The organism is Sphaerisporangium krabiense (genome assembly GCF_014200435.1).
In the GTDB taxonomy this organism is placed as follows: domain Bacteria; phylum Actinomycetota; class Actinomycetes; order Streptosporangiales; family Streptosporangiaceae; genus Sphaerisporangium; species Sphaerisporangium krabiense.
In genome coordinates, this window is record NZ_JACHBR010000001.1 from 1381913 (window position 1) to 1437787 (window position 55875).

General features: G+C 71.5%; 56 protein-coding genes and 1 pseudogene (1 of these 57 running past the window's edge). 18 read left to right on the forward strand and 39 right to left on the reverse strand.

Annotated features, from left to right (window positions below; translation table 11 throughout):
- The 9 genes from BJ981_RS05945 to BJ981_RS05985 all read right to left on the reverse strand — a co-directional run.
- Positions 1 to 1164 carry the start of an NADH-quinone oxidoreductase subunit G gene (locus BJ981_RS05945; protein ID WP_184608791.1) on the reverse strand. 1266 nt of this gene lie to the left of the window's left edge, so 1164 of the gene's 2430 nt are visible here — the first part of the coding sequence; its start codon is at positions 1162 to 1164; the stop codon falls past the left edge of the window.
- Complete coding sequence (gene nuoF / locus BJ981_RS05950; RefSeq protein WP_184608792.1) at positions 1161 to 2450, reverse strand: NADH-quinone oxidoreductase subunit NuoF; 1290 nt, start codon at positions 2448 to 2450, stop codon at positions 1161 to 1163. Before nuoF ends, BJ981_RS05945 begins: the two co-directional genes overlap by 4 nt.
- Complete coding sequence (gene nuoE / locus BJ981_RS05955) at positions 2447 to 3124, reverse strand: NADH-quinone oxidoreductase subunit NuoE (protein ID WP_204070353.1); 678 nt, start codon at positions 3122 to 3124, stop codon at positions 2447 to 2449. Before nuoE ends, nuoF begins: the two co-directional genes overlap by 4 nt.
- On the reverse strand, positions 3121 to 4461 hold the full coding sequence (locus BJ981_RS05960) for an NADH-quinone oxidoreductase subunit D (RefSeq protein ID WP_184608796.1): 1341 nt from the start codon (positions 4459 to 4461) through the stop codon (positions 3121 to 3123). Before BJ981_RS05960 ends, nuoE begins: the two co-directional genes overlap by 4 nt.
- Entirely contained in the window at positions 4458 to 5150 is a 693-nt protein-coding gene (locus BJ981_RS05965; RefSeq protein ID WP_184608798.1) for an NADH-quinone oxidoreductase subunit C, read from the reverse strand. The genes BJ981_RS05960 and BJ981_RS05965 overlap by 4 nt, the downstream gene beginning before the upstream one ends.
- The gene (locus tag BJ981_RS05970) at positions 5147 to 5698 is read right to left on the reverse strand and encodes a NuoB/complex I 20 kDa subunit family protein (RefSeq protein WP_114029748.1); all 552 of its coding nucleotides are present in this window, start codon (positions 5696 to 5698) and stop codon (positions 5147 to 5149) included. The genes BJ981_RS05965 and BJ981_RS05970 overlap by 4 nt, the downstream gene beginning before the upstream one ends.
- 39 nt (positions 5699 to 5737) lie before the next feature.
- Complete coding sequence (locus BJ981_RS05975; protein ID WP_036325316.1) at positions 5738 to 6097, reverse strand: NADH-quinone oxidoreductase subunit A; 360 nt, start codon at positions 6095 to 6097, stop codon at positions 5738 to 5740.
- Between the two features lie 92 nt (positions 6098 to 6189).
- Positions 6190 to 7464, reverse strand: coding sequence for a geranylgeranyl reductase family protein (locus BJ981_RS05980; RefSeq protein ID WP_184608800.1), 1275 nt, complete (start codon positions 7462 to 7464; stop codon positions 6190 to 6192).
- Between the two features lie 127 nt (positions 7465 to 7591).
- A complete protein-coding gene (locus tag BJ981_RS05985) occupies positions 7592 to 8323 on the reverse strand; it encodes a demethylmenaquinone methyltransferase (protein ID WP_184608801.1) in 732 nt (243 codons plus the stop codon).
- A 78-nt stretch (positions 8324 to 8401) separates the two neighbouring features.
- Here BJ981_RS05985 and BJ981_RS05990 point away from each other — a divergent pair, with 78 nt between their 5' ends.
- Complete coding sequence (locus tag BJ981_RS05990; RefSeq protein WP_221314657.1) at positions 8402 to 9733, forward strand: delta-60 repeat domain-containing protein; 1332 nt, start codon at positions 8402 to 8404, stop codon at positions 9731 to 9733.
- On the opposite strand, the gene BJ981_RS05995 is transcribed toward BJ981_RS05990, so the two are convergent.
- Entirely contained in the window at positions 9730 to 9930 is a 201-nt protein-coding gene (locus tag BJ981_RS05995) for a DUF4229 domain-containing protein (protein WP_184608803.1), read from the reverse strand. The genes BJ981_RS05990 and BJ981_RS05995 overlap by 4 nt on opposite strands.
- A gap of 292 nt (positions 9931 to 10222) precedes the next feature.
- Between BJ981_RS05995 and BJ981_RS06000 the strand changes: the two genes are divergently transcribed.
- Positions 10223 to 10462: a BldC family transcriptional regulator gene (locus tag BJ981_RS06000; RefSeq protein ID WP_184608804.1), complete on the forward strand. Its 240-nt coding sequence runs from the start codon at positions 10223 to 10225 to the stop codon at positions 10460 to 10462.
- A gap of 308 nt (positions 10463 to 10770) precedes the next feature.
- Here the strand turns inward: BJ981_RS06000 and BJ981_RS06005 are convergent, their stop codons facing one another.
- Together BJ981_RS06005 and BJ981_RS06010 are read right to left on the reverse strand one after the other, a co-directional pair.
- A complete protein-coding gene (locus BJ981_RS06005; protein ID WP_184608806.1) occupies positions 10771 to 11019 on the reverse strand; it encodes a hypothetical protein in 249 nt (82 codons plus the stop codon).
- 10 nt (positions 11020 to 11029) lie between these two features.
- Positions 11030 to 12103, reverse strand: coding sequence for a hypothetical protein (locus BJ981_RS06010; protein WP_239139337.1), 1074 nt, complete (start codon positions 12101 to 12103; stop codon positions 11030 to 11032).
- A 122-nt stretch (positions 12104 to 12225) separates the two neighbouring features.
- Between BJ981_RS06010 and BJ981_RS06015 the strand changes: the two genes are divergently transcribed.
- On the forward strand, positions 12226 to 12534 hold the full coding sequence (locus BJ981_RS06015) for a PLDc N-terminal domain-containing protein (RefSeq protein WP_239139336.1): 309 nt from the start codon (positions 12226 to 12228) through the stop codon (positions 12532 to 12534).
- A 72-nt stretch (positions 12535 to 12606) separates the two neighbouring features.
- Here the strand turns inward: BJ981_RS06015 and ccsB are convergent, their stop codons facing one another.
- The 13 genes from ccsB to BJ981_RS06080 form a co-directional block, all read right to left on the reverse strand.
- Entirely contained in the window at positions 12607 to 13581 is a 975-nt protein-coding gene (ccsB, locus tag BJ981_RS06020; RefSeq protein WP_184608809.1) for a c-type cytochrome biogenesis protein CcsB, read from the reverse strand.
- Positions 13571 to 15160 carry a cytochrome c biogenesis protein ResB gene (resB, locus tag BJ981_RS06025; protein WP_184608811.1) on the reverse strand — a complete coding sequence of 530 codons (1590 nt, stop codon included), beginning with the start codon at positions 15158 to 15160 and terminating at the stop codon, positions 13571 to 13573. The genes ccsB and resB overlap by 11 nt, the downstream gene beginning before the upstream one ends.
- Positions 15160 to 15891, reverse strand: a complete 732-nt coding sequence (locus BJ981_RS06030; protein WP_184608813.1) for a cytochrome c biogenesis CcdA family protein — start codon at positions 15889 to 15891, stop codon at positions 15160 to 15162. Before BJ981_RS06030 ends, resB begins: the two co-directional genes overlap by 1 nt.
- 33 nt (positions 15892 to 15924) lie before the next feature.
- Positions 15925 to 16506: a TlpA family protein disulfide reductase gene (locus tag BJ981_RS06035; protein ID WP_239139335.1), complete on the reverse strand. Its 582-nt coding sequence runs from the start codon at positions 16504 to 16506 to the stop codon at positions 15925 to 15927.
- 96 nt (positions 16507 to 16602) lie between these two features.
- Positions 16603 to 17244 (reverse strand): histidine phosphatase family protein, encoded by a 642-nt coding sequence (locus tag BJ981_RS06040; protein WP_184608815.1) that lies wholly within the window; start codon positions 17242 to 17244, stop codon positions 16603 to 16605.
- A gap of 13 nt (positions 17245 to 17257) precedes the next feature.
- Positions 17258 to 18187: a LysR family transcriptional regulator gene (locus tag BJ981_RS06045; RefSeq protein WP_184608817.1), complete on the reverse strand. Its 930-nt coding sequence runs from the start codon at positions 18185 to 18187 to the stop codon at positions 17258 to 17260.
- A gap of 50 nt (positions 18188 to 18237) precedes the next feature.
- Positions 18238 to 19551, reverse strand: coding sequence for a glutamate-1-semialdehyde 2,1-aminomutase (hemL, locus tag BJ981_RS06050; protein WP_184608819.1), 1314 nt, complete (start codon positions 19549 to 19551; stop codon positions 18238 to 18240).
- 198 nt (positions 19552 to 19749) lie between these two features.
- Positions 19750 to 20403, reverse strand: coding sequence for a bifunctional DNA primase/polymerase (locus tag BJ981_RS06055; protein ID WP_184608821.1), 654 nt, complete (start codon positions 20401 to 20403; stop codon positions 19750 to 19752).
- A 92-nt stretch (positions 20404 to 20495) separates the two neighbouring features.
- Positions 20496 to 21485 carry a porphobilinogen synthase gene (gene hemB / locus BJ981_RS06060; RefSeq protein ID WP_184608822.1) on the reverse strand — a complete coding sequence of 330 codons (990 nt, stop codon included), beginning with the start codon at positions 21483 to 21485 and terminating at the stop codon, positions 20496 to 20498.
- Between the two features lie 76 nt (positions 21486 to 21561).
- Positions 21562 to 23103 (reverse strand): bifunctional uroporphyrinogen-III C-methyltransferase/uroporphyrinogen-III synthase, encoded by a 1542-nt coding sequence (locus BJ981_RS06065; protein WP_443729006.1) that lies wholly within the window; start codon positions 23101 to 23103, stop codon positions 21562 to 21564.
- A 158-nt stretch (positions 23104 to 23261) separates the two neighbouring features.
- A complete protein-coding gene (gene hemC, locus BJ981_RS06070) occupies positions 23262 to 24197 on the reverse strand; it encodes a hydroxymethylbilane synthase (protein ID WP_239139334.1) in 936 nt (311 codons plus the stop codon).
- Positions 24194 to 25534, reverse strand: a complete 1341-nt coding sequence (locus BJ981_RS06075) for a glutamyl-tRNA reductase (protein WP_184608824.1) — start codon at positions 25532 to 25534, stop codon at positions 24194 to 24196. Before BJ981_RS06075 ends, hemC begins: the two co-directional genes overlap by 4 nt.
- Positions 25531 to 26226, reverse strand: a complete 696-nt coding sequence (locus tag BJ981_RS06080; RefSeq protein WP_184615701.1) for a redox-sensing transcriptional repressor Rex — start codon at positions 26224 to 26226, stop codon at positions 25531 to 25533. The genes BJ981_RS06075 and BJ981_RS06080 overlap by 4 nt, the downstream gene beginning before the upstream one ends.
- A 231-nt stretch (positions 26227 to 26457) precedes the next feature.
- Between BJ981_RS06080 and BJ981_RS06085 the strand changes: the two genes are divergently transcribed.
- Positions 26458 to 26706: a glutaredoxin family protein gene (locus BJ981_RS06085; protein ID WP_184608826.1), complete on the forward strand. Its 249-nt coding sequence runs from the start codon at positions 26458 to 26460 to the stop codon at positions 26704 to 26706.
- Between the two features lie 50 nt (positions 26707 to 26756).
- On the opposite strand, the gene BJ981_RS06090 is transcribed toward BJ981_RS06085, so the two are convergent.
- Complete coding sequence (locus BJ981_RS06090; protein ID WP_184608827.1) at positions 26757 to 28433, reverse strand: putative quinol monooxygenase; 1677 nt, start codon at positions 28431 to 28433, stop codon at positions 26757 to 26759.
- A 174-nt stretch (positions 28434 to 28607) separates the two neighbouring features.
- Between BJ981_RS06090 and BJ981_RS06095 the strand changes: the two genes are divergently transcribed.
- The 3 genes from BJ981_RS06095 to BJ981_RS06105 all read left to right on the forward strand — a co-directional run bounded on the left by BJ981_RS06095 (position 28608) and on the right by BJ981_RS06105 (position 31015).
- On the forward strand, positions 28608 to 29261 hold the full coding sequence (locus tag BJ981_RS06095; RefSeq protein ID WP_184608829.1) for a sigma-70 family RNA polymerase sigma factor: 654 nt from the start codon (positions 28608 to 28610) through the stop codon (positions 29259 to 29261).
- 163 nt (positions 29262 to 29424) lie between these two features.
- A complete protein-coding gene (locus BJ981_RS39045) occupies positions 29425 to 30066 on the forward strand; it encodes a DUF5667 domain-containing protein (protein ID WP_184608831.1) in 642 nt (213 codons plus the stop codon).
- 82 nt (positions 30067 to 30148) lie between these two features.
- Positions 30149 to 31015 carry an HAD family hydrolase gene (locus BJ981_RS06105; RefSeq protein WP_184608832.1) on the forward strand — a complete coding sequence of 289 codons (867 nt, stop codon included), beginning with the start codon at positions 30149 to 30151 and terminating at the stop codon, positions 31013 to 31015.
- Positions 31016 to 31061: 46 nt separating this feature from the next.
- Here the strand turns inward: BJ981_RS06105 and BJ981_RS06110 are convergent, their stop codons facing one another.
- The 10 genes from BJ981_RS06110 to BJ981_RS06155 form a co-directional block, all read right to left on the reverse strand.
- The gene (locus BJ981_RS06110; RefSeq protein WP_372436926.1) at positions 31062 to 32015 is read right to left on the reverse strand and encodes a lysophospholipid acyltransferase family protein; all 954 of its coding nucleotides are present in this window, start codon (positions 32013 to 32015) and stop codon (positions 31062 to 31064) included.
- The gene (locus BJ981_RS06115) at positions 32012 to 33052 is read right to left on the reverse strand and encodes an NAD-dependent epimerase/dehydratase family protein (protein WP_184608834.1); all 1041 of its coding nucleotides are present in this window, start codon (positions 33050 to 33052) and stop codon (positions 32012 to 32014) included. The genes BJ981_RS06110 and BJ981_RS06115 overlap by 4 nt, the downstream gene beginning before the upstream one ends.
- Before the next feature lie 98 nt (positions 33053 to 33150).
- Positions 33151 to 33249, reverse strand: a complete 99-nt coding sequence (locus BJ981_RS06120; RefSeq protein ID WP_018654693.1) for a 30S ribosomal protein bS22 — start codon at positions 33247 to 33249, stop codon at positions 33151 to 33153.
- Positions 33250 to 33609: 360 nt separating this feature from the next.
- Complete coding sequence (locus tag BJ981_RS06125) at positions 33610 to 33813, reverse strand: helix-turn-helix domain-containing protein (RefSeq protein WP_114029719.1); 204 nt, start codon at positions 33811 to 33813, stop codon at positions 33610 to 33612.
- A gap of 321 nt (positions 33814 to 34134) precedes the next feature.
- Positions 34135 to 34938, reverse strand: a complete 804-nt coding sequence (locus BJ981_RS06130) for a phosphatase (RefSeq protein ID WP_184608836.1) — start codon at positions 34936 to 34938, stop codon at positions 34135 to 34137.
- An 89-nt stretch (positions 34939 to 35027) separates the two neighbouring features.
- Positions 35028 to 36191 (reverse strand): acetoin utilization protein AcuC, encoded by a 1164-nt coding sequence (locus BJ981_RS06135; RefSeq protein WP_184608837.1) that lies wholly within the window; start codon positions 36189 to 36191, stop codon positions 35028 to 35030.
- A 149-nt stretch (positions 36192 to 36340) separates the two neighbouring features.
- Positions 36341 to 37525 (reverse strand): ABC transporter permease, encoded by a 1185-nt coding sequence (locus BJ981_RS06140; protein ID WP_184608839.1) that lies wholly within the window; start codon positions 37523 to 37525, stop codon positions 36341 to 36343.
- Positions 37522 to 38232 (reverse strand): ABC transporter ATP-binding protein, encoded by a 711-nt coding sequence (locus BJ981_RS06145; RefSeq protein WP_184608841.1) that lies wholly within the window; start codon positions 38230 to 38232, stop codon positions 37522 to 37524. Before BJ981_RS06145 ends, BJ981_RS06140 begins: the two co-directional genes overlap by 4 nt.
- On the reverse strand, positions 38229 to 39650 hold the full coding sequence (locus BJ981_RS06150) for an efflux RND transporter periplasmic adaptor subunit (protein ID WP_204070351.1): 1422 nt from the start codon (positions 39648 to 39650) through the stop codon (positions 38229 to 38231). The genes BJ981_RS06145 and BJ981_RS06150 overlap by 4 nt, the downstream gene beginning before the upstream one ends.
- A 67-nt stretch (positions 39651 to 39717) precedes the next feature.
- Positions 39718 to 40947, reverse strand: coding sequence for an MFS transporter (locus BJ981_RS06155; RefSeq protein WP_204070350.1), 1230 nt, complete (start codon positions 40945 to 40947; stop codon positions 39718 to 39720).
- Positions 40948 to 41170: 223 nt separating this feature from the next.
- On the opposite strand from BJ981_RS06155, the gene BJ981_RS06160 reads away from it, so the two are divergent.
- Positions 41171 to 41389: an EF-hand domain-containing protein gene (locus BJ981_RS06160; protein ID WP_184608845.1), complete on the forward strand. Its 219-nt coding sequence runs from the start codon at positions 41171 to 41173 to the stop codon at positions 41387 to 41389.
- Between the two features lie 25 nt (positions 41390 to 41414).
- Here the strand turns inward: BJ981_RS06160 and proC are convergent, their stop codons facing one another.
- The gene (proC, locus tag BJ981_RS06165; protein WP_184608847.1) at positions 41415 to 42209 is read right to left on the reverse strand and encodes a pyrroline-5-carboxylate reductase; all 795 of its coding nucleotides are present in this window, start codon (positions 42207 to 42209) and stop codon (positions 41415 to 41417) included.
- A gap of 253 nt (positions 42210 to 42462) precedes the next feature.
- On the opposite strand from proC, the gene BJ981_RS06170 reads away from it, so the two are divergent.
- The 9 genes and pseudogenes from BJ981_RS06170 (at position 42463) to BJ981_RS06210 (ending at position 53863) form a co-directional block, all read left to right on the forward strand.
- On the forward strand, positions 42463 to 44025 hold the full coding sequence (locus BJ981_RS06170) for an alpha/beta hydrolase (protein WP_204070349.1): 1563 nt from the start codon (positions 42463 to 42465) through the stop codon (positions 44023 to 44025).
- A 157-nt stretch (positions 44026 to 44182) separates the two neighbouring features.
- Positions 44183 to 44647, forward strand: a complete 465-nt coding sequence (locus BJ981_RS06175; protein ID WP_184608851.1) for a hypothetical protein — start codon at positions 44183 to 44185, stop codon at positions 44645 to 44647.
- Between the two features lie 293 nt (positions 44648 to 44940).
- Complete coding sequence (dnaK, locus tag BJ981_RS06180) at positions 44941 to 46815, forward strand: molecular chaperone DnaK (protein ID WP_184608853.1); 1875 nt, start codon at positions 44941 to 44943, stop codon at positions 46813 to 46815.
- Positions 46812 to 47465: a nucleotide exchange factor GrpE gene (gene grpE / locus BJ981_RS06185; protein WP_184608855.1), complete on the forward strand. Its 654-nt coding sequence runs from the start codon at positions 46812 to 46814 to the stop codon at positions 47463 to 47465. Before dnaK ends, grpE begins: the two co-directional genes overlap by 4 nt.
- Positions 47466 to 47500: 35 nt before the next feature.
- Entirely contained in the window at positions 47501 to 48685 is a 1185-nt protein-coding gene (dnaJ, locus tag BJ981_RS06190) for a molecular chaperone DnaJ (protein WP_184608856.1), read from the forward strand.
- Between the two features lie 19 nt (positions 48686 to 48704).
- Positions 48705 to 48957 (forward strand): annotated as a pseudogene (locus BJ981_RS06195) (heat shock protein transcriptional repressor HspR); the annotation flags it as partial.
- A gap of 281 nt (positions 48958 to 49238) precedes the next feature.
- Positions 49239 to 51836, forward strand: coding sequence for an ATP-dependent chaperone ClpB (clpB, locus tag BJ981_RS06200; RefSeq protein WP_184608859.1), 2598 nt, complete (start codon positions 49239 to 49241; stop codon positions 51834 to 51836).
- A gap of 257 nt (positions 51837 to 52093) precedes the next feature.
- Positions 52094 to 53305 carry a cytochrome P450 gene (locus BJ981_RS06205; protein ID WP_204070348.1) on the forward strand — a complete coding sequence of 404 codons (1212 nt, stop codon included), beginning with the start codon at positions 52094 to 52096 and terminating at the stop codon, positions 53303 to 53305.
- Positions 53306 to 53455: 150 nt separating this feature from the next.
- The gene (locus BJ981_RS06210) at positions 53456 to 53863 is read left to right on the forward strand and encodes a hypothetical protein (protein ID WP_184608861.1); all 408 of its coding nucleotides are present in this window, start codon (positions 53456 to 53458) and stop codon (positions 53861 to 53863) included.
- Between the two features lie 56 nt (positions 53864 to 53919).
- On the opposite strand, the gene BJ981_RS06215 is transcribed toward BJ981_RS06210, so the two are convergent.
- Positions 53920 to 54456 carry a tetratricopeptide repeat protein gene (locus BJ981_RS06215; RefSeq protein WP_204070347.1) on the reverse strand — a complete coding sequence of 179 codons (537 nt, stop codon included), beginning with the start codon at positions 54454 to 54456 and terminating at the stop codon, positions 53920 to 53922.
- A gap of 160 nt (positions 54457 to 54616) precedes the next feature.
- Here BJ981_RS06215 and BJ981_RS06220 point away from each other — a divergent pair, with 160 nt between their 5' ends.
- Positions 54617 to 54862, forward strand: coding sequence for a hypothetical protein (locus BJ981_RS06220; RefSeq protein ID WP_184608863.1), 246 nt, complete (start codon positions 54617 to 54619; stop codon positions 54860 to 54862).
- 39 nt (positions 54863 to 54901) lie between these two features.
- On the opposite strand, the gene BJ981_RS06225 is transcribed toward BJ981_RS06220, so the two are convergent.
- Positions 54902 to 55744, reverse strand: a complete 843-nt coding sequence (locus BJ981_RS06225) for an alpha/beta fold hydrolase (protein ID WP_204070346.1) — start codon at positions 55742 to 55744, stop codon at positions 54902 to 54904.
- Between the last annotated feature and the right edge of the window lie 131 nt (positions 55745 to 55875).

Here is a 55875-nt window from a genome sequence, read left to right on the forward strand (position 1 = left end):
GACCTCGATGCCCTTGCCGGCGACGGCGTGGGCCAGGAAGGCGGCCTCCTCCTCGGAGGCGGGGCGGGCGCGGAAGTCGATGTCGTTGGTGGCCAGGGCGGTGCGGGCGAACTTGGAGTAGGCGTAGGCGTCCTCCACGGTCACCCGGCCGCCGACCAGCACGCCGGCCCTGCCGCGCGCCCGCGCGAGCCCCTCGGCGGCGGCGGTGAGGGCCTCGGGCCAGGACGCCGGCCGCAGGTAGCCCTCCTCGTCGCGGACCAGCGGGGTGCGCAGACGGTCGGGCTGGGTGGCGTAGGAGAAGGCCCAGCGGCCCTTGTCGCAGTTCCACTCCTCGTTGACCTGCGGGTCGTCGCCGGCGAGGCGGCGGGTGACCTTGCCGCGCCGGTGGTCGGTGCGCAGGGCGCAGCCGCTGGCGCAGTGCTCACAGGCGCTCGGGGTGGAGACCAGGTCGAACGGCCGGGCGCGGAAGCGGTAGGCGGCGCCGGTGAGCGCGCCGACCGGGCAGATCTGGACGGTGTTGCCCGAGTAGTAGGACTGCAGCGGCTCGCCGTCGGCGACGCCGACCTGCTCGGCGGCGCCGCGCTCGAAGAAGTCGATCAGCGGGTCGCCGGCGATCTCATCGGAGAAGCGGATGCAGCGGGCGCACTGGACGCAGCGCTCGCGGTCGAGCAGCACCTCGCTGGACAGCGCGATCGGCTTCTCGAAGGTACGCTTGGCCTCCTCGAACCGGGACTCCCCCTGGCCGTTGGACATGGCCTGGTTCTGCAGAGGGCACTCGCCGCCCTTGTCGCAGACCGGACAGTCCAGCGGGTGGTTGAGCAGCAGCATCTCCATGACCCCGCGCTGGGCCTTCTCGGCGACCGGCGAGGTGAGCTGCGTCTGCACGACCATGCCGTCGGCGACCTCGATGGCGCACGACGGCTGCGGCTTCGGGAAGCCCCTGCCGTTGCCGGCGTCGGTGATCTCCACCAGGCACTGACGGCAGTTGGCGGCCGGCGCGAGCAGCGGGTGGTCGCAGAACCTCGGGATCTGGACGCCCAGCATCTCGGCCGCCCGGATGATCAGCGTTCCCTTCGGGACGCTGACCTGGAAGCCGTCAATGGTGAGGGTGACCATGTCGACCGGCTGATCGACCGATCCCGCCGAGGGTGTCTGTACTGTCATGCCTTACCCCACACAGTTGACGCGGCGTGATCGAACGGGCAGCCGCCGATCTCGAAGTGCTTGAGGTACTCGTCGCGGAAGTGCTTCACCGACGAATGGATGGGGCTGGTGGCGCCGTCGCCGAGCGCGCAGAACGACCGGCCGAGGATGTTGTCCGCGATGTCGGTGATCGTGGCGAGATCGTCCTCGGTGCCCTGTCCCTTCTCCAGCCGCCTGAGCACCTGCTTGAGCCAGTAGGTGCCCTCGCGGCAGGGGGTGCACTTGCCGCAGGACTCGTGGGCGTAGAACTCGGTCCAGCGCAGGACGGCCCGGACGACGCAGGTGGTCTCGTCGAAGATCTGCAGCGCGCGGGTGCCGAGCATGGAGCCCTTGGCGCCGACCGACTCGAAGTCGAGCGGGACGTCCAGGTGCTCGTCGGTGAAGATCGGCGTCGAGGAGCCGCCGGGCGTCCAGAACTTCAGGCGGTGCCCGGCGCGGATGCCGCCCGCCATGTCGAGCAGCTCGCGCAGGGTGATGCCGAGGGGGGCCTCGTACTGCCCGGGGCGGGTGACGTGGCCGCTCAGCGAGAAGATGCCGAAGCCCTTGGACTTCTCGGTGCCCATCGCGGCGAACCAGTCGGCGCCGTTGGCGATGATGCTGGGAACGCTGGCGATCGATTCGACGTTGTTCACGACGGTGGGACACGCGTACAGGCCCGCCACGGCGGGGAAGGGAGGCTTGAGGCGAGGTTGACCTCTGTAGCCCTCCAGCGAGTCCAGCAGCGCCGTCTCCTCGCCGCAGATGTAGGCGCCGGCGCCGCTGTGCACGACCACGTCGAGGTCGTAGCCGGAGCCGAAGATGTCGGCGCCCAGGTAGCCCTTCTCGTAGGCCTCCCGGACGGCCGCCTGCACCCGGCGGATGACGTGCAGCACCTCGCCCCGCACGTAGATGAAGGCGTGGCTGGCGCGGATCGCGTACGCCGTGATGATGACGCCTTCCACCAGCGCGTGGGGGTTGGCCATCATGAGCGGGATGTCCTTGCAGGTCCCCGGCTCGGACTCGTCGGCGTTGACGACCAGGTAGTGCGCCTTGCCGTCGCCCTGGGGGATGAAGCCCCACTTCATGCCGGTCGGGAAGCCGGCGCCGCCGCGCCCGCGCAGGCCCGAGTCCTTGACGGCCTTGATGATGGCGTCGGGGTCCATGCCGACGGCCTTCTTGGCGGACTCGTACGGGCCGTAGCCGTCGACGGTGAAGGCGTCGGCGCGGTCCCAGTTGGCCGTGAGGACCGGCGTCAGGGTGGTGCTCATTCGGTGGCCCCCTTCGAGGGCGCGGGGGCGGTCCAGCCGTTCGCCTTGGCGAGCTTGAGTCCCTCAAGGGAGGCGCCGGCGGCCGTGGGGCCGTCGCCCGCCTGGCCGTCGGGCAGGCCGGCGAGCACGCGCGAGGCCTCCTTGAAGGTGCACAGGCGGCCGGGGCCGCGCGTGGGGGCGATCTCCTTGCCGGCGCGCAGGTCGTCGACGAGCCGCTTGGCGGACTCGGGGGTCTGGTTGTCGAAGAACTCCCAGTTGACCATCATGACCGGCGCGAAGTCGCAGGCCGCGTTGCACTCCAGGCGCTCCAGCGAGATCTTGCCGTCGGCGGTGGTGTCGCCGTTGCCGGCGCCGACGTGCTCGCTGAGCTCCTCCCAGATCTGGTCGCCGCCCATGATCGCGCACAGCGCGTTGATGCACACGCCGACGTGATACTCGCCCGCGGGCCTGCGCTTGTACATCGTGTAGAACGTGGACACGCCCACGACCTCGGCCTTGCTGAGGCCGAGCATCTCGGCGCAGAACTCGTGCCCGGCGTCGGAGACGTAGCCCTCCTCCGACTGCACCAGGTGGAGCAGCGGCAGCAGCGCCGAGCGGCTCTTCGGGTAACGGCCGATGATCTCCTTGGCGTCGCGTTCGAGACGCTCGCGGACTTCCGGCGAGAATGTCGTCACCGGTCCACACCTCCCATGACCGGGTCGATCGATGCGACCGCGGCGATCACGTCGGCGACCATGCCGCCTTCGCACGTGGCGGGCACCGCCTGCAGGTTCGTGAACGACGGGTCGCGGAAGTGCACGCGGTAGGGGCGCGTGCCGCCGTCGCTCACCACGTGGGCGCCGAGCTCGCCGCGCGGCGACTCCACCGCGACGTACGCCTGCCCGGCGGGGACCCGGAAGCCCTCGGTCACCAGCTTGAAGTGGTGGATGAGCGCTTCCATGGAGGTGCTCATGATGTGGGCGATGTGGTCGGGCGAGTTGCCGAGCCCGTCTGGGCCGAGCGCGAGCTGCGACGGCCAGCCGATCTTCTTGTCCTCGATCATGACGGGCTTGCCCTTGAGCTCGGATCCGGAGAGCCGGTCCAGGCACTGCCCGATGATCTTGAGGGACTCCTCCATCTCGGCCACGCGCACGAGGTAGCGGCCGTAGACGTCGCAGGTGGTCTCGACCGGCACGTCGAAGTCGTAGGTCTCGTAGCCGCAGTAGGGCTGCGACTTGCGCAGGTCCCACGGCAGGCCGGCGGCGCGCAGCATGGGGCCGGTGACGCCGAGGGCCATGCAGCCGGTGAGGTCGAGGTAGGCGACGTCCTTGGTGCGCCGGGTGTAGGCCGGGTTCTCGTCCAGCAGCTTGCGCATCTCCTTGATGCGCCCCGGCATGACCTTGAGGAACTCGCCGATCTTGTCGACGGCCCCGGCGGGCAGGTCGACGGACACGCCGCCCGGCCGGACGTAGGCCATGTTCATGCGCAGGCCGGTGATGTACTCGAACAGGTCGAGCACCATCTCGCGCTCGCGGAAGCCGAACAGCATCGGCGTGGTGGCGCCGAGTTCGAGGCCGAAGGTCGCGATGGCCACCAGGTGCGAGGAGATGCGGTTGAGCTCCATCATCATCACCCGGATGGCCTGCGCGCGGGCGGGCACCCGGTCGGTGATGCCGAGGAGCTTCTCGACCGCGAGGCAGTACGCCGTCTCGTTGAAGATCGGCGAGAGATAGTCCATGCGGGTGACGAACGTGACCCCTTGGGTCCACGTCCGGAACTCCATGTTCTTCTCGATGCCGGTGTGCAGGTAGCCGATGCCGACGCGGGCCTCGGTGACCGACTCGCCGTCGAGGGTGAGCACGAGCCGGAGCACGCCGTGCGTGGACGGGTGCTGGGGGCCCATGTTGACGACCAGGCGCTCCTCCGCCGACTCGGCGACCGCGCCGACGACGTCGTCCCAGTCCTGGCCGTTGACGTTGTAGACCCGTCCCTCGGCCGCCTCGCCCGAGGTCTCGTCGTGGATGGCGGTCATGCGTACGACCTCCTCTGGTCCGGCGCGGGGATGGTGGCGCCGCGGTACTCCACCGGGATGCCGCCGAGCGGGTAGTCCTTGCGCTGGGGGTGGCCCTCCCAGTCGTCCGGCATCTCGATGCGGGTCAGGGCGGGGTGGCCGTCGAAGACGATCCCGAAGAAGTCGTAGGTCTCGCGTTCGTGCCAGTCGTGCGTCGGGTAGACCGAAACCGTGGATGGAATGTGCGGATCGGAGTCGGGACAGGTGACTTCGACACGTACACGCCGGTTGTGGGTGATCGAGCACAGGTGGTAGACCGCGTGCAGTTCCGCGCCCTCGTCCTCGGGGTAGTGCACGCCCGAGACGCCGAGCGAGAGCTCGAAGCGCAGGGCGGGGTCGTCCCGCAGGTGGCTCATGACCGCGAGGACGTGCTCGCGCGCCACGTGCAGGGTGAACTCGCCGCGGTCGACGACGACGCGCTCGACCATGCCGGCGAAGGACTCGCCCGCGGCGGCCTCCAGGGCGTCGGCGATGTCGTCGAAGTAGCCGCCGTACGGCCTGGCGCTGGACGGCTTCGGCGCGCGGCGTACGACCAGGCGGCCGTAACCGGAGGTGTCGCCGGAGCCGCGGACGCCGAACATGCCGTGGCGGGCGACGGGTTCCTCCGGCACCCCGGGAAGGTTGTCAGGGTTGGTGGGTCCAGTGCTCATTTCGGGGTCCCCTGATCGATGAGCGGCAGCGACCGCAGAGCCTGGAGCTCCAGCTCGTCGATCTGCTTGGCGCGGTGGGCGCCGAACTTCATGTTCTGGATCTTGTCGTGCAGCTTGACGATCGCGTCGATGAGCATCTCGGGGCGCGGCGGGCAACCGGGCAGGTAGATGTCCACGGGCACGACGTGGTCCACGCCCTGCACGATCGCGTAGTTGTTGAACATGCCACCGCTGGAGGCGCAGACGCCCATGGCGATGACCCACTTGGGCTCGGCCATCTGGTCGTAGATCTGGCGCAGCACGGGCGCCATCTTCTGCGAGAGCCTGCCGGCCACGATCATCAGGTCGGCCTGGCGGGGGGAGGCCGACGCGCGTTCCATGCCGAACCTGGCCAGGTCGTGGTTCGGACCGCCCGTGGCCATCAGCTCGATGGCGCAGCAGGCCAGGCCGAACGTCGCCGGCCACACCGAGTTCTTACGCGCCCACCCGGCCGCCTGCTCCACGGTCGACAGGATGAACCCGCTCGGCAATTTCTCTTCGAGACCCATGTCAGTGCTTCCTCTCGCGCGCCTCCGGCACGCTGCCTCTCAGTCCCAGTCCAGGCCGCGGCGGCGCCACACGTAGGCGTACGCGACCAGGACGGTGACGATGAACAGCACCATCTCGACCAGTCCGAAGACCCCGAGCTTGTCGAACGCGACCGCCCACGGATAAAGGAAGATGATCTCGATGTCGAACACGATGAAGAGCATCGCGGTGATCATGTACTTCAGCGGGAACCGGCCGCCGCCGACGGGCTGCGGAGTGGGCTCGATGCCGCACTCGTAGGCGTCGAGCTTCGCGCGGTTCCACCGCTTGGGTCCGGTGAACGGGGCGATGCCCACGGAGAAGACGGCGAATCCCGCCGCGAGGACCGCGAGCACCAAGATTGGTACGTACAGTTCCATCGCTATGCGTCCCCTCTGAGCGCTGGCGCGTCGGTCAATCGGTTGCTGAGTCTAGGCAGGGCGATCATCGATCTTCGTTCCGGGTGCTGGTGTCATGCCGGTGGCGTGACCTTGGACAGGGCGTTGATGATCCGGTCTGACGCATCGCCCCGCCGGTCCGTGAGATTAGCAAGGAGTTTCAGAGCGAACCGCATCAGAGTGGGATGTGGCAGGCCGTGCCGCGTGAGAAAGCCCATCACGCCCGGCTTGCCGATGGCCTCCACGAACAACCGCCCCAGAGTGAAGTAGCCGCCGTAGGCGTCCTTGAGCGTCCCGGGGTAGGCGCGCAGCACGCGCTCGCGGCCCGCGGGGGTCGCGGCGGAGAGGGCGGTCGTGATGACGTCGGCCGCGATCCTGCCGGTCTCCATGGCGTAGGCGATGCCCTCGCCGTTGAAGGGGTTGATCATGCCGCCGGCGTCGCCGACGAGGACGAGGCCCTGGGTGTAGTGAGGCTGCCGGTTGAAGGCCATCGGCAGCGCCGCGCCGCGCACGGGGCCGGTCATGGTCTCGTCGGAGAACTCCCACTCGGCGGGCATGTTCCTGACCCACCGGCGCAGCAGGTCGCGGTAGTCGAGGTTCTGGAACGCCTCGCTGGTGTTGAGCAGACCGAGCCCGACGTTGCTGGTGCCGTCGCCGACGCCGAACACCCAGCCGTAGCCCGGGAGCAGGCGGGCCGAGCCGTCCGGCTCGGTGTCCCACAACTCCAGCCAGGACTCCAGCCAGTCGTCGTCGTGGCGCGGGCTGGTGAAGTACGTGCGCACGGCCACGCCCATCGGGCGGTCGTCGCGCTTGTGCAGGCCCATCGACAGCGACAGGCGCGAGGAGTTGCCGTCGGCCGCCACGACCAGGCGGGAGCGGTAGGTCGACGACTCGCCGTCCCGCTTGGCGGTCACGCCGGTGATGTGGCCGCTGCGCGCGTCCAGCACGGGACCGGTGACGGTGACGCCCTGGAGGAGCCGGACGCCGCCGCGCTCGGCGTTGGAGGCCAGGATCTGGTCGAAGTCCATGCGCGTGCGGACCAGGCCGAAGTCGGGGTAGCTGGACAGCTCGGGCCAGGCCAGTTCCAGGCGCATGCCGGCGCCGACGACGCGCAGGCCCTTGTTGCGTATCCACCCCGGGCCGTCGACGTCGACGCCCATGGCGATCAGTTCCTTGACGGCGCGCGGCGTCAGGCCGTCCCCGCACACCTTCTCGCGCGGGAACCGGGTCTTCTCCAGGAGCAGGACGTCATAGCCGGCCTGCGCGAGGTAGAAGGCCGTGGTCGAACCCGCGGGTCCGGCGCCGACGACGATGACGTCGGCGTCCGCCGCAGGGGTTGACTCGCTCACGGGACCTGTCCTGTCCTAGGTGCCGAGGGCCTGGGGACCGGGGCCTTCGTTCCTTTGTGAACCACTTCACAAACTTGTCGGCGGAAGTCTAACCCTTTTTCCCTGCCCGCTGTCAGATGGAGCTTACCTACTTGCCCATGGTTGGTTTAACAGCCCGATGCAGTGCCACGATGCCGAGCGAAAGATTGCGCCAGGCGACCCGTTCCCACCCCGCCTCGCCCACCAGCCGGGCCAGGCCGGCCTGGTCAGGCCAGGCGCGGATCGACTCGGCGAGATATTCGTAGGAGTCGGGATTGGAGCTGGCCACACCGGCCACCACAGGCAACAGCCGCATCAGGTACTGCGTGTAGACCAGGTCGAACGACTTGATCGTCGGCCGGGAGAACTCGCAGATCACGAGCCGTCCGCCGGGCCGGGTGACGCGGAGCATCTCCCGCAGCGCCTCGACCGTGTCGTTGACGTTTCGCAATCCGAACGAGATGGTCGCGACGTCGAAGGTGTCGTCGGCGAACGGCAGCCGCAGGGCGTCCCCGGCGACGAAGGTGACTCCGCCGGGGCCCGCGTCCAGCCCCGAGCTCCCGCGCCGGGCGGCGCCCGTGCGCAGCATGCCGAGCGAGAAGTCGCAGGCGATCGCGCGCGCCCCGAGGCCGGTGAACGTCTCCGACGAGGTGCCGGTGCCGGCGGCCAGGTCGAGGACCAGCTCGCCCGGGCCGGCGTCGACGGCGGCGGCGGTCGCTCTGCGCCAGAAACGGTCCTGGCCGAGAGATAGGACATCGTTGACCAAGTCGTAACGCCGGGCCGTGCGATCGAACATCGCCGCGACCTCGTGCGGCTGCTTGTCCAGGGATGCACGCGTCATGCGGACAAGCTTAGTGGCCACGCGTTCATCCACCCAAAGTAGTCGCTTCATCACCGAGTGTCTGCTAGGACTTGGGGAATGCCGACCCGAAAGCCCAACCGGAAGCCGGCCGCCGCGGCCGCCTCCCTGCTCGCGGGGGCCATCGCCCTGCTCCCCTGCGCCGCCGCCCGCGCCGGGACCGTTCCGCATCCCCGCGTGGTCTCCCCCGACCCCGTCGACCACACCCCCCACGTGCTCGACGGCATCGTCAACGCCTTCGCCCTGGTGGGAAGGACGGTCGTGGTCGGCGGCGAGTTCACCAAGGTGCGCGAGGCGCGGGGCGGCGCCGCGCTGCGCAGGTCCAACCTGTTCGCCTACGACCTGCCGACCGGGCAGGTGGACCCGCGCTTCTCGCCCGAGGTGGACGGGCCGGTGCGCGCGCTGGCGGCGGGCCCGCGTGGAACGGTCTACGTCGGGGGCGGCTTCCTCTCGGCCGGGCGGCCCGGCGGCCGGGACGGCGCGGCCCGCGGCCTCGCGCGGCTGTCGGTGGCCGACGGCGCCCCGGTGCCGGGCTTCGCCGCGCCGGTGACCGGCGGCGAGGTGCTGAGCCTGGTGCTCCAGGGCAGGGGGCTGTACGTCGGCGGCGACTTCGAGGGCGTGTCCGGCGCCTCGCGGCCGGCGCTCGCCCGCCTGGACGCCGAGACCGGCGGCCTCGACCCCTCCTTCACCGTCACGCCGGGCGGGGGGCGCGGAGGCGCGCCGAAGGTCTACGCGATGGCCGCGACCCGTGACCGTCTGGCGGTGGACGGCTCGTTCACCACGCTGGACGGCCTGCGCCGTCCCCAGGTGGGGCTGATCGACATCGGGACGGCCCGCCCGTCCGTCGCCGCCTGGCACACCGAGGCGTACGCCCCCGCGTGTAAGGAGGCGTTTCCCTCTTACGTTCGTGGCCTGGATTTCTCACCCGACGGGCAGTATTTCGTCGTTGTGACGACAGGCGGCGCGAAGGGCACGGCCAAGCTGTGTGATTCCGCGGCGCGGTTCGAGACCTATTCAGCGGGTTCAGCGGGTTCCGCGGCTTCACCGGGTTCACGGGACCGGGTGATCCGGCCCACTTGGGTGAACTTCACCGGCGGCGACTCACTGTACTCGGTGGCGGTGACCGGCGCCGCGGTCTACGTCGGGGGGCATCAGCGCTGGTTGGACAACCCGCGGGGCTCGGACTCGGCCGGGCCGGGCGCGGTGCCGAGGCCGGGCATTGCCGCGATTCACCCTGTCACCGGCAAAGCCCTCACATGGAACCCGACTCGCGACCGCGGCATCGGAGTCAAAGCGTTCCTGGCTCACAAAGGCGGCCTTCTCGTCGGAAGCGACACCACGCACCTCGGACACGAGTACCATGCCCGGGTCGGCATGTTCCCGCTCCCTTAAGCCCGGCGGCCCTTGCTGATCTGCTCACTCACCGCGTCACGCTGCTTGGACAGCAGCACGTAGCTGGCGACGCCACTGATCACGAAACTGATCACCAGCAGCCAGAACGCGTTGTGGATGCCGATCAGGTAGAGCACACCGAGGGTGACGGCGAACAGGCCGAGCCGTGACGCGGTGTAGACGAGAAACGGTCGCACAACGTCGAGGTTACGCCACCGGCCCGATGGAGCGGTCTAGGGCACCCCCGCACGGCCGCCGATTAAGACCCCGCAGCTTTACCGGCTCACTTCGCATCGGGCGCGAGCACTGCTAGTGTTCCCAACACGGCGCTTAAGTAAAGAAACACCCACGAGCGCCCCAAAGAGGCTCTATCATATAACAAACGGGCAGTCAGCTGATAACAACCCGTGATCTATCGATGTAAATCACGGATATATCAGATTTTGCTCGGCAAACTGGATACCTGTCCGCCCGCTTCAGGGACGCGGGATGCGAGGGGGAGAGATTGTGGAGAGTAGCAGCGAACGTCTGCTGACCCCCGGAGAGGTTGCCGCCCTCTTCCGGGTCGATCCAAAAACGGTGACGCGCTGGGCAGCGGCAGGCCGTATCAGCAGCATCCGCACCCCCGGAGGGCACCGGCGTTTCCGCGAGTCGGAAGTGCACGCTCTCCTGCGTGGCGAGGAAGTTCTCACGGCCGAACGGCCGGGCGGCGACTCGCCGCGTGTCTGATCCACAGGTGCGAGCCAGCCGGGCCTCGACGGGCACGGTGAACTCCAACACCGCGATGCGTCACCCGGTGATCCTGCGCGCCTCCTGGAAGCCGCAGGGTCACTGTTCTTTTTAGTCATGTCATAAATGCATTTACGGATGTGATTGAACGTCGGCCAGGACGCCCACACGGCAGGGTGCCGGATCCGGCACCGCGGGGAGCCACGACCCGCGGCCCGGCCGGCCCGGGATCCCCCCGTCCACGGCCGGCGTCTCAGCGGTCCGTCGGCCGTCCCTCGGCGGCCGCTCGGCGGTGCTTGCGCGGTCCCTCAGCGGTCATGGCCGGCCTGGGACTCCTTGAACGCGAGGAACTCCCGCTCCAGCTCGTCGTTCCCCTCCCGCCAGCGCCTGCGCCGCTCGGCGTCCTGCTCCTCGGTGACGGCCTCCGGCAGCCACCGGTCGTAGTCGGGGTCGCCCGGCCCGATCTCCACGTAGGCGTTGCCGATCAGGCGTCCGTCATCACTGGTCAGGGTCTGCGGTATCCGCAAGGTCCCGTCCGCGAGCCGGATGACGTACATGACGGTTCACCTAGATTCCGTAGCGCCGGTTGAAGAACAGCATGACATTGAGCGCGGCGCGGGTGTCGCCGTTCAGCATGTCCACCAGGGCCGGGCGCTGCCGCGAGGCGATGGCGGCGAAGGCGTCGGCGAAGAACTCCTTGCGGCCGAGCCCGCCGGGCTGGCGGTGGAACGTCGAGGCGAACAGCGGCGTGCACTCCTCGTAGAGGGCCACGAATTCCGGGGAGTCCGAAACCCACTCGCCCGGCGCCGCGTCGATGTCGTCCAGCGCGTGCCCGGACTCGTGCATCATCACGTCGGGCGTCGGGGACGGCCGGTCCCCCACCACGATCTTGCGGTCGCCGTAGGCGCCGGCGCAGACGTCCCACGTCGCCTTGCCCGAGGGCAGCGGCGCGCCCCGCAGATAGCCCATGTCGTCCAGATCGGGCACGCCTCCGGCCCCGACATAGATGCCGTCGAGTCCGACCGCCAGAAGCGCTTTGAGGCGCTCCGGCAGCCGGGACAGGCTGTCCACGGCGCGGACGGCGTCCGGCGAGGGCGGGCCGTCGGCCGCGTCCCACTGGCGGTACAGGATCTGCTCCAGCGGCCCGCAGTGCTTCAGGCCGTCGCCGCGGTCGGGGGTGTCGGGCGAGTTCGGCTGGGCCAGGGGCGGCTCGTCGTCCAGCTCGAAGTCCCGCCAGATGTACTGGGGCCGGTCCACGACCGGCGCGGTGACCGCCTGGGCGGAGTCCACGCGCGGCTGCTCGCCCTCCCAGAACGAGTCGGCGCGGCGCCCGGCCCTGCGCCCGCCCTCGCGCGGCTCGGCCCGGTGGTCGCCGCGGCCCTCGCGCCCCTGGCGGCGGGGGTCCGCCCGGCCCTCCCGCGTGAGGTCGGCGAAGCCGTCGGGACGGCGGGAGTCGGCGGGTTCCTGCGCGCCCTCGCGCGAGGTCTCTTGCCGGAGGGCGTACGGCCCGCGCTGCCGCCAGCGCGACGCCCTGCGGTGCCGGCCCCTGTCGCCGGAGAACCCGGTCACGGCGACGGCCTGGGGGCCCGAGCGGGCGCGAAGATCTGCACGCAACCTCTCCCGTTCCGCGAGCGTGGTCACGGTCCACCGTACGACGTGGCCGCGCGGGAAGCCATGTGAAATGTCCTACGGAGATGGCTCTGGGGACCCCTGGGGTCCCGCCCGGAGACACGATCTACCGCAGAATGGCTTACGCTGCGGACATGCCTAGCGTGCTTCTCGGCCTGGCGCTGTTGGCCTTCTGGCTCTACTGCCTGTTCGATGTGATAACCACCCCTGAGGAGGACGTCAGGAACCTGCCGAAGATGCTGTGGGTTCTGATCGTCGTGCTCCTGGTCGCGATCGGCGGCCTGTTCTGGCTGCTCCTCGGCCGTCCGTTGAGTCAGCAGACCGTACAGCGTCGGCGCACGGGCCGCCCGAGCGTCAACCGCCCCCCGGTGGTCCGCGGCCCCGACGACGACCCCGAATTCCTCCGCGACCTCGACCGTCGCCTCCGCCGCGAGGACGACTGACCCGCGCGGCGAATCAGCACATCCGCCCCGCCGTGCCGGTCCGCGACCGGCACGGGAGGACGCCAAGGGCGGCTACGGCACCTGCGCGTAGGAGTGCAGGCCCGACAGGAAGATGTTCACACCCACCAGGTTGAAGACGAGGCAGCCGAAGGCGATGAGCTGGACGATCGTCGCGGCCCTGCCCCGCCACCCCGCGGTCGCCTTCGCGTGCAGGTAGGCCGCGTAGGCGATCCAGGTGATGAACGACCAGACCTCCTTGGGGTCCCAGCCCCAGTAACGTCCCCACGCCTTGTCGGCCCACAGGGCGCCCGCGATGACGGCGAACGTCCAGATGGGGAAGGCGATGACGATGGCCTGGTGGGCGACCCTCTCCAGGACGTCCCTCGTGGGCAGCCGCGACGGGCCGTCCTTGCGCGCCAGGAACAGGATCCCGGCGACCCCGGCGACGATGAACAGACCCGCGGCGATGATCGCCGCCGTCACATGGATGGCGATCCAGTAAGAGTTCAGTGCCGGAACGACAGGGCCGGCCTGTACGTGGAGGTAACGTACGGCGAACCCGAGCACCAGGGCGGCGGCCAGGCAGACGAACGCGCCGAGGAAGCGCACCGGCTGGCGGGCCTGCATCACCAGGAACGCGCCGACCGCGGCGATGCAGATGGCCACCACGAACTCGTACATGTTCGCCCACGGCCAGCGGCCCACCGCGAGGCCCCTGGTGATGAGGGCGGCGACGTTGGCCGCGAGGCCCAGCCAGCTCAGGGCCACCGCGATGGCGCCCGTGCGCCGTACCCAGGACGTCGTGGGGGGCGGCGCGGCGACAGGGGCGTCAGGGCCGCCATCGCCGGCGGGGCCGGTGTGCCCGGCGTCCTCGGCGCCCGCGCCCACCGTGACCAGCTTGCGGACCGGCGTGGCCGTCGCGGCCCTGATCCGGCCGAAGCCGAGGTCCAGCGCGTAGCCGATCATGGCGAGCACGTAGAGCAGGACGGTCGCCAGGATCAGCTGGTCGCTGAGCGCGGCGAGTCCGGAGTCGATCTCAGTGGGCATTGTTCGCTCCTTCACGCGAGGCGGCCTCGCCGGCCTCGGTCCCTCGAAGGGACGTGACGATCGTGGAGAACTCCTCGGCGAAGGCGGCGCCGCCCTCGGTGCGGGTCAGGCCGCCGGCCTCGACCGTCGTCTCCTCGCCTTCGGCGGCCTCGGCGACCCGGACGAACACCCGGCGGCGGCGCACGGTCAGCGAGAGCACGAGGCCGAGCACGGCCAGGGCGGCGGCCACCAGGGCGGGGCCGCGGCCGGGGTCGTAGGCGATCTGCAGGCTGATCCACTCCCGGACGCCGGTGAGCTGGACCGAGCCGGCGCCTCCGGGCAGCGGCAGCGTGTCGCCGACGGCGAGTGGCTTGGTCTTCAGCCCCATGACCAGGGGCTTGAGGTTCGTCGTGTCGAGCTGGTACACCGACTGCGGCTGGCCGCTCTTCAGCCCGAGGTCGCCGGAGAAGGCGAACACCTGGGCGGTGGGGTTGGCGGCGCCGGGGAACACCGACACCCACGAGCCGTCCGCGGCGGGCACGGTGGTCGGCAGGAACCGCACCAGGAACCCGAGCTGCGACGGCTCGGCGTCCGGCACCTTGATCACGCACTCGGAGGTGTAGGTCACCTGGTCGGCGGTGAGGCAGGGCACCGGGCCCTCGAACGCCACCTGGCCCTTGCCGTCGAGCACCTTGAACATCGGGGCGTAGCCGTGGCCGAGCAGGTAGGTCTGCGTGCCGTTCACGTCGAGCGGCTCGTTGACCTCCAGGTCGTAGGGGCGTTCGGCCGCGCCGGGGCGGTCGGTGACCTTCAGGCGCGCCGAAAAGGTGAGCGGCTGCCCGCGCCGCTCCCCCGCCGCGACGTAGGTGGCCTGGAAGTCCTCCAGGGTGAAGGAGAACGGCTCCAGCGACTGGGCCGACACCCTCTGCCCGGGGATGTACCGGTCGTAGGCGGCGACGGTGTTGGCGAAGCCGTTGCCCTCGACCAGCAGCACGTTGCCGCGGTAGCCGAACAGGGCGCCGACGCCGACCGCGACCAGCAGGCCGAGCAGGGCGACGTGGAAGAGCAGGTTGCCGGTCTCGCGCAGGTACCCCTTCTCCGCGGACACCCAGCCGGGCCCGGTGACGGTGCGGAACCGCCTTCTCCTCAGCTCCGCCGCGACCCGCTCGACCGTGGCGCCGGGAGCGGTGAAGGAGGCGTGCTGCGGCAGCCGGGACAGGTTGCGCGGGGCCGCGGGCGGCCTGCGCCGCAGCTCGCGCAGGTGTGCCGTGGTCCTCGGGACGATGCACCCGGCGAGCGAGACGAACAGCAGCAGGTAGGTGGCCGCGAACCACGGCGCGGTGAACACGTCGAACAGCCACAGCCGGTCCAGCCAGGCGGCCAGGCCGGGGCTGTCCTTGAAGTACTGGGCGACCTTGTCGGGGCTGATCGAGCGCTGCGGGTAGATCGAGCCGGGCACCGAGGCGAGCGCGAACAGGAACAGCAGGATCAGCGCGGTGCGCATCGAGGTGAGCAGGCGCCAGCCCCAGCGCAGCCATCCCATGGGCCCGAGACCCACGGGGCGCGCCGGGTCGGCCCGGACCTCTTCGGTCAGCGACATCAGATCACCGGCTCGAATCCGCCGACCCAGCCCTGCATGCTCGCGATCATCTGCGTCCAGAGGCCGGTCACCAGCAGGACGCCCACCAGGACCAGCATGGCGCCGCCGGCGCGGGTGATGAGCGGGGAGTGGCGGCGCACCGCCGAGAACGTCCTGATCGCCTTGCGGTAGGCCAGCGCGGCCAGCACGAACGGCACGCCGAGCCCGAGCGCGTAGGCGAAGGCCAGCGCGGCGCCGCGCACCGCGCTCGCCTGGTCCAGCGAGAGCGCGAGGACGGCGGACAGCGTGGGGCCGATGCAGGGGGTCCAGCCAAGGCCGAACACGATGCCGAGCAGGGGCGCGCCCGCGACGCCCGCCGCGGGCAGGCGGTGGATGCGCACGTCGCGCTGCAGGCCCGGGATCACGCCCAGGAAGGCCAGGCCGAGCACGATCGTCAGCGCGCCCAGCACCCGGGTGATCACCTCGGCGTTGCCGTGCAGCGCCGAGCCGAGGCCGCCGAACAGCGCGCCGCCGAGCACGAACACCAGCGAGAAGCCCAGCACGAACAGGGCGCTGCCCGCGATCATGCGGCCACGCCTGGGGTCGCCGCTCATGCCGGTGACGTAGGACAGGTAGCCGGGCACCAGGGGCAGGACGCACGGGGACAGGAACGACACCAGCCCGGCCGCCAGCGCGACGGGCAGGGCCACCAGCAGCGAACCGGCCGCGATGGTGGTCGTGAGGCCGCTCACCGCGCGGCCCTCCGGGCGGCGTGGGGACGGACGCTACTTCTCATCGCTGACCTTGGTCACCACGTTGAGCAGGTCGGAGTGGCGCACCTCGCCGAGGGCGCGCGCCGCGACCCTCCCCTGCCGGTCGAGCACGAGCGTGGAGGGGATGGCGGCGGGGTTGACCATGCCGTGGAAGGCCAGCGCGACCTTGCCCGGCTGGTCGAACAGGCTGGGGTACCCCGGCTGCTGAGTGCGCTGGAAGGCCAGCGCCTGCGCCTTGTCGTCCTTGAAGTCGACGCCGAGGAAGGTGACGCCGTGGTCCTTGGTCTTGGCGGCGATGTCCTTGAGCACCGGGGCCTCGCTGCGGCACGGGGCGCACCAGGACGCCCAGAAGTTGAGCACGAGGACCTTGCCCTTGTGGTCGGCGAGGGCGGCGGCCGTGCCTTCCAGGGTCTGGCCCTGGACCTCGGGGGCCGCCTGGCGCTGACCGGCCGGGACGACGAGCATGCTTCCGTCGCCGGCGACGAAGCGTGTGTCGCCCGACTGCGGCTGGGCGCCCTGCTGGGTTCCCGCGCAGCCCGCTAGGGCCGCCATGGCCAGCACGGCGGCGAGGAGGGCACGTGGCTTCGCGGACACCGAGAAGGGTCTCCTTGTACTACGACCGGTAGAGCTTCAAACCCTACCCAGCAGGACGCACGCCCCCGAATCCGGGGCGGCGCCGCGTCGGGACGACTATCGCCTGTTGCCTGGTTTGAGCAGTTTAGGCGGTTTGACGAGCGCACCTGCCGGTTCGCTGTAGCCGATGCTCGCCAGCCGGTCACCCTCGAAGGTGAAGCTCGTCAGGCTGGCCAGCGAGCACTGGCGGCGGCGCGGATCGTGCCACAGCCTGCGGCCCTCGGCGGCCAGGCGGATGATCCAGATCGGGAGCTGGTGGCTGACCAGCACGACCTCGTGGCCGCGGGACTCCGCCCTGGCCGCGTTGACGATCGACCGCATGCGCTCGACGACCTGGACGTACGGCTCGCCCCACGAGGGCCGGGCGGGGTTCCACAGATGACGGTAGTTGCCCGGCGCGCGGAACATGCCGCCGACGGGAACGCCCTCGAAGACGTTGTCGGCCTCGATCAGGCGGTCGTCGGTGCGGATCTCCAGGCGGAACGTCTGCGCGACCGGCGCGGCGGTCTCCTGGGCGCGCTCCAGCGGGGAGCTGTAGAGCGCGACGACGTCGCGGCCCGCGAGCGCCTTGGCCACCAGTTCGGCCATCGAGCGGCCGTTGTCGGACAAGTGGTACCCGGGCAGCCGGCCGTACAGAAGCCCATGCGGATTGTGCACCTCTCCGTGGCGGAGCAGGTGAACAACGGTGCTTTCAGTCATGACGGACACCAGCCTACTGTCCGGACCGCTCTGCGGCCGTCAGGCCGGGCGGCGGTGTCATCTGGCGCAGCACCTCGACGGCCGCGCGGATGGCCGGGCGGCGCGCCGCGTCGGTGCGCCAGATCGCGAAGATGCGCCGCAGGGGCCTCGGCCGCAGCGGCACGGCCCGGACCTCGCGCGGCAGGTCACCGCGCCCGAGGCGCGGGATCAGCGCCAGCCCGTGCCCGGCCGCGACCAGCGCGACCTGCGTGGGGTACTCGTCGGCGATGCAGGAGAAGTCCGGCTCCAGGGCGGCCGTCCTCAGCGTCAGCACGAGCCAGTCGTGGCAGACCATGCCCGGCGACGAGCCGATCCACCGCTCGCCGGTCAGCTCGGCCAGGTCGACCTCGTCGCGGGCGGCCAGCGGATGCCCGGCCGGGAGGACGACGTCGGCCGGGTCCTCGAAGAGGGCCGCGCGGGACAGGCCCTCGGGGAGCGCCATCGGGCGGTTCAGCCAGTCCTGGACGATGGCCAGGTCCAGCTCGCCGCGGGCCACCTCGCGGATCTGGCGCTCGGGTTCGCGCTCGTACAGCATCAGGTCCAGCTCGGGGTGGCGCCGCTTGAGCTCGCAGAGCGCGCCCGGCATGACGCCGCGGGCCGCGGTCGGGAACGCGGCGATCAGCAGGCGGCCGACGACGGTGCCGCGCAGCGCCTCGAAGTCGGCCTCCGCGGTCTCCACCAGGGCGAGGATGCGTTCGGCGTGCTCGGCGAGCAGCCCGGCGGCGTCGGTGAGCTTGACGCCGCGCCCGCTGCGCTCAAGGAGCGTGGAGCCGGTCTCGCGCTCCAGCTTGGCGAGCTGCTGCGAGATCGCCGAAGGCGTGACCATGAGCGCCTCGGCGGCGGCGCCCACCGATCCGTACACCGCGACCGCGTGCAGGGCCTTGAGGCGGTGGAGATCCAACATACAGAAATGCTAAACGATGACCGCCGCACCGTCGCGAGCCGCTGAAGGCTTTACTCGTCTCCCGGCTTCCCGGCCGCCGCCGCGGCGGCCTTGGCGGCGGCGGGGAGCGCCTCGGCCACCCGGGCCACGGCCTCCTCGTCGTGGGCGGCCGACAGGAACCACGCCTCGTAGGCCGACGGCGGCAGGTAGACCCCCTGGTCGAGCATCGAGTGGAAGAACGCCCGATAGGCCCCGGCGTCCTGGGCGCGGGCGCCGTCGAAGTCGGTCACGGGGTCGGCCGTGAAGAAGATCGAGAACAGGTTGCCCGCGCGCTGGAGGCGGTGCGGCACCCCGGCCGCGGCCAGCGCGTCGGAGGCGGCCCGCCCGATGATCAGCGCCGCGGCGTCCACGCGGTCGTAGACCTCGGCGTCGCAGGCCCGCAGCGTGGCCAGGCCCGCCGCGGTGGCCAGCGGGTTCCCCGACAGCGTGCCCGCCTGGTACACGGGACCCTCGGGGGCCAGCCTGTCCATGACCTCGGCGCGGCCGCCGAACGCCGCCGCGGGCAGCCCGCCGCCCATCACCTTGCCGAACGTCATCAGATCGGCCTCGACCGGGTCCAGGCCGTACCAGCCCGAGGCGGAGACCCGGAAGCCGGTCAGCACCTCGTCCAGGATCAGCAGCGCGCCCGAGGCCGTGCACAGCTCGCGCAGCAGGGCGTTGAAGCCGGGCGCGGGCGGCACCACCCCCATGTTGGCCGGGCACGCCTCGGTGATCACGCAGGCGATCTCGCCGCCGAAGGACGCGAACGCCTCGCGCACCAGGTCGGGCGCGTTGTACGGCAGCACGATCGTGTCGGCGGCGGACGCGCCGGTCACGCCCGGGGTGTCGGGCAGGCCGAAGGTGACCACGCCCGAGCCGGCCGAGGCGAGCAGGGCGTCCACGTGCCCGTGGTAGCACCCGGCGAACTTCACCACGCGGGAACGGCCGGTGAAGCCGCGCGCGAGCCGCACCGCCGACATGGTGGCCTCGGTGCCGGAGCTGACCAGCCGCACCTTCTCCACCGGGCCCACCCGCGCCACCAGCTCCTCGGCCAGCGCGACCTCGCCAGGAGTCGCCGTGCCGAAGGAGGTGCCGCGGGACAGCGCCTCGGCGAGGGCCTCCACCACGGCCGGGTGACGGTGCCCGAGGATCATCGGACCCCAGGAGCACACCAGGTCGACGTACCGGTTGCCGTCGGCGTCCACGATGTACGGCCCCTCACCGGACTCCATGAACCTGGGAGTGCCGCCGACGGCGCCGAAGGCGCGCACCGGGGAGTTCACCCCGCCGGGCACCACGGCCCGGGCACGATCGAACAGGGCCTCTGAGATCTTCGTAAGGCTCACCCGTCCAGGCTAGTGCAGTGCCTATGGCGCGGCCTCCGGCCGCGCGGCGTGAGGGCGCCTTTGAGCCGGTGCTCTTCCGCCGTCCCGCGCAAGGGATCGTTCCTCACCCTTGCGCGTGCCGGCTCCAGAGCACCGGCGCGCCCTCACGGGATGAGGGTGGGCACTTTTGCGTCTTCGCGCTAGGGAAGACGCTTGTCCTCACTCGCAGGCGTCGGCCAGGTGGTCCAGGACGTGGAGGGGGTCGGGGAGAGGACGGCCGTCGGGCGGGCGGAGCCAGCGGGCGTGGCTGCCGTCGGCCAGGGACGACGGCGGGGCCAGGACGTAGCTGTCACGGCAGTGCCAGCGCAGGCCGGGGGTCTCGTCGATGCTCTCGGGGCCGCAGTCCAGGTGGCAGGACCACCACTCGTCCTCGTCCTCGGGAGCGCCGCGGGTGGCCACGTAAAAAAGGACCCGGTCGCCTGTCGTGGCGACCGGGCCCGTCGCGAAGCCGGATTCCTCCATCGCGACCAGTGCGGTGTGGCCCGCCGTGGCGGGCACGTCGAACACGTCGAATACCCTGCCCGTGGGAAGGATGACGTTGGCCTCGGGGTTCTGCTCCCACCATCGAGTGAGCAGAGCGGTGTCCGTGGTCGCCATCATCTGCCAGGCCGGCGACAGCGGATGCGCCCCGGGGTCGGGACAGCCGACGCGGTCGCACGAACAGGCGCGCCGTCCCTCGCGCATCGGATGCGCGCCGAGGACGCTCGCCCAGCCCAGTTCCGCGTACTCCAGCACCGAGGTGATCGTCTGCGCCCTGCCATGGGCCCGGCCTCGCTTCTTGGCCCGGCGAGCCGCCAGCGGCACCCCCACCATCGTGTTCCTCCCCCACCTCGCCTTTCCCCGATGATGCCCGATGGCGGCCGGGTGAGGTGAGCCGACCCCCGGAAACCACGGAAAATGACCCGTCAGGGTAGTCTTCTGGCCACTTCCGTAGCCCAATAGGTGAGGATCATGTCGGCGCCCGCGCGCTTGATCGCGATGAGCGACTCCATGATCACGCGGTCGCGGTCGATCCAGCCGTTGGCCGCCGCGGCCTCCACCATGGCGTACTCGCCGCTCACCTGGTAGGCAGCCACCGGCACGTCCACGGCGTCGCGCACCTGGCGCAGGATGTCCAGGTAGGCCAGCGCGGGCTTGACCATCACCGCGTCGGCGCCCTCGTCCAGGTCCAGGCGCACCTCGCGCAGGGCCTCGCCGACCGGGCCCGCGGGGTCCTGCTGGTAGGCGCTCCTGTCACCGAACTGCGGAGCGCACTCGGCCGCGTCCCTGAACGGGCCGTAGAACGCCGAGGCGTACTTGACCGAGTACGCCAGGATCGGGAGGTGCGGGAAGCCGCCCGCGTCCAGGGCGGCGCGGATCGCGCCCACCTGGCCGTCCATCATGCCGCTCGGCGCGATCACCTGCGAGCCCGCGGTCGCCTGGGCGAGAGCGATGGAGGCGTAGCGCTCCAGCGTCGCGTCGTTGTCGACCTCGCCCTCGGGGGTGAGCACGCCGCAGTGGCCGTGGTCGGTGTACTCGTCCAGGCACGTGTCACTCATGATCACGATGGCGTCGCCCAGGTCGGCGCGCAGCTCGGCCAGCGCCTGCTGCAGGATGCCGTCCGGGTCGTCCCCCGCCGAGCCGCGGGCGTCCTTCACCGCGGGCACGCCGAACAGGATCAGCCCGCCCACGCCCGCCTCGGCCGCCTCGTTGGCGGCCTTGCGCAGCGAGTCGACGGTGTGCTGCACCACCCCCGGCATGGACGCGACCGGCTGCGGCTCGCTCACGCCCTCCTTCACGAACATCGGCAGCACCAGTTCGGCCGGGTGCAGCCGGGTGCCCGCCACCATGCGCCGGATCGGCACGGTTCTGCGCAGCCTGCGGGGCCGCGCGACCGGAAAGCCCGCGTTGCTCATCGTCTCTCCCCTCCCTGACCTCGTGCCGTACCGCCGCGCGGGCGGGAACGTCACGATGGGGATGTCGGCTTGATGTTCACTTGGCCCGGCGGCGGGCTCCCCTGCGGGTCTGCGAGGGCCGCCGGGGGACGTCACCGGCGGCCAGCGCCGCCTGACGCTGCTTGGCGCCGTACTCCGCGAGGGCGGCGGCCAGCGCCGTCGCCGAAGTGCTGTCGGCCATGATGTCCACCCGCAGGCCGAACTCCTCGGCGGTCTTGGCGGTCTGCGGACCGATCACCGCGATGACCGTCACGTTGTGCGGCTTGCCCGCGATGCCCACCAGGTTCCGCACGGTGCTGGAGGAGGTGAACAGCACGGCGTCGAAGCCGCCGCTCTTGATCGCCACGCGGATCGCCTCGGGCGGCGGCGCGGCGCGGACGGTGCGGTAGGCCGTGACGTCGTCGCACTCCCACCCGAGCTCGGTCAGCCCGGCGATGAGGGTCTCGGTGGCGATGTCCGCGCGCGGCAACAGCACCCGGTTGATCGGGTCGAGCATCGAGTCGTAGGGGGGCCACTCCGCCAGCAGGCCCTCCGAGGAGTGCTCGCCCACGGGCACCAGGTCCGGCTTGACCCCGAAGGCGATCAGCGCGCGCGCCGTGGCCTCGCCGACGGCCGCGACCTTCAGCCCGGCGAACGCCCGCGCGTCCAGGCCGTACTCCTCGAACTTCTCCCTGATCGCCTTGACCGCGTTGGCGGAGGTGAACGCGACCCACTCGTAGCGGCCGGTGACCAGGCCCTTGATGGCGCGGTCCATCTGCTGCGGGGTGCGCGGCGGCTCCACCGAGATCGTCGGGACCTCCTCGGGGACGGCGCCGTACGACCTGAGCTGCTCCGAAAGCCCGGCCGACTGCTCCTTGGTGCGGGGCACCAGCACCCGCCAGCCGAACAGCGGCTTGTTCTCGAACCAGGACAGGCGATCGCGGCCGGTGACGGCGTCGCCGACCACGATCACCGCGGGCTCGGAGATGTCGGCGTGCTTGAGGTCGGCGGCGAGCCTGCCGAGCGAGGAGACCACGGTGTACTGCTCGGTGGTGGTACCGCTCTGGGTCACGGCCACCGGCGTGGCGTCCGGCCTGCCCGCCGCGACGAGGGCCCTGCCGATCGGCACGGCCTCGGCGACGCCGTTGTAGATCACCAGCGTGCCCTCGAAGGCGGCGTGCGCCGCCCAGTCGTCCACGCGGGTGGCGTCCACGATGCGGAACTCCGGCACGGACGCGGCCGGGGCGATGCCCGCGTAGGTGAGCACGCCGGTCGCCGGCGGCACGCCGGGCACGATCTCGAAGTCGACCTCGGCCTTGGCGCAGGCCGCGACCTCGTCGGCCACGGAGGAGAAGAAACCGGGGTCGCCCGCGCACAGCCGCACGACGCGGCGCCCGGCCTTGGCGTGCTGCACCGCCTTCAGCGACACCGCGCCCGTCTCGGCGGCCACGTCGACGATCTCCGCCTCCGGGCCGCAGTGCCGCAGCATCGCGCCGAACGCCGACCGGTCCAGGACGACGACGTCGGCGCGGGCCAGCAGGTCGGCGCCGCGCAGCGTGAGCAGGTTCTCGTCGCCCGGCCCCGCTCCCACGAAGGCCACGAACCCGGAGCGCCGTACCTCCTGGGCCTCTTGAGCCTCCTGACTCTCGTGGATCTCATGCGTCTCACGGGCCGCCTCCTCGGCCACGCCGGCCTTCGCGGCGTCAGCGGCCTCTGGCCTGCCCGTGTCGACGGTCTTGCTGGTCTGGCTTCCGGAGCTCAATGGGTCCGCTCCCCCATCAACGTGCCGGCCCCCTCAGCGATCATGGCGGCCGCGAGATCGCGGCCGAGCTCCATGGCCGCCGACGGATCCCCGGCGGTGGACTTGCGCACCGACCGCGTGCCATCAAAGGCCACCACGGCGGCGGTCAGGTTGAGAATGTGCCCCTCGTCGGAGGCGTACGCACCTACGGGCGCGCTGCACCCGGCCTCGAGCGCGGCGAGCACGGCGCGTTCGGCGGTGACCGCCGCGCGCGTGCGCGCGTCGTCGAGGACGGCGAGCAGCTCGGCCAGGGCGTGGTCGTCGGCGCGGCACTCCACGGCCAGGGCGCCCTGGCCCGGCGCCGGCAGCACGTCGGCCACGTCGAACAGCTCGGAGATCTCGGCGGCGCGGCCCAGGCGGCCGAGCCCGGCGGCGGCCAGCACGACGGCGGCCAGCTCGCCGGAGGCCACCCTGCCGATGCGGGTGTCGGCGTTGCCGCGGATCGGGACGTAGTCGAGGTCCGGGCGGAGCGCGCGGAGCTGGGCGACCCTGCGCGGCGATCCGGTGCCCACCTTGTCGCCGGGGCGCAGGTCGGCGAGCTTGGCCGCGCCGACCAGGGCGTCGCGCGGGTCGTCGCGCGGAGGGGTCGCGGCCAGCAGGACGCGGGGGTCGGAGGCGGTCGGCAGGTCCTTGAGGGAATGGACCGCGAAGTCGATCTCGCCCTCGATGAGCTTGTCGCGCAGGGCGCTGACGAACACGCCGGTGCCGCCGAGCTGGGCCAGGTGCGCCTTGGTGACGTCGCCGAAGGTCGTGACGCCGACGAGCTCGACCGGACGGCCGGTGAGCGCGGTCAGCCGGTCGGCCACGCGCTGCGACTGGGTGGTGGCCATCAGGCTGCGGCGCGTGCCGAGCCGGAGCACGCGCGGGCCCGCCTTCACCATGCTCTCGGTCATGCGTCCCCCTCGCGACCGGTCGCGTCGGTCTCCACCTCGGCGACCTCGGCTCTCGTCACCGCCTCCGGCACCTTCGGGTTCAGGTCGAACAGCTCACGCAGCGCCTCGGCATAATGATCGCCCGCCGGGGACGCCGCCAACCGCTTGACACGCACGGTCGGCTCGTGGAGCAGCTTGTCCACCACCCTGCGGACGGTCTGGGAGATCTCTCCCCGCAACCGCCCGTCGATCTCGGGCACCCGGGTCACCAGGCGTCCGATCTCGGTCTCGACGACCTCGGCGGCCTTGGCGCGCAGAGCGATCACCGTCGGCGTCACCTTGGCCGCGCGTTCGGCCCGGAGATACTCGCACACCTCGGTGGCCACGATCGAGCGGACCGCGGCGACCTCCTCGGAGGCGCCGCCGTCGCGCCCCTCGCCGCCGAGCCCGGCCTCCTGCATCGACTCCAGGTCGACGAGGGTGACGCCGGGCAGAGTGCGAACGCCCGGGTCGACGTCGTGCGGCAGCGCCAGGTCGAGCAGGAAAAGCGGCTTGTCCCGCACGGCCGACGCCACCATCTCGGTGCCGATGACAACGCTACCCGCTCCCGTGCAGGAGATGACCACATCCGCCGAGGCCAGCTCCCTTTCGACGTCCTTCAGCTCGACGGCGCGGCCCCCGACGCTCTGGGCGAGGCGCGCGGCGCGTTCGAAGGTGCGGTTGGCGACGACGATGTCGGTCACGCCGGCCCTGGCGAGCGTGACGGCCGACAGCGCGCTCATCGAGCCGGCGCCGACGACCAGCGCGCGCCTGCCCTGGACGGGGCCGATGACCTTCCCGGCCAGGGTGAGGCCGAGCTCGACGAGGGAGGCGCCGGCGCGGTCGATGGCGGTCTCGGTGTGGGCGCGCTTCCCGACGCGCAGCGCGTGCTGGGCGAGCTCGTTGAGCGTCGAGCCCGCGGTGCCCTGCTCCTGGGCGAGCCGCAGCGACTGGCGGACCTGGCCGAGGATCTGCCCCTCGCCCACCGCCATCGAGTCGAGCCCGCACACGACGGTGAACAGGTGCTCGACCACGCGGTCCTCGTAGTGGACGTACAGATGGCGCGTGAGCTGTTCCTGGGGGATGCCCGAATGCACGCTGAGCATCTGGGTGACCGCGGTCACGCCGCCGTGGAAGCGGTCCACCTCGGTGTAGACCTCGACCCTGTTGCAGGTGGAGACGATCATCACCTCGGCCACGTGCGCGTCGCTTCGCACGTCGTGCAGCAGCTTGACCAGAGCGTCACCGGTGGCCGCCACGCGTTCCAGCAAGGCGACGGGCGCGGTTCTGTGGCTGAGGCCCACAGCCAGAAGACTCATGCGTCCATCGCCTCCGCCAGGTTCTCGGCCATGATCGGGCTCCCTGATTCACGATCCGCTTTGCGCTGCTCATGGAACGCAAGGATCTGCAATTCGGTCGATAGGTCTACTTTGCGGACATCGACTCCGTCAGGCACATTGAGCACAACGGGGGCGAAGTTCAAGATACTCGTGATCCCTGAGGCGATGACCCGGTCGGCGACCGCCTGGGCCGCCGCCGCGGGCGTCGCGATCACCACGATGGACACGCCGCGGGCCACGATCACCTCTTCGAGCCTGTCGATGTGCTCGACGGCCATGCCGACCAGGTGCTCGCCCACCACGGAGGCGTCGGCGTCGAACAGGGCGGCCACGCGGAAGCCCCGCGACACGAACCCGCCGTAGTTGGCGAGCGCGCGGCCGAGGTTGCCGACGCCGACGATCGCCACGGCCCAGTCCTGCGTGAGGCCGAGTTCGCGGGAGATCTGGTAGATGAGGTACTGGACGTCGTATCCGACGCCGCGGGTGCCGTAGGACCCGAGATGGGAGAGGTCTTTGCGGAGCTTGGCGGAGTTCACCCCGGCCGCGACGGCGAGATCCTCGGAGCTGACGGTCGCGGTGCCCCGCTCCGCGAGCCCGTTGAGGGCGCGCAGGTACAGCGGCAACCGCGCGACGGTCGCATCGGGGATGCCACGTTCACGCGCTTGAGACATGCGGCGGGTCACTTCGGCCGGAACTCCAGGGGACGGGCGGCCGGTGCGCCCCGGCCGCGCTCGCGGTTGCGACGGATGTCGAGAAGGGCGCAGGCCTCCAGGTTAGTCCCTTTGTGAAGACATGCACAAAGTGCGAGCGCGCTGTCTCGGGTCCTTACTGTCCCAGGTAGGGGTGCCGGTCCGGGATCCGGCCCGTCGGCCGCGACGCCGCGGCACCGTTAGGCTGGGCACATGCCGCCGCGAGATCACACGGTCACTCTGCTGGGCAAACCAGGATGCCACCTGTGCGACGACGCCAGGGCCGTCATCCAGCGCGTGGCCGCCGAGCTGGGCGTCTCCTGGGAGGAGCGCGACATCACCACCTCTCCGGAGGACCAGGCGGCGTACTGGGACATGATCCCGGTCACATTCGTCGACGGCGTCCAGCACGACTTCTGGCGGGTGGACGAGGCGCGCCTGCGCGCCGCGCTCACCGCCTGACCGCCCGTCCGGCCGCCCCCGGGCCGTCCAGACCAGGGCCCGTCCCGAGGTCAGACCCGGAAGGCCGTCGGCAGCGGGACCACCTTGGCGGCGTTGACGTTGAGCTCTATCACGTTCGCCGCCAGCACGTGCGCCACCCTCTCGCGGGCGAAGCGCTCCATGTGCGCCTGCCGCTGGTGCTCGGTGAAGGCCACCTCGTCGCGGTAGATCTCGTACACGATGCGCTGCAGCGGCGCCGACTTCACCGAGTGGCAGATGAAGATCAGCGTGTCGGGCTCGCTGCGGCGCACCGCCTCCACCGTCTCCTCCGCCAGGCGGTCGAACGCCTCCCCGGCCCCGTCCATGAGCGTGAAGACGGTGAGCAGGCCGTAGATGCCGGAGGACGGCTTGACCGGCCCCGCGGCGGGTGAGGCCGCCGCCGAGCGCCCGGCCGCGGGCGGCTCGGGACGGCCGAACGCCGCGCCGCCCTCACCGCCGGGGAACACCACACCGGTGGCGGGCATCGCGTAGTCGGGCGAACCCGGCGCCCCGTTCTGGCCGGGAAACCCGCCCTCATGGAAGGCGCCCGGCCCGCCTGCTTCACCGGGAGGGCCGAATCGCCCCTGCTGGCCCTGCTGCCCGTGCTGCCCGCGCCGGCTCTGCTGCTCCTGCCGACCGAGCTGATCGTGCGGATCGTACTGACCTTGCTGACCATGTGGGCCTTGCTGGCCGTGCTGGCCCTGCTGGCCGTGTTGGCCATGGCGGCCGACCGGCCCCTGCCCGCCCTGGTCCTGGTCGATGAACTCGCCGGTCCTCGGGCCGCCGCCGAACCCGCCGGGCTGCATGCGCGCGGCGTAGTCCACCTCGGCGGGGTCGCCCGCCCGGTACTCCGCCACGAGGTCGCCGAGGCCCGAGCGGCGGGGCGGCGGCATCGCGGGCGCCGGAGCCGGGGGCGGCAGCGGGGCCTCCCGCGTCGCCTCGGGCCGCTCGGCAGGCCGGGGAGGCTCCGGACCCCGGCGCCGCACGGGCGCCGGCTCCTCCTCCCAGTCGTCGGCGTCGTCGCGCTCCTCGTCGTAGGGCGCGAGCGGCCGGGCGACGGCGTACCAGACGGCCCCCACCATCAGCGTGATCACCAGGGCCGCGAACACTCCCGGGATCGCGAACCGCACCGCGCCGACGATGGCCAGCCCGGTGGGCGTGAGCACCACGCCGGCGTGCATGTTGTCGGCGTCGTTGTCGCCGCCCGCGCGCCACCGCAGGACCGCCACGATGAGGCAGCCGATGAGGATCAGGTAGGTCAGGCCGTGGGCCGCGGTGAGCAGCCCCGTCGGGATGATCGTCCAGTGCGCGTCCCCGAGGGGCAGGACCTTCTTGGCGAGCGCCTCGGGCGCGCTGAGGGGGTCCACGGCCAGGATGACCACCGTGACCAGCGTGAAGGCGATGCCGAACAGCCAGGCGGCGAACCGCCCCGCCACCCCGCGCGCAAGAAGCTGGACCATGCCGATGGAGAGCCAGAACGGCGCGAGGAAGGCGCCGCTGATCTGGTAGACGCGGAACGTCACGGGCCCGAACCCGATGAGGTGCCCCACCGCGACGGCGCTGAGGGCCAGGCAGAGCGCCGCGGTGGTGACGGTCCAGGCGATGAGCCAGCCTGTGCGCTCGTCACGGAGACGCCTGGCCAGGATGCCTGTGGTGATGGCGGCGAACAACGCGCCGGCGAACGCGGTGACGGCAACGAGGGCTTCCATGATGGCTCAACTCTGCCGGACATTACCTCCAAACCGGTAGCCGGTGCCTGGAGTGCGACATGACTCCAGTTACGCGTGCTACCTACTGAGGCAAAGTGGATTGTGCAATTTCCCGATGATTTCTAGAGTGTTCGAGCACGCGCCCTTCCCTTTTCCTCCCCAGGGATACACCGGATGTCGAACTCATGGTCGGTCGCCGGGCTTTCCCCAGCAGGAGCGGCCGACACGGTGAACACCACGCGCGCCGCCGACGAGCAGCGAGAGCGCCCCTCCCCGGACTCCGACGAGCTCCGGAGAGTGGTTCTCCGCGCCAAGACCGGTGACGCCGACGCCTTCGCGGCGCTCTACGACAGGTACGTCGACCTCGTGTACCGCTACGTCTACTTCCGGGTCGGCTGCCACGCGCTCGCGGAGGATCTCACCAGTGAAACGTTCCTGCGCGCGCTGGGCCGCATCGCGCACTTCACCTGGCAGGGCCGGGACGTCGGCGCGTGGCTGGTGACGATCGCCAGGAACCTCGTCATCGATCACTACAAGTCCGGCAGGTACCGCATGGAGGTGGCCACCGCCGAGGTGCTGGACACCCCCTTGGACGGCGCGCACATCCCGGAGAACGCCGTGGTGAACACGATGATCACCGAACGGGTGCTGCGCGCCGTACGCGAGCTCAATCCCGAGCAGCAGGAATGCGTGGTGCTGCGGTTCCTGCACGGCATGTCCCTGGCCGAGACCGCGCTGATCATGGGCAAGAAGAGCGGCGCGATCAAGGCCCTGCAGTTCCGCGCGATCCGCGCCCTGGCCAGGGCGCTGCCCGACGACCTCGGCTGATCGGCGCGCGGCGGCCGGCGGGCGGCCGTCACGGACCTGGGACGGGCCGTAACTTATCGGCTCCCCACGTCGTTGGGCATGTAGCACCTATGGATCATCGTAGTGCGTGCGGCAGGGAGCTTTCATGGGCAAGTGGGGGCCTACGCGGTGGCTTATCCGGCGCGTGCCCGCCGTCGCGCGGCACGATCCCCGGCCCGATCTCGTCCGCCGGCTGAACGAGATCGGCGCCGACGCCGGACACGGCCCCGGGGCCGGCTTCCGGGAGCGCCTGCGCGACGAACTGCTGGCCGCCCACGCCGAGCCCGCCGCCGAGCCGGAGCCGCCGGCCCCGCGCCGGCCGGCGCTCACGCGGCTGCGGCCCGCCGTCCTCGTCGCCGCCCTGGCCGTGCTCCTGGTCTTCACCGGCATGCAGACCTACGCGTCGGTGCCGGGCGACCGCCTGTACGCGATCAAGCGGGCGGCCGAGGCGACGCTGCTCACCTTGACCACCGACGACACCGAGCGCGCCCAGCGGGAGCTCACCGTCGCCCACTCCCGGGCCACCGAGGCCGCCGCCCTGCTCGGCTACCCCGGCTCCGGGCGGGAGAAGCTGATCGGCAGGACGCTGGACGAGATGACGACGACCACGCGCTCGGCGCTCACCGCGCTCGGCCACGTCAAGCGGCACGGCAAGCAGACCCCGGCGCTGAAGAAGTTCACCGAGCAGCAGCGCGACGTGGTGGCCCCGATGATCCCGCAGCTCGGCGGGGACGACCGCATGAAGGCCAGCGCCTACCTGGACATGATCGACGACCTCACGCCCTGACCGGGGAGTCCCCGGACGGTCACGCCACGCTAACGCCGCGTACACCCATTTCGCCCCCTCCACACGGTTAAGCTGATGTGCTATGAGGCGGTTACTACGACGGCATACCGAAGCGGAGATCGCCGGCGAGGTCGCGGCCGCGGCCGCCGTGGCGGCCCCCGCCGCCGAGCCGGACACGACCGCCGCGGCGTTCTTCGACGTCGACAACACGATGATGCGCGGCGCGTCGATCTACCACTTCGCGCGCGGGCTCGCCTCGCGCGGGCTGTTCACCACCACCGACCTGCTGAGGTTCGCCATCGGCCAGGCGCTGTTCCGGGTGCGCGGCAACGAGAACCCCGAGCACATCGCCCGCGCCAAGGAGACCGCGCTCGCGTTCGTGGTGGGCCTCAAGGTGGACGAGGTCGTCCGCCTCGGCGAGGAGATCTACGACGAGGTCATGGCCGACCGCATCTGGAACGGCACCCGCGCGCTCGCCCAGAGCCACCTGGACGCGGGCCAGCGGGTGTGGCTGGTGACCGCAACGCCGGTCGAGCTGTCCCGGGTCATCGCCCAGCGCCTCGGCCTCACCGGGGCCCTCGGCACCGTCGCCGAGACCGAGAACGGCGTCTACACCGGGCGACTGGTGGGCGACCTGCTGCACGGGCCCGCCAAGGCCGAGGCCGTGAAGGCCCTGGCCCGGCGCGAGGGCCTCGACCTGTCCCGCTGCACGGCCTACAGCGACTCGGCCAACGACCTGCCCCTGCTGCGGCTCGTCGGGCGCCCGTGCGCGATCAACCCCGACAGCGAGCTGCTCGAACACGCCCGGCAGAACGACTGGACGGTGCGCGACTTCCGCACCGGGCGCAAGGCCACCATGATCGGCCTGCCCATCGCGGCGGGCGCGGGCGCGCTCGCGGGCGGCGTGGCGGCGGCGATCGCGCTCAGGAAGTACTACCGCTCCCTGTGAGGGCACGCCTCGGGGCCACGCCGGCGCGGCGACGGGCCTCGGCGGGTCAGAAGAACGGCGGGAAGGCGTGGCCGCGCTGGAGGCGCAGGCGGTTCAGCTGTTGCTGGACCAGCTCTCTGACCTGGTCGGTGAGGTTGAAGACGAGCATGGGGTCCTCGGCCTCTTCGGGGTCGTACTGGTCGGTGCGGACGGGCTCGCCGAACTCGATCATCCATTTGGACGGCAGCGGCACCAGGCCGAGCGGGCCCAGCCAGGGGAACAGAGGCGTGATGGGGATGTACGGGAGGCCGAAGAGGCGGGCCAGGGAGCGCAGGTCGCCGATCTTGGGGTAGATCTCCTCCGCGCCGACGATCGCGCACGGGATGATCGGCACCCCCGCGCGGATGGCCGAGGCCACGAAACCGCCCCGGCCGAAACGCTGGAGCTTGTACCGCTCGGAGAACGGCTTGCCGACGCCCTTGAAACCCTCGGGGAACACCCCGACCAGCTCCCCCTTGCGCATCAGCCGGTCGGCGTCCTCGGGGCAGGCGAGCGTGTGGCCCGACTTGCGGGACAGGTGGCCGAGGACGGGGAGCTGGTAGACCAGGTCGGCGCCGAGCAGGCGCAGCGGCCGGTGGGCGGGGTGCTCGTCGTGCAGGGCGACCTGGAGCATCAGCGCGTCGACCGGGATCGTGCCCGAGTGGTTGGCGACGACCAGGGCGCCGGCCTCGTCGGGGACGTTGCCCAGGCCGAGGGTCTGGACGCGGAACCAGTGGCGGTACAGGGGGCGGATGAGTTCGAGGAGCACCTTGTCGTTGAGCTCGGGGTCGAACCCGAACTCGTCGACCTCGTACTCGCCGGCGAGGCGCCGCCGCAGGAAGGCCAGGAGCTCGGCCAGACGGTCCTCGACGGGCTTGGCATCGCTCTCGTCCTGCTCGCGCCGCGCCGAGGTGATCGGGATCACCCTCGCCGTCGCGCCGTCGTCCTCGTCAAAGCCGTCGAATGAGTGTGTCCGCTTCACTTTTCCCTGCCCCCGCCGAGCACTGTTCCCAGCCAGTCGATCACAGGGAGTGGCGTACCGCCAAACAGGCCACGCGAGAGGAGGAAATCATCGAACGCGGCCGCGGTGGTGAACGTCGGAGGCCGGCCGAGCTCGGCGGTAATGCGTCCGGCGTCCACGGCCCGGCCGTACAGCATGAGCGAGATCTGCTCGGGTGAGAAGTCGACGCGGCCGAGACGGCGCAGGGCGTCGCCGAGGCCGCGGAACACGGGGGACGGCACCGGCATCGTCGGCCGGCCGCCGCGGCGCACGCACTGCGACAGGAGCATGACGCCGTCGCCCGCGACGTTGAACGTGCCGGGATGGTCCTCGACGGCCATGCGGCGCAGGATCTCGACCGCGTCGTCCTCGTGGACGAACTGCAGGCGCGGGTCGAACCCGAAGACCGTCGGGACGACGGGCTGGGTGAAGTAGCGGGTGAGCGGGGAGTCCACCCCGGGGCCCATGAAGTTCGCGAAGCGCAGCAGCGACACGGTGATGTCGGGACGCCGCCGCGCGAAGCCGCGCACGTACGCCTCGACCTCGCACGCGTCCTTGGCGTAGCCGTGCGCGGGCGCCTCGACCGGCTCGGCGTCCTCGGTGAAGACGGCCGGATCGCGCGGCGAGGAGCCGTACACCGCGGTCGTGGACCGGACGACCACGCGGCGCACGGTGGCGGACCGCTGGCAGGCGCCGAGCAGTTGCATCGTGCCGATGACGTTGTGCTCCTTCATCCAGGACCGCCCGGTGGTCCTGGAAGGAGCGCTGACGAGGCTCATGTGCACGACGGAGTCGACGTCCGCCGCGGCGATCACCCGCGCGATGTCCGGGCTGCGCAGATCGACCCGGACGAACTCGGTGCGGCCCAGCGCGACGCCGCCGCCGCCCCGCGCGAGCGATGGCGGCGGCACGGTGTCCACACCGATGACCCGGTCGATGACCGGGTCGGCCGCGAGGGCGCTCGCGACGCGCGCGCCGATGTACCGGGAGACCCCTGTGACGAGCACGGTGTGGGTCATCGGCGCCTCGCAGGATGACGTGTCGTGGGTACCGCTCTGCTCGGGATGCTCGCCGGGCGTGTCGCGCCCGGCCCGCCGCTCCGCGTCGCCGGCCCGCGCTACTTCTTGTTACGCCGCTGGATGCGGGTCTTCTTGAGAAGCTTGCGGTGCTTCTTCTTGGCCATGCGCTTACGGCGCTTCTTGATCACAGAGCCCACGGGACCCCCAGGTGAAGGTAGGTTTGTCAAATCAGCGAGTGCCCTCGGGCGAGTGGCGCGCCGTCCTGGGCCGCGCGGGCGGGCCGTTCTCACGGCACGCCTGGGCCTGGTTCGGCGCATCGCCTAGGAGCACACCGAAGCAACAGCCTACCGGGGATCCGCGGTCGCTCGCTCCTCGGGGGGAACGACGCTCCCTGGGGGGATCCCGCGTACCACGCCAGGGGTCGCCCACGACCGGCCACGACGCGGGCGGCGAGCCGCCCGCCCCGGCCCGGCGGGGTGGTTCGCACCCTGGCGAACCGATGCGCTCGTTATCGAACGGTTGCCGGCCGCCGACCGCCGTGGTCGCTACCGATCACTTCAACCCGCCTCGATGAACGCATCCCTCAGGTAGTCGTGCACCGCCTGCTCGGGCACTCTGAAGGACCGCCCGACCCGGATGGCCGGCAGCTCACCCGAGTGCACGAGCCGGTAAACCGTCATCTTGGATACCCGCATGACGGTGGCAACCTCTGCCACCGTCAGGAACTTCACCTCACTGAGAGGTCTTTCGCCTGCAGCCATCGGACGCCTCTTCCGCACGTGTTTCCGGGTTATCCCCACTGGTGCCATTGCTCACGCACGTGTACTGCTGTCAGCGTAGAACGCGCCTCCGATCGCGCAAACCCCCTATTCCATCAGCCGGAGGAGACGCCTGCCACCAGAATGGACAAAGTGGCTGGCCAGCAGCCAGGCCGAGCCCTCATTCCGATCTTGTGAGTGGTCTGACCACGTCCCATTAGAGTCGGCGAGGATCAGAAAAAAGTTGGCAAACGGTCGATGCCGAGGCCACAGGGCACGTACCTAACGCGCGTTGCGGGTCGGCCGGATCACGCCGCAGGCGTCTCACGAACCACTCTCGACCCTCGCGACCAGATAGTCGGTCATCGGGCCGTAGTGCCGGGGCAGGACGTTGTCGTCCAGGGGCACGGTCACGGCGATCTTGCCCTCCGCCTCGCCGACGAACAGCCCGGGGTCGTTGCTGTCGGCGAACCCGACGGTCTCGACGCCCGCCTCCCCGGCCGCGCCCGCCCATCCGTGGTCGGCGATCACCAGGTCGGGACGCTCGGCGCCGGCCGCGTCCAGCTCGGCCAGCATCGCCTGCATCGGGGCGGGGTCGTGGGTGTGGACGAGGGCGCCGCCGTCGTCCAGCATCGCCACGTCGTCCAGGTAGCGGATGCGGCGCTTGCGGCCGAGGCCGCCGGTGAACGACCGCGTCTCGGCCGGAGTGAGCAGCTCGGCGCCGTGCCGCCGGGCCAGCCGCGCCAGGGCCAGGTGCGTGGTGAGCAGGCCGGTGGGGTGGCCGGTGGCGATGAGGATCTTGGGGTTCTCGCGCTTCAGGGCGGCGGCGATGCGGTCGCCCATGGCCTCCAGCGCGTCGATGGTGCGGTCGGGGTCGATGGTGTCCTGGCCGCTGCGGAAGTCCGGATCGGCCACGACGCCCGCGGACTTGGCCATCAGGGCCAGGATGTCGCGGAAGGTCCAGTCGCCGTCCATGGTGAGGCCGAACATGTAGTGGGGGTCGCGTACGGCGAGGGAGCGGTAGTGGTCAAGGTTGTTCTCCCGGCTGGTCGCCACGTCTCCGGCGATCCTCGTCCGGACGAGGTGGTCTCTCAGCTCTTCCCGCGAAGGAGGGGTCGCGGTCTCCATCGTTCACTCCGTCCACTCGGCAGGTCGTGCGGCCCTCGCGCGACCGTCACGGCGTCACGCACGGGCGGGCCGCCACGCCATGCGGCCCCTCAGGGCTCGGGATCGAGCCCGTGCGAGGGGAAGATCGCCTTCCGCGTCGCCATGATCGCCCGGTCTATGGCGTCCCCGGGGTCGTAACCCCGCGACAGATCCTGAAATTCCGGATCACGGCCGTCGGTCATGGTCAGCGGAGGCAACTCGCCCGTACGTCCAGCGGCGAACGCGCGCCAGCTCGGCGGCGTCTCGGTGGCGGGCTCGATCGGGTCGCCCGCGGCCTCGGCGATCAGGTGCGTCCACGCGCGCGGCACCACCTGCACCAACTCGTAGCCGCCGCCCCCCGTGGCCAGCCACCTGCCGCCCGCCGTCTCGTGGGCCAGCGCGTGCAGCTCGGCGTACGCCCGGCGCTGGCCGTCCAGGCTCAGCATCAGATGCGCCAGAGGGTCCAGGGCATGGCTGTCGCACCCGTGCTGGGTGACCAGGACCTCCGGCGCGAACTCGCGCAGCAGCGGCGGCACCACCGCGTGGAAGGCCCGCAGCCACCCCGCGTCGCCGCACCCGGCCGGCAGCGCGACGTTGACCGCCGTGCCCTCGGCGCCGGTCTCGCTCGGGAAGCCGGTGCCGGGGAACAACGTCCGCGGGCTCTCGTGCAGGCTGATGGTCAGCACCCTCGGGTCGTCGTAGAACATCGCCTGCACACCGTCGCCGTGGTGGACGTCGACGTCCACGTACGCGACGCGCCGCGCGCCCTGCTCCAGCATCCAGGCGATGCCCACGGCCGGGTCGTTGTAGACGCAGAAGCCGCTGGCCAGGCCGGGCATGGCGTGGTGCAGGCCGCCGGCCACGTTGAGCGCGTGCTCGGCCTCGCCCGTCCACACCGCGCGGGCGGCGGCGAGCGTGGCCCCCGCCACCAGCGCCGACGCCTCGTGCACGCCGGCGAAGGCGGGGTTGTCCGGGGTGCCGAGGCCGTGGAAGAGGTCGGGCGCCCCGGAGGCGGACACGCGTCTGACCGCCGCGATGTAGTCGCGCGCGTGGACGAGGGCCAGCTCGTCGTCGGTCGCCGGGACGCAGCCCGTCACCGCGACCTTGTCCAGCACCCCGAGCTCGCGGGCGAGCGCCATGGTCAGCTCCACCCGGACGGGCGCGAGGGGGTGGCCGGGGCCGAAGTCGTAGGAGATCAGCCGGTCGTCCCACACCACCTGAACGGATCGGCTCACGCGGTCACCCCGCCCGCCTGCGGAAGGGGCGTGGGGTCACCGGTTCGCCGCACACGCTCATGAGAACGACCGTACCGCACGGCCTGTCACCGGCCCGCGACGGCCGGGGTGGAACAGGCACGTTAGGGGACCTTCCCGGGCGTACCCGCTCACTCGGCGCGCAGGGCGATGACCGGGTCCAGCCGGGCGGCCCTGCGCGCGGGGGCGACGCCGAAGAAGACCCCCACCGCGGCCGACACCCCGAAGGCCAGCGCGACCGACCACCAGGTGATCGCCGCGGGCACCGGCGACAGCGCCTGGATCGCCAGCGACCCGCCCACGCCGAGCAGGATGCCGAGCACGCCGCCGATCGTGGTGAGCAGCACGGCCTCGATGAGGAACTGGCCGAGCACGTCGCGCGCGCGGGCGCCGAGCGCCTTGCGCAGGCCGATCTCGCGGGTGCGCTCGCGCACGCTGACCAGCATGATGTTGGACACCCCGACCCCGCCGACCAGCAGCGAGATGCCCGCGATGGCCGCGAGCACGCCGGTGAGCATGCCGAGGACGGTCCCGATCGTGCCGAGGAGCTGGGTCTGGGTGACCGCGCTGAACCGCTCGCCCGGGTAGCGTTCGCCGAGCCCGTCCACGACCTTGCGCCGCAGCGGCTCGATCTCGTCGGGGTCCGACGCGCCGACCGCGATGCCGTTGATCCGCGACAGCCCCACCAGGCGCTGGGCCGTGGTGACCGGGATGTGCACCTCCTGGTCCCTGGCGACGCCGAACGTCGCGCCCACCGGCTCGTACAGGCCGATGACGCGGAACCGCACCCCCGCGATCGTCACCTGGCGGCCGATCGGGTCCACGTCCCCGAAGAGCTTCTCCCCCACCTCCGACCCGAGGACGGCGACCCTGCGCCGCGTGTCCACGTCGGTGCCGCCGAGGTAGCGCCCGCGGCGCAGCGGGCGGTCGAAGATGTTCGGCATGTACTCGTCGGTGCCGGTGATCGTGGCGAACACCTCGGTGCGCCCGACCCGCACGGACTCGCCGGAGTTGACGGCGACCGTCACCTTGGCCGGGTCGCCGACGACGCGGCGGACGTAGGCGACGTCGTTCAGGTCCAGGCGGCTCTGCGTCGGGGCGGCGCCGAGCCCGACCTGGCCGGGGACCACGAGGATGATGTTGCTGCCCAGCCCGGCGATCTCGCGTTCGACGGTCTCCTTGGCGCCCGTGCCGATGGCGACGAGGATCACCACGGCCGACACGCCGATCACGACGCCGAACATCGTCAGGGCGCTGCGCAGCCGGTTGACGCGCAGCGCCTCCAGCGCCATCCGGGACGCCTCGGCGGTCCTCACGGCGCGGCCTCGGTGTCCAGCTCGATGACGCCGTCGCGCACGTGGATCTGGCGGCGGGCGGCGCCCGCGACCTCGCGGTCGTGCGTGACGAGGACGACGGCGACGCCCTGCTCGGAGTTCAGCGCGGCGAGGATGCCCATCACCTCCTTGCCGTTGCGGGAGTCCAGGTTGCCGGTCGGCTCGTCGGCGAGCACCACCTTGGGGTCGCCGACCAGCGCCCGCGCGATCGCCACCCGCTGCTGCTCGCCGCCGGACATCTGGGACGGCCGGTGGTCCAGCCGGTGGCCGAGGCCGACCGCCTCAAGGGCCCGCCTGGCGCGCTCGCGCCGCTCGGCCCTGCCCATCCCCCGGTACACCAGCGGCAGCGCCACGTTGTCCAGCGCCGAGGTGCGGGCGAGCAGGTGGAAGGACTGGAACACGAAACCGATGGCCTTGTTGCGCAGCTCGGCGAGCCCCGCGTCGTCCAGGGTGGCGACGTCGGCGCCGTCGACGCGCAGCGTGCCGCCGGTGGGGCGGTCCAGGCAGCCCAGCAGGTGCATGAGCGTGGACTTGCCCGACCCCGAGGGGCCGACGATGGCGACGAACTCGCCGTGGTGGACGCGCAGGCTCACCCCGCGCAGCGCGTCCACCGACACCCCGTCCAGGTGGTAGGAGCGGGTCAGGTCCACGGCCTCGAAGGCGGGGACGCCGGCCGGCGATCCGGTCACGGGAGCGTCTGGCCCGGCCGGACGCTGTCGGCGCCCCTGACGACGACCCGCTCGCCGAGGGTGAGCCCGCGCGTGACCTCCACCATCGCCTCCCCCTGGGCCCCGAGCGTGACCACCCTGCGCTCGGCCGTGCCGTCGCCGCGCACCACCCACAGGACGGTCTCCCGGCCGCTGGTGACGACGCTGGAGGCGGGGACGGCGACCGCGTCGGGCGATTCGCGCACGGTGAGCCTGACGACCGCGCTCATGCCCGGCTTGGGGGCGGGCGCGGCGTCGCCGCCGTCGTAGGTCCCCGCGCCGAGGGCGAGGCGCACGGGATAGCTGACCCCGCCGGTCGTGCCCTCCTTGGGGGTGACCCCGACGCCGGTGACCGTCGCCTTGTAGGTGGCGCCGGTGACCGCGTCGAGCTCGGCCTCCGCCCGGACGCCGGGCCCGACGAGCAGCACGTCGGTCTCGTCCACGTCGGCCGACAGCGACAGCTTCGAGACGTCGGTGACGGTGACCAGGGCGTCGCCCGCCGACACCGGGACGCCTGAGGCGATCGTGCCCCCGGCGGCGGACGGCGCGGCGCCGCCGCCCGATGCCCCGCCCGCGGCGGCGCCCGCCTGCCCGGCGAGCGCCGGAGGGAGCTGGCCGAGCAGCGCGCCGAGGTTCGCCCCGCCGCCTCCCGGAGCGCCGCCCAGCGTGACGATCCCGCCGAAGGGCGCCTTGACCACCAGGCCGTCCACGGTGGCCTGGGCGGCCTTGGCCAGCGCCCTGGCCTGGGAGGCGGAGGCCGAGCGCAGCGAGGCCATGGAGGCGGTCAGGCCGCCGAGCCCCGCGCCGATCTGCCCGCTCATCTGGGAGAGCGACCGGTTCACCGACCGGGTGAGGTCGCGGGTGATCTGGTTGAGCGCGGCGCTCTGGGCGCGGTGCTGGGTCCGGGCGGCGTCGATCGCGGCGAGCAACTGGGCGCGCACCCGCCTGTCCTCGACCTTCCTGGCGGCGGCGCGTGCCCGGGCGAAGCCGCGGGCGACCTCGCGGTCCAGGGACGCGGTGAGGTTCGGGGCGGGCAGCCGGAGGCCGGGCGCCGCGGCGACGCTCATGGCGCGCGGGGACGCGGACGCCTGCCGCTCGGCCCTGCGTGCCTGGGCGAGCTGGTCGCGGGCCTGCGGGGAGCTGATCCTGACCAGGATCTGCCCCTTGGTCACCTTGTCGCCGTCCTGGACGTACACCTTGGCCACGGTCCCGGCGGCCGGGGAGCGCAGCGTGGCGGTGGCGCGGGCGCCGACCGTGGCCGGGGCCTCGACGACCTCGCTGACCGGGGCGCGCGCCACCGTGCCGATCTGGACCTTCGGCGCCTCTTCCGACGTGCAGGCCGCGGCGAGGACGGCCATCAGGGACAGCAGAAGCGGGGGGAGACCGCGACGAATCGTCACACGGCCCATCGTAGGAGGGAGATCACCCGCCCGCCGGGGCCGCCCGGCAAGTCGCCCTGACCGGACCTCACGACGTGGCGGCGACGCGGCGCAGGCGGCGGACGGCGGGCACCGCGAGCAGCACGACGCACCCGGTGACCGAGATGACCGACGAGGCCCCGAGCAGTTCCTCCGGGCCGACCACCCCGGCGACCGGCCCCGCGAGCGCCTGCCCGATCGGCAGCGCCATGATCGACCCGGCGACCTCGTAGGCGTGGACGCGGTTCAGCACGCCCGGCGCGACCTGCGTCTGGACGCTCGTCATCCACATGACGCCCCAGAAGGCCATCGCGACGCCCGCCGCGACGTGGCAGGCGAGCATGAGCGGCAGCGGCAGCCTGAGCGCGATCGAGAGCGGCTGGAGGGCGTAGAGGAACATGGCCGTCGCCCCGGCGGCGAGGGGGTGTACCGGCTTGATCCGCATGGCGACGAGACCGCCGAGGATCGTTCCCGCGCCGTACGCGGACATGACGAAGCCGTACGCCTGGGCGTCGTAGGCGGCCGAGATGATCGTGGCGCCGAGCGGGAGGATGGGGCCGAAGACGGCGATGCCCATGACCGACCAGACGAGGATCACGCCCCACATCCAGGTGCGGGAGCTGAACTCCCGCCACCCTTCCTTGAGGTTCCGCCAGACCGATCCCTCCTGGGCCGGGGGCGGGGCGCCGGTGAGCCGCAGGAGGGCCAGGCACACGGCGCTGACGGCGAACCCGGCCGCGTCCATCAGGAAGACCACGCCCACGTCGGCGGCGCTCACGAGGATGCCGGCGACCGCGGGGCCGAGCAGCAGCATGAACGACTCGGAGGTGCGCTGGGTGGCGACGGCGGCCTGCACGTCGGTGGCGATCCTGGGGATGAGGCTGGCCAGGCCGGGCTGGAACATGGCCGCCGCCGTGCCGTTGACCGCGGAGATCACCATGAGCTGCCACAGGGCCGGGGTGCCGGTGAGGAAGAGCACGGCGGTGGTGACCTGCGACAGGACGCGGGCGATGTCGGCGCCGACCATCATGCGGCGCGGGGTGAACCGGTCGGCGAACACGCCGCCGAACAGCACCAGCAACGCCATCGGGACCACGGAGGAGGCGAGCGTCAGGCCCACGCCGGTGGCGCCGTACCCGGCCTGGATGACGCCGAGGGACATCGCGACCGGCACCATGCCCGTGCCGAGCGTCGAGACGGACCGTGCGGTGAAGAACAGGCGGAAGTCCCGCGTCCACACGGCGGGTTCGCCGCGCCGCCCCTCCTCGGATCCCGCCACCGATTCGGACGCATCCGATGTTTCCCCGCACTCCGCCACAATGACCCCACTTAGCCAGATTTCACCCGCGGATAGGATGGCATCCGATTAGCAAAGGTTCCTAACGATTTACCCGAGGCGCTGTATTTCCGGCTTCGGGGGCCCTGGTGGGCGTCGGCGCTGATCGCCCGGACTATGGTGTTCGGCGTAGTTCGCACCTTCGCACGCCGGGAGGCGGATCTCCGTGACGGCAGAACCCACAGACGAGCGCCTCGCCGAGCTCAGGAGGCGCTTCGCGGAGATCGACGCCGACGGCGACGGGTACGTCACCCACGCCGAGTACCGGCGGCACTTCCCCGGCCTGCCGGCCGAGGCGATCGGCGCGCTCGACCAGACCGCGGACGCGGACGGCGACGGCCGCATCTCGTTCGAGGAGTTCGTCCGCCTGAGCGCCCTGGGCTGACCCTCCGCGTGAGGCCGGGTGGTCCTCAGCCGGAGGCGAGCTGGCTGCTGCGGTCGCGCGCCGCCTCGATCGCGGCGAGGAAGGCCGCGCGGACGCTGTGGCGCTCCAGCTCGGCGATGGCGGAGATCGTGGTGCCCCCCGGCGAGGTGACCGCCTCGCGCAGGATCACCGGGTGCTCCCCCGAGTCGCGCAGCATGATCGCGGCGCCGACGATCGACTGGGTCACCATGTCGAGCGCGGCCGCCCGCGGCATGCCCAGCAGGATGCCCGCGTCGACCATGGCCTCGACCAGGTAGAAGAAGTAGGCCGGGCCGCTGCCCGACAGCGCGGTCGCGGCGTCCTGCTGCGACTCCGGGATGCGCAGCACCTTGCCGACCGGGCGCAGCAGCTCCTCGGCGAGCTCCAGGTGGGTCTCGCCGGCGTGCGCCCCGGCGGAGATCACGCTCATGGCCTCGTCGACGAGCACCGGCGTGTTGGACATGACCCGCACCACCGGCACGTCCTCGCCCAGCCTGGACTCGACGAACGCCGTGGTGATGCCCGCCGCCACGGTGATGACCAGCCTGCCCGCGGGCACGAGGGCCGCGATCTCGTCCAGCAGGGCGGCCATGTCCTGCGGCTTCACCGCGAGGATCAGCGTGTCGGCGACCTTGGCGGCCTCGGCGTTGGACACGACCCGCACGCCGTGACGTTCCCGCAGCGCCGTGGCGCGCTCCTCGCGGCGGGCCGTGGCGATGATCTCGCCGGGCGCGACGCCGGCGCGCAGCAGCCCGGACAGCAGGGCCTCGCCCATCTTGCCCGTACCGAGAATCGCGATCATCTCAAGGCACCTCGCGTAACGTGTGGAAACCCTCGCAGCCTACCGACTCCCCGATCGCTCCCCTGACCGGAGGCCCGCCGCGCTCATTCCCTTCCGCGGCCGCGCGGGGAGCGCGGGAGCGCCGGGCCGCATGTTGCGGTTTGGCAACTCCTCTGGAGTCATGTCGTCAGTCAACGCTTTTATCCGGAGGATCTACCCGATGGTGCCGGTATGTCGGTTCCTAGCCGGAGCCGCCGGTGCCGAAAGGGTTGACGTGAAAAAGATCCTCATAGCGCTGGCCACCGCCGGCGTGGGTCTGAGCACCGCACTGGTCGCGACACCCGCGACGGCAGCGGCCCCGCAGGCCCCCGACTACTCGCCGCCCGCCCCGGAGTGGACGCAGTGCGCGACCCTCCCGGCGGGCATCGAATGCGCGTTCGTGACGGTCCCCCAGGACTACGACCGGCCGTGGGGCAAGAAGATCAAGGTCGCCGTCTCGCGCAAGAAGGCGACCGACCTGGCGCACTACCAGGGCGCCATCCTGTTCAACCCCGGCGGCCCCGGCGGCAGCGGCCTCGGATACCCGGTGAGCATGCAGACCCGCCTCGGCGCCGCGCTGGCCGCCCAGTACGACCTGATCGGGTTCGACCCCCGCGGCGTCGGCGCCAGTGAGCCCGCGCTGCGCTGCGACCCGACCTACTCCAACCCGGTGCGCCCCGACTACGTCCCCGGCAACCTCCGCGAGGAGCTGGCCTGGGTGAAGAAGGCGCAAGGCTACTCCCGCGCCTGCGACCAGAAGTACGGCGACCTGCTGCGGAACATGACCACGGTCGACGCGGCCAAGGACCTCGACCAGATCCGCAAGGCGCTCGGCCAGCAGCAGATCAGCTACGTCGGCTACTCCTACGGCACCTACCTCGGCGCCACCTACGCCACCCTCTTCCCCTCCAAGGTGCGCCGCCTGGTCCTGGACAGCATCGTCAACCCCGAGCGGGTCTGGTACGACGCCAACATCGACCAGAACCACGCCTTCGAGGCACGCCAGCAGGACTTCTACGCCTGGGTCGCCAAGTACGAGCCCACCTACCACCTCGGCACGACCCCGGCCGAGGTCGAGAAGGCGTTCAACGGCGCCCGCGCCAAGCTCAAGGCCACGCCCGCCGAGGGCAGGGTCGGCCCGTCGGAGCTCGACGACACCTACCTCGCCGGCGGCTACCTGAAGAGCCGGTGGCCGTTCCTCGCCAACGCCCTGTCGAAGTACGTCAACAACGGCGACAACGCCGCGATGGCGACCGCCTACGCCACGTACGGCGACAGCAGCGACGACGACAACACGCTCGCGGTCTACTCGGCCGTGGAGTGCAGCGACGTCCGGTGGCCGCGCGACTGGGGCACCTGGCACCGCGACTGGTGGGAGTCCTACCGCAGCGCCCCGTTCCTGAGCTGGGGCAACGCCTGGTTCAACGCGCAGTGCCAGTCCTGGCCCGTGCCCGGCAAGCAGCCGCCGCGCGTCAACGGCAAGGCGATCAAGAACGCCCTGCTCTTCCAGGACACCAAGGACGCCCCCACGCCCTACCCCGGCGGCGTCGAGATGCACAAGCGCTTCCCGACCTCGCGCCTGGTCGTCATGGACGGCGGCGGCAACCACGGCCTGACCGGCCGGGGCAACGCATGCATCGACGACATCTGGAAGGCGTACCTGACCGACGGCAGCCTGCCGGCGAGCCTGCCCGGCCCCGACGTCCACTGCCCGCCGTTCCCCGACCCGGTGCCGCCGCCCGCCACGCTGCGCGTCGCGCCGACCCCGCAGGACGACTGGGCGCCCGGCGAGCGCTGAACCCCGCCCACGCCCGCTGAATCCGCCCCGCCGGTCCACAAGACCGGCGGGGCGTCTCTTTCCCGCGGGTCCCGTCGCGCCGTGCCTCTCGCGCGCGGGCCACGGCTCTCGGGCGTCCGAACCCGGATGACTCCGGGTACGTCATAGGGATATGCGGATGATGACGGCGATTCTGACGACCGGCACCGTACTGCTGGCCGCGGGGTGCGGTGACGCCCCGACGGCCACGAACCCCGGCCAGGCCGCGAGCTCGGCCATCGTCAGGACGAGCGGCGTGACGACGACACCGGACTCCTCCCCCACAGGGGCCACCGGTGCCAAGCCCACCCGGCCGAAGGGCCACACGGTCGGCACGCACAAGGTGCGCTGGGAGTCGGCCAAGCCGTCCAAGGACGGCCGCAGGATCACGGTCGTGTGGTGGTCGGGCGTCGAGCCCTGCCACACCCTCGACCGGGTGAAGGTCCGCGAGACCTCCCGGCGCGTCACGATCACCCTGTACGAGGGCCAGGCCGCGAAGGCGCGCGACGTCGCCTGCATCGAGATCGCGCTGAAGAAGAGCACGACGGTGAAGCTGAAGGCGCCCCTCGGCGCCCGCGAGATCGTGGACGGCGCGCGCCCCTAGACGCGCCCCCGGGAACATCCCGGACGTCCCACCCGTTGCCGCCATGTGGCCAGGCGCCACCGGCGGGTCACCCGCCCCGCGGCCGAGTCCTGGGCGCACGGTGTCTACTGGCGTCGTCCCACGTCAGGTGTGGGCGGCCGTGCCCGGTCGACCCCCGCCGGCACCCCCCGATACGCGGAATAGAGACGCCCGCCATAGGGTTGAGCCCAGTAGACTCAAGTCGCTTGACAAAGATGCAAGCGAGACACATGATTGAGTCACACAGACTCAACTTTGACTACAAGGACGTACTCATGGCACGTGCGGTAGGTATCGACCTGGGGACGACCAACTCCGTCGTCTCGATCCTTGAGGGCGGTGAGCCCACGGTCATCGCCAACGCGCAGGGCTCGCGGACCACGCCGTCCGTGGTCGCCTTCGCCAAGAACGGCGAGGTGCTGGTCGGCGAGGTCGCCAAGCGGCAGGCCGTCACCAACGTCGACAGGACCATCCGCTCGGTCAAGCGCGAGATGGGCACGAACTGGAACGTCGAGATCGACGGCAAGAAGTTCTCCCCCCAGCAGATCAGCGCGTTCGTGCTCCAGAAGCTCAAGACGGACGCCGAGGCCTACCTCGGTGAGAAGATCACCGACGCGGTGATCACCGTTCCGGCGTACTTCAACGACGCCCAGCGCCAGGCCACCAAGGAGGCCGGCCAGATCGCGGGCCTCAACGTCCTGCGCATCATCAACGAGCCCACCTCGGCCGCTCTGGCCTACGGGCTCGACAAGGAGAAGGACCAGACCATCCTGGTCTTCGACCTCGGCGGCGGCACCTTCGACGTGTCCCTGCTCGACGTCGGCCAGGAGGACGGCCACGGCTTCGTCGAGGTCAAGGCCACCAGCGGTGACAACCACCTGGGCGGCGACGACTGGGACCAGCGCGTCGTGGACGAGCTGGTGACCCGCTTCAAGAACGCCCACGGCGTCGACCTGTCCAAGGACAAGATGGCGCTGCAGCGGCTGCGCGAGGCCGCGGAGAAGGCCAAGATCGAGCTGTCGGCGCAGACCGAGACCTCGGTGAACCTGCCCTACATCACCGCCTCGGCCGAGGGCCCGCTCCACCTCGAGGAGAAGCTGACCCGCGCCGAGTTCCAGCGCATCACCGCCGACCTGCTCGAGCGCTGCAAGGGCCCGTTCCACCAGGTCATCAAGGACGCCGGCATCAAGGTCGCCGACATCGCCCACGTGGTGCTGGTCGGCGGCTCCACCCGCATGCCGGCCGTCAGCGAGCTGGTCAAGGAGCTCACCGGCGGCAAGGAGCCCAACAAGGGCGTCAACCCGGACGAGGTCGTGGCGATCGGCGCCGCGCTCCAGGCCGGTGTCCTCAAGGGTGAGGTGAAGGACGTCCTCCTGCTGGACGTCACCCCGCTGAGCCTCGGCATCGAGACCAAGGGCGGCATCTTCACCAAGATCATCGAGCGGAACACCACGATCCCGACCAAGCGGTCCGAGGTCTTCACCACCGCCGAGGACAACCAGCCGTCGGTCCAGATCCAGGTCTTCCAGGGCGAGCGCGAGATCGCGGCCTACAACAAGAAGCTGGCCACCTTCGAGCTCACCGGCATCGCCCCGGCGCCGCGCGGCATCCCGCAGATCGAGGTCACCTTCGACATCGACGCCAACGGCATCGTCAACGTCGGCGCCAAGGACCTCGGCACCGGCAAGGAGCAGTCGATGGTCATCACCGGCGGCTCGGCCCTGCCGAAGGACGACATCGAGCGCATGATGCGCGAGGCCGAGTCCTACGCCGAGGAGGACAAGAACCGCCGCGAGGAGGCCGAGACGCGCAACAACGCCGACGCCCTCGCCTACCAGACCGAGAAGTTCCTGCGCGAGAACGACGAGAAGGTCCCGGCCGAGGTCAAGACCGAGGTCGAGGAGTCGCTGGCCGAGCTGAAGAAGACCCTGGAGGGCACCGACTCCGCCGCCATCCGCGCGGCGGCCGAGAAGCTCGCCACCGTCAGCCAGAAGATGGGCTCGGCGATCTACGCCCAGTCGCAGGGCGCCCCCGACGCTCCGCAGGACGCCGCGGCCGGTCAGGGCGCGGGCGCCAAGGCGGACGAGGACGTCGTCGAGGCCGAGATCGTCGACGACGAGCCGAAGAAGCGGGAGGGCGGTGCCGCGTGACGTCCCCGAACTCTGGGAGCGAGCACGAGGGCCTGGTCATCCGCGACAACCGGCGCATCGATCCGAAGACCGGGGAGGTGCGTGAGGGGGCGGGGAAGACGCCGGGCCAGGCGTCCCCCGCCGCCCCGGCCGAGGAGGCCAAGCACGACGAAGGTCTGGCCGGGCAGCTCGCCGAGCGCACGGCCGACCTCCAGCGGCTCCAGGCCGAATACGCCAACTATCGCAAGCGGGTCGAGCGCGACCGCGTCACGGTCCGCGAGCAGGCGGTCGCCAACGTGCTGACCGAGCTGCTCCCGGTGCTCGACGACATCGGCAGGGCCCGCGACCACGGCGAGCTGACCGGCGGGTTCGCCAAGGTCAGCGAGGCGCTGGACGCGGCGCTCGGCAAGCTCGGCCTGGTCTCCTACGGCACCAAGGGCGACCCGTTCGACCCGACCGTGCACGAGGCCCTCATCCACAGCTACTCGGCCGACGTCACCGAGACCACCTGCGTCGAGATCCTCCAGCCCGGCTACCGGCTCGGCGAGCGCGTCCTGCGCCCCGCCAGGGTCGCGGTGGCCGAGCCCGAGGAGCCGGCGACGGGCGGCGGGTCCGGCGCGGCCACTTCGGACGAGGCGGGTGAGGCCGCGGCCGACCCCGAGGACAATTGAACGACCACCCCCTTGGCGGACGAAGGAAGCGATAGATGAGCACCAAGGACTACCTGGAGAAGGACTACTACGCGGTCCTTGGTGTGCCGAAGACCGCCACCGCCGACGAGATCAAGAAGGCGTACCGGAGGCTGGCCAGGAAGTACCATCCGGACGCCAACCAGGGCAGCTCCGAGACCGAGGCCAAGTTCAAGCAGGTCTCGGAGGCCTACGACATCCTGTCCGACACCAAGCGCCGCAAGGAGTACGACGAGGCGCGCACGCTGTTCGGGTCGGGTCTCGGCGGATACGCGGGGGGCGGCGCCCCCCGCGGCGGCGGTGGCGGCGGCTTCCCGTTCGACTTCGGCGACCTCTTCGGAGGCACGTCCCAGGGCAGCGGCACGGGCGAGCGGATCGGCGACCTGTTCGGCGGTCTGTTCAACCGTGGCGGGCGCACCTCCACGACCACGTCCCGTCCCCGCCGGGGGCAGGACATCGAGTCCGAGGTCACCATGTCCTTCTCCGAGGCGGTGGACGGCACGACGGTGGCGCTCAGGCTGACCAGCTCCTCGGCCTGTCCCGTGTGCAGCGGCACCGGCGCCAAGGCCGGCACGACCCCGCGGGTCTGCCCGACCTGCGAGGGCACCGGAGCCGCCAGCCGCAACCTCGGCAACTTCGCCTTCTCCGAGCCCTGCCGCGACTGCAAGGGCCGCGGGCTGCTCATCGACGACCCCTGCCCCGTCTGCGAGGGCAGCGGGCGCGGCAAGAGCACCCGCACGCTGCAGGCGCGCATCCCGGCCGGGGTGGCCGACGGCCAGCGCATCCGGCTCAAGGGCAAGGGCGCGCCGGGCGAGAACGGCGGCCCCTCGGGCGACCTGTACGTCCAGATCCACGTCAAACCCCACGCGATCTTCGGCCGCTCCGGCGACAACATGACGATCACGGTTCCCGTCACGTTCACCGAGGCGGCGCTCGGCGCCGAGATCAGGGTCCCGATCCTGCACGGCCAGCCGGTCACCCTGCGCATCCCCGAGGGCACCCCCAACGGGCGCACGTTCCGCGTCCGCGGCCGGGGTGTCACCCGCAAGGACGGCACCAAGGGTGATCTCCTGGTCACCGTGGAGGTCGTGGTGCCCCAGCAGCTCGACGACAAGGAACGGTCGGCGCTGGAAGAGTTCCGCGCGGTCTCCGACGGCGCCGACATCCGTGCCGACCTGCTCAAACAGGCCAGCAGCGAGTAGCCGGAAGGAGGCGACGCCGATGGACGCCAACTACTTCGACCTGTCCGACGACACTCCGGTGTACGTCATCTCGGTCGCCGCCCAGCTTTCCGGGCTGCACCCGCAGACCCTCCGGCAGTACGACCGTCTCGGCCTGGTCAGCCCGGGCCGCACGGCCGGCCGGGGCAGGCTCTATTCCACGCGCGACATCGTGATGCTGCGCGAGGTCCAGCGGCTCTCCCAGGAGGAGGGCATCAACCTGGCCGGCATCAAGCGCATCCTGGCCCTGGAGACCGAGAACCTCCGCATGCGCGAGGAGATCGGACGGCTCCGGAGCGAGGTCGCGATGATCCGCGCGCTGATCCAGTACCAACTGCCGCCCGCGTGATCCCCGCGCCGTCGCGCGGGGCCACGCGGAGCCCGGATCCCGATCACGCCGCCACCCGCGGCGTACACAGACGCCCACGCCGGCGCCCGCGCGCCGGCCGGGGCGGACATATGCCGAGTCGGCTCGACGCCACCGTCCCAGGGGGAGGCGCACGGCGCGCCGACATGCGAGGAAGGCGAGACCAGCGTGGACTACAAGCTGACGCGTAAGAGCCAGGACGCCCTGTCGGGGGCCGTTCGCAGGGCCGCCGCGGAGGGTCACCCCGAGGTCGGGCCGGCACACCTGTTCACCAGCCTGCTCGCCCAGACGGACGGCACCGCCGTACACCTGCTGGAGGCGGTCGGCGCCGACTGGAAGAAGCTGCGCGCGGAGACCGAGCAGCAGCTCGAACAGCTTCCGAAGGCCCAGGGCGCGACCGTCAGCGCGCCGACGTCCTCCCGGCAGCTCCTGGTCGTGCTGAACACCGCCGCCGCCCGGGCCAAGCAGCTGGAGGACGAGTACGTCTCGACCGAGCACCTGCTGGTCGGCCTGGCCGCCGACGGCGGGCGCGTCGCGGAGCTGCTCAAGGCGCAGGGCGCGAGCCCGAACGCCCTGCTGGAGGCGTTCGAGAAGGTGCGCGGCCACGCCCGCGTCACCAGCGAGGACCCCGAGGACACCTACCGCGCGCTGGAGAAGTACGGCGTCGACCTCACCGAGCTCGCCCGGGCGGGCCGGCTCGACCCGGTGATCGGCAGGGACAACGAGATCCGCCGCGTCATCCAGGTGCTGAGCCGCCGCACCAAGAATAACCCCGTGCTGATCGGCGAGCCCGGCGTCGGCAAGACCGCCGTGGTGGACGGCCTGGCCCAGCGCATCGTGGCCGGTGACGTGCCCGAGAGCCTGCGCGGCAAGCGGCTGGTCTCGCTCGACCTCGGCGCGATGGTGGCGGGCGCGAAGTTCCGCGGCGAGTTCGAGGAGCGCCTCAAGGCCGTCCTGAACGAGATCAAGGAGAGCGACGGCCAGGTCGTCACGTTCATCGACGAGCTGCACACGATGGTCGGCGCGGGCGCGGCCGAGGGCGCGATGGACGCCGGCAACATGCTCAAGCCCATGCTGGCCCGGGGCGAGCTGCGCATGATCGGCGCGACCACGCTGGACGAGTACCGCGAGCGCATCGAGAAGGACCCGGCCCTGGAGCGGCGCTTCCAGCAGATCTACGTCGGCGAGCCCAGCGTCGAGGACACGATCGCGATCCTCCGCGGGCTCAAGGGCCGCTACGAGGCCCACCACAAGGTGCAGATCTCCGACGGCGCCCTGGTGGCCGCCGCCACCCTGTCCGACCGCTACATCACCGCCCGTTTCCTGCCCGACAAGGCCATCGACCTGGTCGACGAGGCCGCGAGCCGGCTGCGCATGGAGATCGACTCCCGTCCGGTGGAGATCGACGAGCTGCAGCGCGCCGTGGACCGCCTCAAGATGGAGGAGCTGGCCCTCGCCAAGGAGACCGACGAGGCCAGCGTCCAGCGCCTGGAGAGGCTGCGCAAGGAGCTCGCCGACCGCCAGGAGGACCTGGACCACCTGGTCGTCCGCTGGCAGAAGGAGAAGTCGGGCCTCAACCGGCTCGGCGAGCTGAAGCAGCGCCTGGACGAGACCCGCTCGGCCGCCGAGCGCGCCCAGCGCGACGGCGACTTCGAGGCCGCCTCGCGGCTGATGTACGGCGACGTGCCGCGGCTGGAGAAGGAGCTGGAGGAGGCCAGCGCCCAGGCGCAGCCGGACGACCCGATGGTCAAGGAGGAGGTCGGGGCCGACGACATCGCCCAGGTGATCTCGTCCTGGACGGGCATCCCGGCCGGGCGCCTGCTGGAGGGCGAGTCCGCCAAGCTCCTGCGCATGGAGGACGAGCTGGCCACGAGGCTGGTCGGCCAGCGCGAGGCCGTGCGCGCGGTGTCGGACGCGGTGCGGCGCGCCCGCGCGGGCGTGGCCGACCCCGACCGTCCGACCGGCTCCTTCCTGTTCCTCGGCCCGACGGGCGTCGGCAAGACCGAGCTGGCCAAGGCCCTGGCGGAGTTCCTGTTCGACGACGAGCGGGCCATGACCCGCATCGACATGAGCGAGTACGGCGAGAAGCACAGCGTCGCCCGGCTCGTCGGCGCCCCGCCCGGATACGTCGGCTACGAGGAGGGCGGCCAGCTCACCGAGGCCGTCCGCCGCAGGCCGTACACGGTGGTGCTGCTGGACGAGATCGAGAAGGCGCACCCGGAGGTCTTCGACGTCCTGCTCCAGGTGCTCGACGACGGCCGGCTCACCGACGGCCAGGGCCGCACGGTGGACTTCCGCAACACGATCCTGATACTGACCTCCAACATCGGGTCGCAGTACCTCGTCGACCTCACGCTCGACCCCTTGGGCAAGCGGGACAAGGTCATGCAGGCGGTCAGGTCGTCGTTCAAGCCGGAGTTCCTGAACCGGCTCGACGACGTGATCCTGTTCGACGCGCTCGGCTCCGAGGAGCTGGCGCAGATCGTCGACCTGCAGGTCGCGCGGCTGGCGCGCCGGCTGGCCGACCGCCGCCTCACGCTGACCGTGACGCCCGAGGCCCGCGACTGGCTGGCCCTCACCGGCTACGACCCTCTGTACGGCGCGCGCCCGCTGCGGCGGCTGGTGCAGTCGGCGATCGGCGACAAGCTGGCCAAGAGCCTGCTGGCGGGAGAGATCCACGACGGCGACACGGTCACCGTCGATCTGGACGCGGCCCGCGACACCCTCACCGTCGGCTCGGCGGCGAGCGCGGCCACGGGCTTCTGAGCCCGCCGCCCGCCATCCACCGGGCCTGTCCCGAACGCCTCGCCGGCCACGCCGGCGGGGCGTTCCGCGTTTCCGGCCACCGGAATCGAGCGGGCAGTTGATAATCAGCCGACCATAATTCAATAACCGCGAACACCCTTATCAAAGGATCATTCCCGGCGTAAGGAAAGGAACTGCTCACTTTCCCCGGACTTGACGTATTCGCCGCACCGGGCGTCGGATCGACATAGACATGACGATCCGGCGGAGGGAAGAGCATGTCCATGTCAGCAGGCTCGACGCCCGGCACCGCGCCGTTCCTCGACGTCCTCGACCCGGCGTTCGATTTCCATTCTCCCGAGGTGATCGCGGCCCAGGAGGAGAGCTGGTACGCGGACAGCCCGCTGGGCCCGCTCGTGCTGCGCTACGCCGAGGCGCAGGAGGTCATGCGCGACCGCGGTTTCGACCACAACGGCAAGGGTTTTCTCGCGGAGAACGGCGTGGTGGACGGGCCCGTGTACGACTGGTTCGTCCCGATGATCGTCAATCACGACGGAGCGGAGCACCGCCGCCTGCGCGGCCTGGTGAACAAGGCGTTCACCCCGCGCATGGTCGAGGGCTTACGCCCCTTCATCCGGGCGTGGGCGGAGGAGCTCACCGAGCGCCTGCGCGCCGCGGAGATCTGCGAGTTCGTCGAGCAGTTCAGCGACCCGCTGCCGCTCGCGGTGATGTGCCGGCTGCTCGGCGTCCCCGTCGAGGACTACGAGTTCTTCCGCAGGTGGAGCCCGGAGATCGGCCTGGTCTTCGGCCTGGCGAACGGCGGCGACGTCGCGACGCGCGTGGCGCGGGCCGTCGTCGCGCTGAACGACTACGTCGACGGGCTGATCAAGGACAAGCAGGCCCACCCCGGCGAGGATCTCAGCTCGGCGCTGGTGGCGGCGTGGGAGGGCGGCGGGCGCGTCACCCGGGACGAGCTGCGCAACCTGCTGGTGACGCTGGTGTTCGCCGCCCACGACACGACCCGCCACCAGCTCGCCAACGCGGTGGTCGCCTTCGCCGAGCACCCCGGTCAGTGGGAGCTGCTCGCCCGCGACCCCGGCCTCGCGCCGCGCGCGGTCGAGGAGCTCTTCCGGTACCGCCCGTCCACCACGATCCTCTTCCGGTACGCGATCGAGGATCTGGAGTTCCACGGGCTGCGCGTCGCCAAGGGGACGGCCCTGACGGTGCTCACCCCCGCCGCCCAGCGGGACCCGCGCGTCCACGAGAACGCGCAGGACCTCGACATCACGGCCGTCAGGAGGACGCCCCCGCTCCAGTTCGGCGGCGGCCCGCACCACTGCCTGGGCGCCGCGCTGGCCCGCGCCGAGCTGACCGAGGCGCTTCCCGCGCTCACCGCCCGGCTCGGCCCGCCGTCCCTCGCCGGCCCGGTCGTCTGGACGCCCCCGATCGGCATCTACGGCGCCCTCACCGTGCCCCTGCGCTTCGCCTGAGGCTCTCTTCACATCGGTTCGCCAGGGCCCGGATCGGCGCCGGGAACGCCGTAAGGGAATGCTCATGGTTGGGTCAACGAAACGCTCGCCGCGGACCCGCCCGGATACGTTCAGTGCGCAGGAAAGAACCGAGTGTGACCAGGAGTCTTCATGCGCACTTCATTCATCGCCCGGGGCGCCATCGCCCTGGCCGTGCTCGCCGGAGCGGGCTTGGCCGGGACCGCGGGCGCGTCGGCCGCCGTACCGTGCGGGGAGGGGACGATGACGCCCCTGACGTCGCCGACCACGGTGTACTGCGAGTACACCGCCCCCGGCGCCACGGAGCAGGGCGCGTACGGCGCGACGGAGCCCGGCGCGTACGGCGTCACGGAGCCCACCCCGCCGCGTTTCGCCGCGCCCGGAGGGCTGGACGCGAACGGCGCCGGCGTGCCGGCGGGGTTCGAGAACGCCGGGCGGCCGTCGCGGCTGCTGTCGGGCAGCGCGGCCGTGGCCGGGCTGGCCGACGTCTCCGACCTGTCCGTCGAGTCGCCCCTGCTGAACGGTCTCGGCGTCCGCTGATTCCCTCCGCGGCCCGTGGCGTCCCCGGAGACGTCATGGGCCGCCGCGCGCGGGAGTCAGCAGGGGACGTCGAGCAGGGCGTCCAGGTCGTCCTCGGGGAGGCCGAGGTCCACGCGGATGCGGTAGCGGGTCCGCAGGAGGGCGTCGCGGGTGTCGCGGGCGCCGCCGGCGAGGACGCCCTCGGTGGCCCAGTCGTGCGCCCCGGTGAGGTCGCCATAGGCCAGCAGGGTCTCGGCGACGTGGAGCGCGGTCATCGGGTCGACCCGGCCCTCGGCCTTGATCGAGTCCACCAGCTCGCGGGCCTCGTCCGGGCGGTCGAGCTCGAAGAGGGTGTCGGCGATGCCGGCCCGCGGATCGACGCTGACCTCGCCGCCGTCCTCCAGCGCCCGCTGGAAGCACTCGAGCGCCCGGGCCGGCTGTCCCGCCTGCCGCCATTCCTCGGCGGCCAGCACGAGGATCGCGGCACGGGACACGTCACCGGACCCGTAGCCGCGCGCCAGAGCATCGAGCCGCCCGGCCAAGGCTCCGTGGTCGTCGTCCAGGAGCGCCTGTTCAAGTAGACGATCAAGCTGCTCACGCGTCACATGTGCCACAAGACGAGATTACCGAGCGACGCTCCACTATGCGGGGACAACGGGACGCATTGCTTCGGCCCCGATTCGCACACGTTTGACTACGCGGCGCGTGTCGCACGAGCTGAGGGGGCATATCCGCCGTGCCTGGAAGGTCACCACGCCGTTCTAGGGGGCCGCGATGGACATGTCCTGGCAGACGGCACTCGCCCTGACCTGCGCCGCGGTGCTGGCCGCCGCCGTCCCGGGGACGCTTGGGTACACCACCGCCCGGCTGGAGAAGGCCGACAGCCAGCACGCGGAGGTGCTCCGCCTGCGGGCCGAGATCCGGTCGGCCGAGAGGACCGTCCGGCAGGTCCCCGCCCCATGTGTGGACGGGCGCGCGAGGAACGAGGGGCGCACCGGCGCCGAAGAGCTGCCAGGGTAGCCCGATTTATCCATATAAAGCGTGATCTCCTGCCGCCGGTCAGACGGCCGCGTCGAAGACCTCGCGCAGCCGTGCCGCGAACGCCTTCGGGTGCGAGGTCAGCCCGTTGTGGCCGCCGGGGAACTCCGCGACCTCCGTCCCGAGCAGCAGCGCCAGCTCCTCGGCGCAGGCGTGGTCGAAGAAGCCCCGCGCGGTCGTGCGCCCGGCCGCCGGCACGACACGGGTCGACGTGCCCTTGAGCGCGGCGATGGCCGGGACGTCCAGCTCGCAGTGGCGCGTGGCGGGGATGTCGTGGGTGAAGAAGAAGTGCATGTTGGCGATGCGCTCGCGGGACACCGGCGGCGGCAGCTCGACGTCGGGCTCCCTGTCGGCGAACCCGGCGCCGGTGACCTCGGCCAGCATCTTGAAGGCCGCGCCCCAGCCCTCGTCGCGGTAGGTCTCCTCCAGCCGCGCCAGCACCGCGTCCGCGTCGGCGCGCGCGCCGGGCGTCAGAAGCGACAGCGCGGGCGGCTCGTGCACGACGAGCGTGCCGACCTGCTCAGGGTGGCGGGAGGCGAGGGCGAGGCCGATGAGACCGCCGTAACTGGAGCCCAGCAGCAGCGCCGGCTCGGTCGTGAGCGCGGCCAGCAGGCGGTGGACGTCGTCGGCGTGCCTCTCCACCGTGATGAGGGCGCCCGGATCGCCGGGGACGCTCCTGGACAGGCCCCTGCGGTCGTAGGTGACGACGGTGTGGTCGCGGTCGAGGCGCGCGACCAGGCCCTTGGTGCGCTCGGCGTCGCCCTCGCCGCCCTGGAGCACGAGCAGCAGCGGGCCCGAGCCGCGGACCTCGTGGTACAGGCGCGCGCCGGGCACGTCCAGCATGTCGCTTCTCATGGCGCTCATCGATCTTCCTCCCCCGCGGTGCCTACCCACCGCGATCACTGTGGACACAGACGCATCCGATCCGGATACATCCAAAAAGATACATCCTCTTGGATGTATTCACAAGGATGCATCCAAGAGGATGTATTGTG

Excerpts from the sequence above, each read along its gene's own strand:
- BJ981_RS06205 (WP_204070348.1), top strand. The coding sequence starts at position 52,094 with ATGTCCATGTCAGCAGGCTCGACGCCCGGCACCGCGCCGTTCCTCGAC.
- BJ981_RS06115 (WP_184608834.1), bottom strand. The coding sequence starts at position 33,052 with ATGACCCACACCGTGCTCGTCACAGGGGTCTCCCGGTACATCGGCGCG.
- BJ981_RS06055 (WP_184608821.1), bottom strand. The coding sequence starts at position 20,403 with ATGGTGGGGGTGCCGCTGGCGGCTCGCCGGGCCAAGAAGCGAGGCCGG.
- ccsB (WP_184608809.1), bottom strand. The coding sequence starts at position 13,581 with ATGCCCACTGAGATCGACTCCGGACTCGCCGCGCTCAGCGACCAGCTG.
- BJ981_RS06005 (WP_184608806.1), bottom strand. The coding sequence starts at position 11,019 with ATGTACGTCATCCGGCTCGCGGACGGGACCTTGCGGATACCGCAGACC.
- hemC (WP_239139334.1), bottom strand. The coding sequence starts at position 24,197 with ATGACCGAGAGCATGGTGAAGGCGGGCCCGCGCGTGCTCCGGCTCGGC.
- BJ981_RS06105 (WP_184608832.1), top strand. The coding sequence starts at position 30,149 with ATGAGGCGGTTACTACGACGGCATACCGAAGCGGAGATCGCCGGCGAG.
- dnaJ (WP_184608856.1), top strand. The coding sequence starts at position 47,501 with ATGAGCACCAAGGACTACCTGGAGAAGGACTACTACGCGGTCCTTGGT.
- BJ981_RS06040 (WP_184608815.1), bottom strand. The coding sequence starts at position 17,244 with ATGACTGAAAGCACCGTTGTTCACCTGCTCCGCCACGGAGAGGTGCAC.
- BJ981_RS06080 (WP_184615701.1), bottom strand. The coding sequence starts at position 26,226 with ATGTCTCAAGCGCGTGAACGTGGCATCCCCGATGCGACCGTCGCGCGG.
- resB (WP_184608811.1), bottom strand. The coding sequence starts at position 15,160 with ATGTCGCTGACCGAAGAGGTCCGGGCCGACCCGGCGCGCCCCGTGGGT.
- dnaK (WP_184608853.1), top strand. The coding sequence starts at position 44,941 with ATGGCACGTGCGGTAGGTATCGACCTGGGGACGACCAACTCCGTCGTC.
- BJ981_RS06045 (WP_184608817.1), bottom strand. The coding sequence starts at position 18,187 with ATGTTGGATCTCCACCGCCTCAAGGCCCTGCACGCGGTCGCGGTGTAC.
- BJ981_RS05965 (WP_184608798.1), bottom strand. The coding sequence starts at position 5,150 with ATGAGCACTGGACCCACCAACCCTGACAACCTTCCCGGGGTGCCGGAG.
- BJ981_RS06075 (WP_184608824.1), bottom strand. The coding sequence starts at position 25,534 with ATGAGTCTTCTGGCTGTGGGCCTCAGCCACAGAACCGCGCCCGTCGCC.
- BJ981_RS06095 (WP_184608829.1), top strand. The coding sequence starts at position 28,608 with ATGTCGAACTCATGGTCGGTCGCCGGGCTTTCCCCAGCAGGAGCGGCC.
- BJ981_RS06210 (WP_184608861.1), top strand. The coding sequence starts at position 53,456 with ATGCGCACTTCATTCATCGCCCGGGGCGCCATCGCCCTGGCCGTGCTC.
- BJ981_RS06090 (WP_184608827.1), bottom strand. The coding sequence starts at position 28,433 with ATGGAAGCCCTCGTTGCCGTCACCGCGTTCGCCGGCGCGTTGTTCGCC.
- BJ981_RS06220 (WP_184608863.1), top strand. The coding sequence starts at position 54,617 with ATGGACATGTCCTGGCAGACGGCACTCGCCCTGACCTGCGCCGCGGTG.
- BJ981_RS05975 (WP_036325316.1), bottom strand. The coding sequence starts at position 6,097 with ATGGAACTGTACGTACCAATCTTGGTGCTCGCGGTCCTCGCGGCGGGA.
- BJ981_RS05970 (WP_114029748.1), bottom strand. The coding sequence starts at position 5,698 with ATGGGTCTCGAAGAGAAATTGCCGAGCGGGTTCATCCTGTCGACCGTG.
- BJ981_RS06130 (WP_184608836.1), bottom strand. The coding sequence starts at position 34,938 with ATGGAGACCGCGACCCCTCCTTCGCGGGAAGAGCTGAGAGACCACCTC.
- BJ981_RS06015 (WP_239139336.1), top strand. The coding sequence starts at position 12,226 with ATGCCTAGCGTGCTTCTCGGCCTGGCGCTGTTGGCCTTCTGGCTCTAC.
- BJ981_RS06125 (WP_114029719.1), bottom strand. The coding sequence starts at position 33,813 with ATGGCTGCAGGCGAAAGACCTCTCAGTGAGGTGAAGTTCCTGACGGTG.
- BJ981_RS06225 (WP_204070346.1), bottom strand. The coding sequence starts at position 55,744 with ATGAGCGCCATGAGAAGCGACATGCTGGACGTGCCCGGCGCGCGCCTG.
- nuoF (WP_184608792.1), bottom strand. The coding sequence starts at position 2,450 with ATGAGCACCACCCTGACGCCGGTCCTCACGGCCAACTGGGACCGCGCC.
- BJ981_RS06000 (WP_184608804.1), top strand. The coding sequence starts at position 10,223 with ATGCGAGGGGGAGAGATTGTGGAGAGTAGCAGCGAACGTCTGCTGACC.
- hemB (WP_184608822.1), bottom strand. The coding sequence starts at position 21,485 with ATGAGCAACGCGGGCTTTCCGGTCGCGCGGCCCCGCAGGCTGCGCAGA.
- BJ981_RS06175 (WP_184608851.1), top strand. The coding sequence starts at position 44,183 with ATGATGACGGCGATTCTGACGACCGGCACCGTACTGCTGGCCGCGGGG.
- proC (WP_184608847.1), bottom strand. The coding sequence starts at position 42,209 with ATGATCGCGATTCTCGGTACGGGCAAGATGGGCGAGGCCCTGCTGTCC.
- BJ981_RS06085 (WP_184608826.1), top strand. The coding sequence starts at position 26,458 with ATGCCGCCGCGAGATCACACGGTCACTCTGCTGGGCAAACCAGGATGC.
- BJ981_RS05985 (WP_184608801.1), bottom strand. The coding sequence starts at position 8,323 with ATGACGCGTGCATCCCTGGACAAGCAGCCGCACGAGGTCGCGGCGATG.
- BJ981_RS05960 (WP_184608796.1), bottom strand. The coding sequence starts at position 4,461 with ATGACCGCCATCCACGACGAGACCTCGGGCGAGGCGGCCGAGGGACGG.
- BJ981_RS05990 (WP_221314657.1), top strand. The coding sequence starts at position 8,402 with ATGCCGACCCGAAAGCCCAACCGGAAGCCGGCCGCCGCGGCCGCCTCC.